This window comes from Siphonobacter curvatus (genome assembly GCF_002943425.1).
GTDB classification, from domain to species: Bacteria; Bacteroidota; Bacteroidia; order Cytophagales; family Spirosomataceae; genus Siphonobacter; species Siphonobacter curvatus.
Map to the genome: position 1 here is coordinate 2,501 of NZ_PTRA01000008.1, position 57,671 is coordinate 60,171.

The following is a 57,671-nucleotide window of genomic DNA, read 5'->3' on the forward strand; positions in this document are numbered from 1 at the left end:
TAAATACCATCGCATAATGCTTTCAGAGATGGTTTGATAGATACGGGCTAGCTCGGGTTGATCTTCCAATAACTGTAGATGGCGAGCCATCGTAGTTTGATCACCTCTTCGGGCGGGGCCGGTTTGAACTTCGGCGGGATGATCTGCTTCGAGCGCTTTACGTAGGGTCTCCTTTAAGATAGGCTTCATTAATTCGAAGTCCAGATTATGCTCGGCTAGTAAGTCTTTGGTGAGAGCCCAGAGATGATTGGGAAAGTTATTCGCTAATACGGCCGCCAAATGTAACTGTAGTCGCTCTTCGGAATTGACCAGATATACTTCATCACTAATGGTTCGGGCGATTTCGATCAACTGGTGCTCGATCTCTTCATTTTCTCCCTCAATACAGATGGGCACTTCCTTCCAATTCAGTGGTATCTTTTTATTAATACTTTGTAGGGGATAGAAAACGCCCGTGCGTAAGGGGACATCGCTGTGTACCCGCAGTAAGTTCTGTAAAACGGTTAATGATTTTGCCCCGGCTGTATGTACCACCAATGCCTCCTCCGGCCATACGATCTGTGGGATGATCTTTTCCAGAGCGTCATCGCTCGTTGTGAGCAGGAAGAGTTCGGCTTCGCTTTCAGCAAAGTTTAGTTCGTTCGTTGCTACGGCTATGGATAGTCGGTCGCTCAGTGCCTCAGCGTTCGGCAACTTTCGACTATAGATGGTAATGATGTCGTGTCCGGCCCCCTCTAATTCTACCGCAAGATGATGAGCTACGTTTCCGGCTCCAATCAGTGCGATTTTCATAGGTGTATATATAATAGGTTAGAAAAGCGTTGGTATTGCCTAAGCACTTAGTAGGGTTTTCAGTGACTGATACGCCCGTCCACTTTCCAGCGACTCCTTAGCCCGATCCAAGGCTTCCTCCAATGAAATATCCTGAGCGGCGTATAAAGCAGTCGCCGCATTGGCCAGTACTACCTGAGTTTGGGCTGGCGTTCCGCGATTCTCTAGAATGCGAACCAGCAGGTCGGCGGATTCCTGTAAATTGTTTCCACCCGCCAGACTTTCGGGTGTCCATTGGCTCAATCCCATTTCTTCGGGACTCACCTGGCGGGTTTCATGGTTGTTCATCAACAGAAAATTTCCCGTAAGCGATACTTCATCGTACCCATCGTAGGCATGTACAATCGCAAACCGTACACCAGCGGATCGCAGTACCCCCGCATACAATTCGGCGACATCAGGATTATACACGCCTGACAGCTGCCGCTGTACAAAGGCCGGATTCATCAAGGGTCCTAATAAATTAAAGAAAGTTTTGAATCCAAGCTCCCGGCGGACATTACCCACGTGCTTCATCGCCGGATGAAACAAGGGAGCATGCAAGTAGCAAATACCCGCCGATTCGAGTTGCCGTCGCAAGTGATCGTAATCGTTTGTAAACTGATACCCTAATCGCTCAATCACTGTTGAAGAACCGACCGAAGACGAAACACCGTGATTGCCGTGCTTGGCAACCTTCTGCCCTGCCCCGGCGACCACAAAAGCTGAAGTCGTAGAAATATTGAAGGTGTTTTTTCCGTCACCACCCGTACCGCATACGTCCATGGGTTCGAATTCCCGGAAATCGACGGCAACGCAAAGCTCCAGCATGGCCTGCCGGAATCCATTGAGTTCAGGAACGCTGAGTCCCTTAATCGCATAGGCCGTTAGAAAAGCAGCCGTTTGGGAGGGATTTACTTCACCCTGACCAATGGAGAGCAGAGCCTGATAGGCCTGTTCGGTAGTCAGGGCTTGTTGGTTTAACAATTGGGAAAGAAGCTCTTTCATGCGTAAGTTTTGGCTTATACTATATATATAGAAGGAGAACGGAGTGAATGATTTATTTCAACCAGTTACTCAACATTTCTTTTCCATATTCAGTTAGATACGCTTCGGGGTGAAACTGCACGCCACGAACATCGTATGTTGTATGAGCCTCGGCCAGTACAAAGCCATTTTCATCAACGGCAGTTACTTTCAATTCTTCGGGCATAGACTCGGGTACTACCGTCCAGGAATGGTACCGGCATACTTCAATGGATTCGGGCAAGCCCTGGAATAACTTCTCGGTTGTATCCGTGATTACACACTTGGTCGTTACGCCGTGCAGAACATCGCCCATGTTATGCAATTTCGCTCCAAAGGCTTCGCCGATGGCCTGATGGCCCAAACAAACGCCAAAGATGGATTTGGTAGGTGCGTATTCCCGAATCAAATCCAGCATAATCCCCGCTTCCTCAGGAATACCTGGACCAGGCGACAAAAGGATCTTATCGTACTGGGCTACTTCTTCGAGGGTAATCTTATCATTGCGAAAGACATCCACCTCGTGACCCATTTCCTTTAATAGATACACTAGGTTGTACACGAATGAATCGTAATTATCGAGTACTAATATTTTGTAAGGCATTTTTTGTTATTCGTTGTTGGTTGATTGTTGTTAGTCATCAACAATCAGCTGATTTTATAAACATTTGGCCCAATTAGCGTTCCCTTCACGCTAAACTCATAACTCTTCCGCCATTTCCATGGCTTTGCGTAGGGCGGCTAGTTTGCTGTGAATTTCCTGTAATTCGCTTTCCACGTTCGACTTTGCTACAACGCCCATACCGGCCTGATAAAACAGCGTATTGTTTTTACTAAGGAAGGTACGAATGGCGATGGCATGGTTGAAATCTCCGTTGAAGTTCAAATGACCGATGGCTCCCCCGTAGATACTCCGGTTGGTCGTTTCATAACGATTAATGATCGTCATGGCGTTGTGCTTGGGAGCACCGGACAGCGTACCCGCCGGAAAAGTATCCGCTACTAGTTGCAGGGGATTGGTACCCGCCGTCATCTTACCCACTACTTTCGAAACCAGGTGAATCACGTGACTATAGTATTGCACCTCCTTAAAAGTTTCCACCTGCACGGAATCACTGCTGCGACTTAGATCATTCCGGGCTAAATCCACCAGCATCACGTGTTCGGCGGATTCCTTCGGATCGGCCAGTAACTCACGGGCCAGTTCGGCGTCGCGTTCATCATCGCCCGTCCGGCGGAAGGTACCCGCGATGGGGTGAATCTCGGCCAGTCCATTTTTGATGAAAATCTGCTTTTCGGGCGAAGAGCCGAAAATATGGTACGTGCCGAAGTCGAAGTAAAATAGATACGGCGAAGGATTGATGGAACGCAGGGCTCGGTATACCTGGAAATCGTCGCCTTCAAACGTATGTGAAAAACGACGGGATGGCACAATCTGGAACACGTCCCCGCGTAAGCAGTGGCCAATGCATTTGTTGACGACTTCCCGCATTTCCTCATCCGTCCGATTGGTTTCCTCTTCGCCTTCCAGCTTAAACTTTCCCGAAGACGTTTTAGGCGTTTGAATCAAAAACTCCAGTTGACTTAAACCTTCCGTATTCTTGTTTTGCGTATCGCCATACTGGTGTTCAAAGAGGTACACTTCGTTTTTAAAGTGATTGAACACGATGACGTACCGATACACATAATAGACAATCTGCGGAATGGCTGACTCGGGGCTTTTGGGCTGAATTTCGATGTCTTCGAAGTATTCCACCGAATCATAGGTCATGTGGCCAAAGAGTCCGCCCGTTGGAAAGGGAAAGCCCGAGTTTTTTTCTTCAAAACAACCCGCAAAATTCCGCAGAGCGGCTACAGCGTCTTTCCGACGTTCGAGGGTAAACCGCTCGGTGGTACCGTCGGGAAATTTCTGCGTTACGACGTCTTCGTCCAGGATAAAGCTGGCGACGGGATCACAGCCAATAAAACTCATACTGTTCTGCATGGCGTGGTAATCGGCACTTTCCAGCAAAACGGTGTTCGGAAACTGACGCCGTAAGCGTTGATAGGCACTCACGGGCGTCAGCATATCGGCCAGCAAGCGGCGGTGATGGGTCGTAATTGAAAAGTTTTTCACAGTACGTTGATTCGTTATTCGCACGGGTGGGGAGACTGCCGCTCTACCAGCTAAACTACCTCCGTGTGAAGGTTACTAAGGGATTTAAACGCACAACGCCCACTGTTCGGCTGAACAGCGGGCGTTGTGGCTTGTGCTTATTGATTCGCTTACATGACGCAAAAAGAGGCTGTTCAACGGAGAGATCCCAGTTGCCACCACCAAGCTTTTGCGAATGAAACGTTCATAGTCAGATACATTAATTTCGACAAACTTAAAAACTATTTCAGAGTTTGGCTAAAGTATGGACATTTTTTTTGTAGTTCCGGTCAGCAAGCTGAATTTTGATTTTCAGAACTCCAATATGTATGCGTAGTCTCTTGTTTTTTTCCTGCCTTTTTTTGCTCCTGATGGGCTGTAAACCCAAACCCGACCTACAGGGATTCCCGGTAGATAAGTGGAAAGCCGATAAAGGCGGCTGTCAGGGTGTACGAAAGACCTTAGTACCGGATTTCAAGAAAATCCGGCAAATCCTGAAAGGCACTACTTCCAATGATTTCGTAGAAATTTTCGGTAAACCCGATATTAATCAAATTGCGGACCGCAATGAGGAGTACTACGTGTACTTCCTCGAAGCAGGTCCGCATTGTGAAGATATTACGAAACGATCAGAGGCGGCTTCCATAGCTATCCGGTTTTCTTCCGTAGGACTAGCCTCCGAGATTACTTTTCAGCAGGGTACGCCAGTGAAATAATACAGAAGGAGTAAATGATAGCATGAGTACATTTAGTTTTGGCTCCTCATGCTATCATTCACTCCTTCTATAATACTAATTACGATCCCAATGACCAGCCTGAGCGGTACTCGCGTTTTACGAACTGGTTGGCATCTTCGAAGTTCGTGATCCGCATGGATGGGCCATCCCAAAGTAGTTTCTTACGACCGGGATAGGCGAAACCTTTACCGTCGGCATTCGGCTTGCGAACGTTGTAGCTACGAATAGCTAGGTTACCCATCAGTACCGTTTCCGTCAGCGGACCGGAGTAATCAAACGAAGACGTTAACTTCTTGTGGGTTTCTGAGCCAAATCCTTCTTTACAGGCCCGTACCCAGGAAGTCTGGTGACCACTTTCAGGCATTTTCTGGATTTCCGTTTCCGTCCACTTGTACTTGGCCAGATCCTGCTCGCTCATCTTCTTTTTGTTGAAGTACAGCTTCGGTGCATGTCCGTAGGTTCCGCAGGTCATAATTCCTTTTGAACCCATCAGGATTACACCATTCGCACTGTCGGCATCCCCCAGGGGTTCATCTGCGGGAATCAAATCCGGGTGGAACGCCCGAATACCACCATCCGACCAGTACATGGTAACTTCTGATTTATTCTTTTTCGTTTCGGGGAATTTCAGCTGTACGGAGCTTGAGGGAGGACAACCTTCGGGAATGTATTCCGGCGTCCAGTCCTTCGTGAATACAGCACCTGCCGAACATTCTACTTCTGTTGGGTAACCCAGACCCAGTACGCGGAAAGCCGGGTCAATCAAATGGCAACCCATATCGCCCAGTGCTCCGGTACCAAAGTTCCACCAGCCCCGCCACTTGAAGGGGTGGTAGGCTGGCGTGTAATCTACGTACTGAGCCGGACCAATAAACTGATCCCAAGCCAGACCCTCAGGCATCTCGTGCTTGCCCGTAGGTACCGGAATACCTTGCGGCCATACCGGACGATTCGTCCAGATGTGTACTTCATTCACCGTACCAATCAAACCAGCGTTAAACCAGTTGACCATCTGCCAGCTACCCACGCTGGAAGCACCCTGGTTACCCATTTGCGACACGATTTTGTACTTCCGAGCCGCTTCAGTCATCATACGGGCTTCGTAAATATCGTGCGACAAGGGCTTCTGAACGTAGACGTGCTTACCCGCCTGCATGGCAGCCATGGCAATTACGGCGTGCGTGTTATCGGGCGTCGAGATGGTGATGGCATCAATGTTCTTGCCTTCTTTATCCAGCATTTCCCGGTAATTTTGGTAGCGTTTGGCATTCGGGAAACGCTTGACGGACTGAGCGGCTACATTCCAGTCTACATCGCAAAGAGCTACAACATTCTCAGCTCCATTGTTATAGGCATTCCAAATATCGCTAGATCCCTTTCCACCGGCCCCAATAGCGGCGAGGTTCAGTTTATCCGAAGGAGCGATAAATCCTTTTCCCAGCACGTGACGAGGGACAATGTAAAACGCGGCTGCCGACAGGGCTCCCTTTTTGAGAAACTCGCGGCGAGAGGGAGATTTTTTTTCCATAGTATGTGTACTGCGTGGGGTCCAGGACCCTAAAATGGTTAAAAGTTAAGCTAATGTAGACCACTTTTCGAGCAGAACTTTCGACTTGCGAATGCCCTCTTCTTCCGAAAGTTTATCGCCCTCGTACTCAATGCCGACAATACCCCGGAAGCCCGATTTTTTTACGATGTTCATGATTCGACTGTAATCCGTTTCTACGCAATCTCCTTTTTCGTCAAAATTGTAGACTTTCGCGGATACGCCTTTGGCAAAGGGCATGAGTTCTTCCGTACCCTTGTAGCGGTCGTACTCTTCTTCGCATTCGAAGTAATTGCCCGCTTTATGTTTCATACAGAAGTTACCGAAGTCCGGAAGGGTACCGCAGTTTTTCAAGTTTACGCCCTTCATGACGTCGCTCAGCCACTGACCGTTGGAGGAGTATCCACCGTGATTTTCGACAATGACATTGATACCCGTTTTAGCGGCAAACTCGCTGAGTTGGTGTAAGCCCTCGATGGCGTTTTTCTTCACCTCTTCGGCCGTACCTTCACCCGCGGCGTTTACCCGGATGGTTTTGCAGCCGAGAAACTTGGCGGCGTCCACCCATTTGTAGTGATTTTCGACGGCCTTTTTGCGTTTGGCGGCGTCTTTATCGCCCAGGTTTCCTTCGCCATCGCACATGATCAGGTGATTTTTTACCCCATTGTCTTTGCAACGCTGCAGTAATTCCTTTAGATAAGCGGTGTCATTGGCTTTATCCATGAAAAACTGATTGACGTATTCGACGATGCTGATGCCAAACTCCTTTTTAGCCATGACCGGAAAGTCGAGATTGGTCATTTTTTTAGAGCGTAAGGCCCGATGCAGGGACCACTCCGCCAGGGAGATTTCAAAGAAGGGCTTTTTGGCCGCCGTTTCGGCCCACGCATCCATCGTTGAGGAAGCGGCAGTAGTAGCTACAGCTGCGAAGCCCAGGTTCCGTAAGAAGGAACGTCGGTTTTGATGCATATAGAAAAGGTTTAGAGCAAACGGCTTATTCGGGATGAAAAATAAAGAAGTTTTCCGGAATTGTAATGCGTTGGCGATAAAACGGAAAGAAATGCCGACCACTGGATTGCGTCTGACAGCTTGCGCTGGCCCATTCTCATCCGAAATTCTAAATTTCCGTTTCACAAGCCCGCAGAACCAATCAAATTATACTTATTTTTGAAGGCTGAATCTAGGTATAAAATATTCACTTTCAGATTCTTGGATCATTTTGTATTTATCCGGGAAAAGGAATTTTTACAGTCTTTAGGAGGTTTTATCAAAAGATAAAGCAAGTTCTGAAAACTGTTTATTCACAAACTTGTTCTTACTAGAGAAATGAGCAGTACCGCTAGTACGCTGCCGCCACGGGCAACGAAATTCAAGAAAATGAAGTCGTTTCAAATCCCCGATACATTTAAGAGTCCTATCATTGGTGCGATTAAGGAATTTCGTCGCAAACAGGATAAGATGAAGAAAGACTTCACACCGACGCTGCTCGATTTCGGCCCGGTGCGGTTTCTTATTGCCCGTCACTTTGGATTCTGCTATGGCGTTGAAAATGCAGTAGAAACGGCGTACCAGATTATCGCGAACTATCCCTCCAAGCATATTTATCTCCTGAGCGAAATGATTCATAACCCGGAAGTGAACCGGGATTTACAGAGTCAAGGCGTTCAATTTATCATGGATACATCCGGTCGGCAGCTGATTCCCTGGGAATCGCTTACCGCCGACGATATTGTGATCATTCCGGCGTTTGGTACTACGCTGGAGATTCAGGCGAAACTAGCCGCAATTGGTATTCAGACCGAACAATACGATACGACCTGTCCTTTTGTGGAGAAAGTCTGGAAGCGGGCTTCCTCCATCGGACAAAGCGATTATACCGTAGTCATTCACGGCAAACCAGCCCACGAAGAAACACGGGCTACGTTTTCGCACGCTCGTCAGAATGCTCCGACGGTTGTGGTAAAGGATATGAAGGAAGCCGAGCAACTGGCTTTGTACATTCGTCAGCAAAAACCAGCCGAGCTTTTTTACGAAGAATTTAAGGATCAGTACTCGGAAGGATTTGATGTTCGTCGCGACTTACAACGCATTGGTGTAGTCAATCAGACGACTATGCTGGCCTCGGATACGCAGGCCATTGCTGACCACCTACGGCAGGTGATGATTGAAACCTATCCGGGTGATGATGCGACGGCTCACTTTGCCGATACCCGAGATACCCTTTGTTACGCAACGAATGATAATCAGTCGGCTACTTATGGCTTACTGGCAGAGCAGGCTGATCTGTGCGTAGTCGCGGGGGGGTACAATTCCTCGAACACATCGCACCTGGTTGAATTGTGCGAGCAAAAGCTACCGACCTATTTTATTGAAAATGCGGCGAAGCTTCTAAATACTACACTCGTTCGTCATTACGATCTGCACGAAAAAACGGAGAAAGTTTCTGAAAACTATTTACCAACGCATAGGCCCGCTACGATTATGCTCACCTGCGGAGCTTCGTGTCCGGACAAGGTAGTAGAAGATATTCTGTTGCGGCTGCTTTCCTTTTTTCCGGAAGCCCAGACGATTAATGCAGCCATGGAAGCATTTGCATAGATTTTTTAGCGTACTCTATTTTGATTATCCTTCTGAGTACAAAAAAACGAGCCGGTTATCCGACTCGTTTTTTTGTGGGTACTATTTCATTAACGTACTGCTTTTCAGCTTTATATCGGTCAGTTTTCGCTTCGTATCCAGCGTAAAGTCGCCCTGCATCATCCAGTCGTAGTAGCTGGGTTCTCGCTTAAATACTTCGAGTACGGGTTTGCCCGTATGCTTACCAAAGTTAAAGACGACTACGCCTTCGTTATTGTATTTCATCCGCTGGGCGAAGTCAACGAATTGTCCGGATGTCAACTCGTGCAGAGCATCCATGTCATTTTTGACCGGAATCCAGGTTTCGTCTTTATTCTTTTCCACTTCCACCCCTTCGTAGCGTTTGATCATGCAGTCGAGTACTTCCAGCGTAGCCAGTGTATCTGCCTCGGCAGAGTGAGCGTGTTCAAGTTTCTTGCCACAGTAGAACTTATAGGCTGCCGACAGGTTACGCGGTTCCATCATGTGATAGATACGTTGAGCGTCGATCAGGCGACGGTTCTTCGTATCAAAATCAATACCCACCCGCAGAAACTCCTCGACCAGCATGGGTACATCGAACTTATTAGAGTTAAAGCCCGCCAGGTCACACCCTTCCAGAAATTGAGCCAGTGATTTAGCCAGTTGCTTGAATTGGGGTTTATCTGCGACATCTTCATCGTAAATTCCGTGAATCAGGCTCGTCTCCAGCGGAATAGGCATGCCCGGATTGACTTTTTCGGTACGCACCTGCACCGATCCATCAGGCATGGCTTTAGCGATGGAAATTTCTACAATACGATCCCGTATCAGATTGATGCCGGTGGTTTCCAGATCAAAAAAAGCGAGCGGCTTACGGAGTTTCAGACTATGTTGCACGGTGTTCCTCAATTACTGACAAATACAAAAATACATTAATTTCCCGGGATATAGACTTTTGCTCCCTTTATGAACATCCCTGAGAATGAAAACGTCAGCTCCGGACGTCTGTTAATTTTGTATTAAATAATTTGCAGTTTTTCTAGTCACGAAAAAAAATAGTATCTTCGTCCGGCAAATAAGAATAGCACCGTTATTTGCCATGTTGGACTCCTCCAAGTTTCTTTTTGAAGCACTTACCTACGATGATGTGCTTCTGCTGCCCGCTTATTCGGAAGTTCTCCCCCGCGAAACTCGCACCGAATCATACCTTACGAAAAACATACGCCTGAACGTTCCTTTAGTTTCCGCTGCCATGGACACGGTTACTGAATCGGAAATGGCCATTGCGATGGCTCAGGAAGGTGGTCTTGGCATTATTCACAAGAACATGTCCATTGATCGTCAGGCGGAAGAAGTGCGGAAGGTGAAGCGTTCTGAATCCGGAATGATCCTGGACCCCGTAACCCTCTCAGAAGGCGATACACTAGCGGATGCTCACCGGCTGATGCGGGAAAATAAAATTGGCGGGATTCCCGTCGTTGATACCGAAGGTAAACTGATCGGTATTCTTACTAATCGCGATATTCGTTTCCAAACCAAATTAAGCCAGCCCGTTACCGAGATCATGACGAAGGATAAACTCGTCACGGCTCGTGAAGGTATTGATTTACAGGCCGCGGAAGCCGTATTGCAGGAGCACCGGATTGAAAAACTTCCCATTGTTGATGATTCGAATAAACTCGTAGGGCTGATTACCTACAAGGATATTCTCAAGAAGAAAAATCACCCCAATGCCTGCAAAGATTCCCGTGGACGTCTGCGGGTGGGTGCGGCCGTTGGCGTAACCCCCGATTTGCTGGATCGCGTAGCCGCTCTGGTCAAAGCTGGTGTAGACGTGATTAGTATTGATACAGCTCACGGCCACTCACTGGGTGTAATCAACGCGTTGAAATCAGTAAAAGCGTCGTTCCCTAATCTGGATGTGATTGTGGGTAACGTGGCTACCGGCGAAGGTGCCAAAGCCCTGGCCGATGCCGGAGCAGATGCGGTAAAGGTAGGCGTTGGCCCCGGATCGATCTGTACTACTCGCGTGATTGCGGGCGTAGGGATGCCTCAGCTTTCTGCCGTATATGAAGCAGCGAAAGCCGTAGCTGGTACGGGTGTTCCCATCATTGCCGATGGCGGTATTCGTTACTCCGGTGATATTGTAAAAGCCATTGCCGGTGGAGCCAGCTCGATCATGATGGGTTCCTTATTAGCAGGCACGGATGAGGCTCCGGGTGAAATCATCATTGCCGAAGGTCGCCGTTTCAAGAGCTACCGCGGTATGGGTTCCGTAGAAGCCATGGAAGAAGGATCGAAAGACCGCTATTTCCAGGATGCTGAAGACGACATCAAGAAGCTGGTACCCGAAGGTATCGTAGGGCGTATTTCGTACAAAGGCCGTGTAGGTGATATTCTGTACCAAATGGTCGGTGGACTCAAAGCGGGTATGGGTTACTGCGGTTCCCGCGATATTGAAGCGCTTCAGGCAGCTAAATTCGTGAAGATTACGGCAGCTGGTGTTCGCGAAAGCCACCCCCACGATGTAGTAATCTCGAAAGAGGCCCCGAACTATAGCGTGAAATAAATTTAATTGTGGTTGATGGTTAGTTCTTGTTAGAAGAAGTCCTTAGAAACCATTAGCTTTCGGTAATTAGAAGTCAAAAGAAAAAGGTCGCCTGTTGAGCGACCTTTTTCTTTTGAGCTACTAGAATGATTTGGGAACCAACTAACAACGATCAACCCATAACCATCAACTAAATGCTACTTTTTCCGGAAGAACATCGTTAGTGGTACGCCTTCGAAGCCGAAGTGAGCCCGGAATTTGTTTTCCAGGAAACGTTCGTAACTCTCTTTGATATACTGGGGATAGTTACAGAACAATACAAACGTCGGACTTGGCGTTGGTAATTGCGTCAGATACTTAATCTTCACGTATTTACCATTGATTGCTGGTGGCGGATACGCTTCAATCTCGGGTAGGATCACGTCGTTCAGTTGTGAAGTAGCAATCCGGCGGCGACGCTCTTCGTATACTTCCTTCACTTTTTCCACGACTTTGAAAATCCGTAGTTTATCCACGACCGAAGTAAAGACAATGGGAGCATAATCAATAGGAGCCAGTCGCTGACGAAGTTCTTTTTCCCAGGCAGGAGCCGTTTTCGAATCCTTCTCAATCAAATCCCACTTATTGATCATCAGTACGATACCCTTCTTCGCCCGGTGTGCCATCCCGATAATGTTCATATCCTGAGCTTCCAGTCCCCGTTCCGCATCCAGAATAATGATGGCAACGTCGCACTCATCCAGAGCCCGCATGGACCGCAGCGTTGAGTAAAACTCAATGTTATCGTTGACGCGAGCTTTCCGCCGCATCCCTGCTGTATCCGTAATGATGAAGTCGTTTCCGTACAGGGAATATCGGGTGTGAATCGCATCACGCGTCGTACCGGCAATGTCGGTTACAATACTCCGTTCCCGGCCCAGAATGGCATTGAGAAACGAAGATTTTCCTACGTTCGGCCGACCCAAAATGGCAACCCGGGGAATACCCGCTTCCGGATCTTCTACGCCTTCGTCCTCAAAGTGAGAAACAATGGCATCCATCAGGTCACCCGTGTTATTCCCGTTTTCTGCTGAAATTGGATACGGATCGCCTAAGCCTAACGCATAAAACTCAGCCGCTGCGTGCATTTTATCCGTTGTATCGGCCTTGTTGGCAACTAAAACAACGGGTTTTTTAGAGCGACGTAATACATTAGCGAAATCTTCATCCAGACCCGTCAATCCCGTAATACAATCTACCACGAATACTACAACGGTAGCTTCGTCCATGGCGATCTGTACCTGTTCGCGAATGGCTTCCTCGAAAATATCTTCCGAGCCAACCACATAACCGCCCGTATCAATCACGGTGAAGTACTTACCCGTCCAATCGCCATACCCATAATGGCGGTCGCGGGTTACCCCCGAGACGTTGTCCATGATGGCTTTCTTCTGCTCAATGATCCGGTTAAAAAGCGTGGATTTTCCCACATTGGGACGCCCCACAATGGCTACAATATTTGACATGATGTGTTAGGAGCTTTCACCTCTCACAGGCTACGACTCCGTTAAGAGACCAGCCGTTTCTCGGCTGCGTCGGTTTACGGATGGAGCAATGGTATCCACGAACGGCTCACGACAAACGGTTTCCCGCCTACCCTCGCTCACCCAACGAATCCGGTATAAAAGGAGTCGTTCGCAGCCATTACTCTTGAATGTACCCAAACTCGCGGAGCTTGTTGGCTTTACTTCGCCAGTCGGGCTCCACACGAATGTAGGTTTCCAGGTGAATTTGTTTTCCAAAAAAGGCTTCCATTTCCTGCCGGGATTCAATCCCCACTTTCTTGATGGAAGCTCCCTTATGCCCCAGCAGAATAGCCCGCTGGCTGCTTCGCTCTACGTAGATTTCTGCCAGAATGCGGATGATATTTTCTTCTTCTTTGAAAGAAGTAATCACTACTTCCGTACTATAAGGAATTTCTTTTTTGTAATTCAGAAAAATCTTCTCGCGAACGATTTCAGCCGCAAAAAAGCGTTCGGGCCGATCCGTCAGCGATTCCTTGTCAAAGAAGGGCGGATGCACTGGAATAGCCTTGATGATGAGGCTAAACAACTCTTCCAAGCCCGTCTTATGCAAAGCAGAGATGGGTAGAATGGTCTGCGTGGCGAAACGGTTCCGCCAATGGGCGATTTTTTCCTCGACCTGTTCCTGCGTTGCCAGATCTACTTTATTGATTAGCAGAATCACGGGCGTATCCTGAATACGCGTCAGTTTATCGATGACATCGTCTTCGTCGTACTGCTCAAAAATATCCGTCACGAAAAGAATCACATCCGCGTCTTCCAGCGAGCCGCGTACGAAATTCATCATCGACTGGTGTAATTGATACTGAGGCTTGATGATTCCCGGGGTATCTGAGTACACCAGTTGGAAAGGGACCTCATCGTGTACCCCATTGACGATCCCCATGATCCGATGACGGGTCGTTTGGGCTTTTGACGTTATGATCGAAAGCCGCTCGCCTACCAGGGCATTCATCAGGGTTGATTTACCCACGTTGGGTTTCCCGACAATGCTGACGTATCCCGTTTTATGATTATCCATGTAACAAAATCAAAACTATAAAAAATATTTTTCAGCTTAGCTGACTGATAATCAGTTAAACTAAAAAAATAAATGGGTACTCCAATCTGTTTTTTTTACAAAGGTATTGATTTTAACGGAAAGTGCCGTATATTTGCAGTCCAATAACACACCGCGGGATGGAGCAGTTGGCAGCTCGTTGGGCTCATAACCCAAAGGTCACAGGTTCGAGTCCTGTTCCCGCTACAAAAAGCCGTTCGCATCTGGGCGGCTTTCTTTTTAGGGTCTCGTCGTACAACGGATAGTATGTAAGCCTCCGGAGCTTGAGATTTAGGTTCGATTCCTAACGAGACCACCACATAAAACACCTGCTCAACTCGAAATTGAGCAGGTGTTTTTCTTTTGAGCCTCTTATCCAACGAAAAGCCCTGCCAGATTGCTCTGTCAGGGCTTTTCCGTTATCATTCATTTATAATCTACTTCAAAAACGGCAACTTCACTACCACCGCCTTCAAATACTTATTGCGAATGTTAATATAGATTTCGGTGCCTACTTTGCTGTATTCCGTTTGTACGTAGCCCATCCCGATTCCTTTGTTCAGACTGGGCGATTGTGTACCAGACGTTACTTCACCGATGATCTGACCGGCGGCTGTCATGATTTCGTAGTGCTGCCGTGGAATACCCCGATCAATCATCTCGAAACCTACCAGCTTACGGGTAACACCGTTTTCTTTCAGCTTCTTGTGAAAATCGCTGTACGTAAATTCTTTGTTGAATTTCGTAATCCAGCCCAGGCCTGCTTCAATGGGTGAGGTACTGTCGTCGATGTCGTGACCGTACAGACAATAGCCCATTTCAGTACGCAGCGTATCACGGGCTCCCAAGCCAACGGGTACAATCTCGAATTCGGCACCAGCTTCCATGATGGCATTCCACATGGCTACTGCCTGGTCGTTAGGTACGTATACTTCCATGCCACCCGCTCCGGTATAACCTGTAGTTGCGATGAGAATGTTTTCGATTCCCGCGACAGTACCTTCCTTGAAGGAATAGTAAGGCATTTCTTCCAGATTCAGATCCGTTAGTTTCTGCATCGTTGCTACGCCCTTGGGGCCTTGTACAGCAAACAGGCTGTATTCATCCGATACATTCTCAAGCTCGGCTCCCTCGGTGTTATGTTGCTGAAACCAGTTCCAGTCTTTTTCGATATTCGAAGCGTTCACTACCACAAAGTAGTCTTCTTCTTTCCGACGGTAGATCAACAAATCATCTACGATACCACCCATGTTGTTGGTCAGACATGAGTACTGGACTTTACCATCATACAAAGCGGCAACATCATTGGTGGTAATCCGTTGCAGTAAATCCAGAGCTTTGGCTCCTCGTACCCGGAATTCACCCATGTGCGAAACGTCGAAAATCCCGACGGAATTTCGTACCGCCAGGTGTTCCTGAATTAAACCGGAATAGGAAACGGGCATTTCAAACCCGGCAAAGGGTACGATTTTGGCTCCTAAAGCTACGTGTACGTCGTGTAACGGAATTTGACGAAGTGAATCTGACATTAGAAAGAATACATTAGTATGAGCAAAAATAGTGGAAATTGAAACGCTCCCCACGTTTTTTGTTCTCAAAAGAAAATATATCCTCTCCTAGCCTACTAACAGAGCCGAAGCTTCCCAAAGATTGGTTCGTAGGGCTTCTGCTTTGGACTGGGTATCGGGGTCCGCAATACGGATCGTCCGTACGCCTGCTTTATGACCCGCCTGAATGTCACGTTCCTGATCACCAATCATCCAGGACTGGGTTGGATCAATGTGATATTTGGCGATGGCTTTTTCAAGCATCAAGGAATCGGGCTTCCGTAACAGCGAATTGCTGCTATAATCTGGGTGATGGGGACAGAAATACAGGGCATCAATTAAATGCCCGCATCTTTCCTGTAAGTGTTCATGACACTTCATGACATCTTCCCGCTTGTATAATCCTTTGGCAATACCAGCCTGATTCGTAACCACAATGAGTAGATAACCAGCACCTTTTAATCGCTCCAGTGCCTTGATGGTATCGTCCGTTATAACGAGTTCATCCACGCAGTATAGATAGCTCGGGCTATCCTGGTTTAATACACCATCCCGATCTAAAAAGACGCACTTATTCATAGGTTGATCAATGTTTTTTACGTAGGCGAAATCAATAAATAGAATTATGCTTATATAATATTGTACAAATAAGCAAAAAAACCATCAGTTTGTTCGTCTGGTCGAGGTATTTTTAAAATTATTACAAAAAAAACCTGCCAACTTAAACGGCTGGCAGGCTGGGATTGTTGCTTGTTTATTTCACTAGAATCGGAATAGGGGTCGCGTACTGAAGGGAATACGACTGAGCATCAGTAGTAAAGCGATACCGAAGAAAATAAGGGAGGATTTATGCTTGACCAGATCCGAAGTCGCTTTCTTTGCTTTGCTATATCCAATGTGCACCAAAGCCAGCGCAACAATCATGATAGCAATGTGCTCAACCGCGTAATAGCGAATGCCTGATTCTTTCATCGGATTAAGCCCTTCCGTTTGAAAAGCCGCTAATCCAACCGGACTCAATCCCAAATAGAGTACTAAACCTACCAGTAACTGGACGTCGCAGGAGATCATAAAAAACAAACCCGCTTTGCGATCCGCATCGGTATACAGACTTTGGGAGGATACACCCCGAGCCGACCGGGCCAGGGTTAATACGGCCAGAATCAGCACCACCCAGCGAAGCCAGGAGTGAATAGATAAAAAGACAGTGTAAGCAGCTTCCATTTCGTATGCGTCGTTTATAGTTTGTCAGTGTTGGGCGACCCCACGCAGGGCGGTCCATTGGACAGGCAAACAAACAGCCCAAGCGGCACATCACCAAACGATACGGGCTTAATCAGATCGAAAAATCGTAATTTCCGGGCACCTAGCCCCTTTACGCTCCGTTACCGTTCATTCCAGAAAACGCTAAGTCCATCTTTCCCAGCTGTAATGAGTTCCGGATAGCCATCTTTATTCAAATCCTGTACGACCATATAGATACCCGTTCCTTTGGTTTCCCCGAAAGGTCCAAACGTGATGATATCCTTCTCGAATTTGCTACCGTTCCACGTGAAGTAGTACATGCCGTAGGGATCGGCAGCTCCTGGATCATTCTCATTATGAGCCCGGTATCGCTTACCTGTAATCAGCTCGGGTTTACCATCGCCCGTAATGTCCCGCCAGTGCATTTCGTGAAACTGCGAATGTTCTGAATCAATCGAGCGTTTTTCCCAAATGTGCCGCTCACCGTCCATCTTGTGTTCATACCAGTCGAGCCCATAGTCATGGGCTTGCCCCACAATGAGGTCGTTCCGCCCATCACCATTTACATCTACTACCAGAATGGGTACACTGGCCGACCCCAGCTTGAAATCGGGGTGAAAGGTCCAGGCTTGCTCAAAAGGTTTGGCGGGAGCCTCCAGCCAGCCGTCGGATAAAATAAAATCCCCTCTCCCATCGCCGTTCACATCGCCGAAACCCAATCCGTGGCCCTGTACTTCGTAAATTACGTGACGAGTGAAGGTCTTTTTACCCCGGTTAAAGCGATATACCTTCAATGCCTGACTCGGGTTGTTCGGAACGATTTCCAGCGTACCATCCCCATCAATGTCCCAGGCTCGGGTCGTTTCTACGTTGCCACAACTGTCAATGACATGTTCGGGCCACTGCTGATCCGATTTACCGGGGTTTTCCCGCCAGCGAATCGACTTGCCCCACCAGCCGCCGGTAATAAAATCCATACGGCCGTCTCCGTTTACGTCGTAAGGTATGGTTGAGAAATCATCGTAGTATTCACCTTCGGTTTTTACCTCGCCGATGAAATGACGCTTTTTAAATTCTGGACCTTCATACCACCAGGCCCCCGAGACCAAATCAGGCTTCTTATCGCCATTGACGTCGAAAACGCCGACCGACTCATAGCGTTCTGCGGCAATTTTCTGTTCACGAAATTTTCCTTTATCTGGATAAAAGATCATGACGACCAGGATAAACATTCCTCCAATAACCGTTCGCATAGGCAGCTGTATGATGAATGAATCTAGCCTTTAAAAATCTGTACTACGCCTCTTAGTTGACCTCCAAAGCGTTCTTATCCGGCAGTCGGGGAAATGCCGCATGCGGTTCGGTCTGGTACCAGAAAATGGTACTTGCTACGTCGGAATTTTGCTGAAGATACCGACCCTCACTCCGCCAGCCCAGGTCCTGAATCGTCACTTTCAGGTCCTTTTCAAAACGGATCGGATCCGTTAGATGCCAGCGGTATAGCCCAAACCGTTGCTGGGATTTATAGGTCCCATCGGGGCGAATTACCTGGGGAAGACCCGCGTAAGCCGTTGAGAATTCGACGTACTTGCCCGCCCGGTCGAAATTGTAACTTCCACAGAAATAATCCTCCGTACCCGTACCGGCAATGGTGGGAAACGCTTTATCTCCGTCCATGTAGAACTTGATTTCTCCTTCACCCCACCAGCCGGTATTATGTACGCCCCAGGCCAGATATGTGCCTACGTACTGCCCTTTTCCTTTGATACCATCGACAAGCGTAATGACCTGCTCCGTTGGATGACCATTCGCCCGGCGGAACTGAGCGTGGAAATACGCCGCATCGTCGGGTACGTCCGTTAGTGTATAATCGACCTGATAGTAGAGTCGCATCTCACGCTCGTCGAGATTTTCCATCGTAATCCGGCATTTCTTTCGAAAAGGCATGGGCCAGTAACAGTTAAAAGCACTGCCCGGATTAACCGTAACGGCCAATGAATTGAGCGGAGCGTATTCACCCCAGCCCATGCCGAAGAAATCGCCCACCGGTACTTCCACGGAGGGCGTCGTTTCATCATCCCAATACAAACGAAGGATACTAAATCGCCAGTTACCCGTAGGCGTCATCCAAATGTGCTGAATTTGGCCCGAACCTGTAATTTCGGCCAGGGTGAACACCTGCTTTGGTCGAATGATAACAAAGGGGTTGACTTTCCAGCCCCGCCCCAAATCGCGGGCTTCGCGACGGGCATTGGCCTGATTGGGCCGTCGGTCGGAGGTATCCGCCATGGCACCCTTGCCACGTTCACCCGTAAAGTTTTCGGGACTGATGGATCGAGATTGAGCGTTGGAAAGGCGATACAGATTAGATAAACCGACGTCCAGACCATTCCAGGGTTTCGTTTGAGCCTGCGTCAGGATACAGGTCAGCCAGACCATTAGTACAAGCCAATACTTTTTCATAGTAAAGTAAGAAGAGGTTATAATCGAAAGGTCGTGAATCCTCCCCTTACTCGCAATGATGGATTACTGTAAGCAGCAAAAAGGCCTGCCGTGATTGCGGCAGGCCTTTTCTTTATTTTCCGAACTGGTACAGGGCTCGAATTCGTAAGCCTACGGGTGTCTGCTCCTTTCGATACGAACAATTTTCCAAGGATGGAGCCAGATACGCTTCCGTCTGTACGACCAGATGATTCCAGCGTTTTTCAATGCCTACGCCCACATTAACATTGTTTACTACGGGCTCCTTAGGCTTGAAATCGATCTGATTTTTCGCAAAAGGAAATTCGTTCTTGAATACATCAAATTGCAGTTGCTGCGTCACTTTCAGATCCAGCGTACTGCCGGCCATTGCCAGTAAAGTCCAATCCTGTTCCAGCGGAACCCGGTAATTCAGTTCAATAGGCATTCGTACGACCGAAGCCTGCGTTTGGATATTTTTGATTTTAAATAGCTGCGGCGGCAGGATGATCTTATGCTCTTTTCTGAAATTTCGGGGAGGCTGATTTTTTTTGTGATCCCATTCGAATTCATCCCGGTATCGGGGTCCTTCTACCGTTCCCCAGCTTAAGCCTAGTGAAAGGCCCCAGTGTTTGCCTACGATTACGCCCGCGGCCAGTGATTTCCCAAGAAAGTTCTTTTCTATGTCCACACCTGCACCAGCTCGCAAAGCTACCGTACTTTCTTGGGGAAGTCGTAGTTTGGGTGCTTTCGCTACCTTTTCCGTTTTCTCCGTAGTCGGTACGTAATTCGTCCATTTATAATTTTTCCTCGTTGCTACAGGCGAGTGCAACGGAGGTAAGGTAACGTCAAAGGTTAACCGGGGCCGCAGTCGGGCAGCTTCCACCAAATTTTGACGATTTTCAGCTATACTTTCAACGGGTTCTTTTGATCCTTTTTTCTCAGTACCCGTTAATTCATTTCCGTAATCACTTGGAAATGTTTCCCGAGTCGAGCTTCGTTTCGTTTTTCCGGACGAGTTTGGTGTACGAACAAAGGACGGATGCTCGATACCCAAGGTCATAACATCCGCACGAGCACCTTCTGTCTGGTTACGCAGAGGTTGGTTAGAACGGATGATTTTACCGGAAGCGGTACGCATCGACTCCGTAGTACGAACATCAGTGGCAACCGCTTCACGCTGCTGCCGGTTTTCTTTAAACGAAGTAGGATCTACATCGGTCGTTTCCTTTTCCTGCGATCCAGAAGCAGGCCGGGTTTGGGAATGAGTTATCGTAGCCTCATTTGTTTTCTTCGTAATGTTGGTTTTCACCTCATTTTCAGCGTAGTCAGAAACGGCTGGACCAGCAGGGGCGTTAGCAGAAGGTATAAATGAATCATAGGCTGGAGTCTGAACAGCCGCCGATTCTGACCGCTGCATTTCTTTCGTTTGTTGAACTTCTTTTCTTAACTCTGCTACCGTCTGGGTAAGCTTTTTATTTTCCTGATACTGAATGATATTGGTCACAATGAGCAGCGTAGCTACTAAACCAGAAGCTCCGTAGCCAATCCACTTAGCTCCGCTCCGGACCCACCACGAAGCAGGCATCTGTTGTTTGGTAAACGTCTGAAACTTCGCCCACTCCTGTTCCTGGAATGGCGGTTCGATTCCCTCCAACTTTCGTCGGATGGCTTCATTGAAACGATCCGTTTTCATTGTAAAGATGTATTTCCCCAATTTCGCTGAGCGACGTGGGGATACGATTCAATAACCAGTTGCTGAAGGATCACGCGAGCCCGGGCAAAATGCGAGCGTACGGTTCCTTCCTTTAAATTCAGTTGATCCGCGATTTCACGAAGCTGGTACCCATCCACCACGTGCATGAGAAAAATAGAGCGATAAATAGGTCTGAGTTGTTGAACCAGTTCTAAAATTTCCTCCGCCGCAATCTGTTCGACTACGTCATCATCCAGAGCCGGTTCCGGAAAAGATTCAAAGCCAATTTCGCTATGAAATTTCTGATGTTTTCGGAAATAGCTAATGGCCGAATTGACCATGATGGTCCGTAACCAGGCTTTGAAAGGCAATTGCAAATCGTAATGATGCAGGTTTTTGAAAACCTTGAAAAACCCTTCGTTTAAAATTTCCTCTGCTTCCTCTACGCTCGATGAGTACCGTAAACAAATGCTTTTGGCATAACTGAAATACTGTTGGAAAAGCACCCGCTGGGCCCGCTTGTCTTCTAACAAACAGGCCTGAATAACCCCTTCGAGGTCATCATCAGTGAAGGATGATTTTTTCCGGAAAAACAAAATCAGCTAATAGTTAAGGTTCTTCAATGGATCTGTACGCGAAGGATTGTCTGGCCGTTGCAACCAACCGATAAAATTCTCCTAAAAAATAATCTCGACTCTTTCCGCTCTACAAATTTTACTGATTTTCAATAAGCTACACTTAATGTATCCTTAAAATAACGTGATCCTTTTTCCTGACTGCAACGCAGTAGAGGCATTCGGCGTACTAAGTAGATATGGGAAGCATACCCACCCTAAAACTTACGGTATAGACCTGATTAGTAAAACGCTGGCTCTTGAGTAGTCATCAGTACCCGCTAATTTTCATCCAAACGCACACCTGTAGGGAAATGTTCTCACCCGAATCATCTAAGTCTAAACATAAATCTTTGATAGAATTAGACACGCCTCAAAGTCAGCATTCGCTGGGAGCGTGGATACTTGAAGCCTTAATTATTAGTATAAGCATTTTTATCGCCTATCTAGTATTCTAACAATCAATATCTTATACAAAGAAAAGCCCCTCGTTCCCAGAAGGATCGAGGGGTCCGTATAGTTAATGTGACTCCACCGCCTTGGTGTCACGTTACTGAATTTGTATCAACAATAAAGCTTCAGGTCGCCACCTCCGCCTTATTGTTGATACAAAGTTGAACGTTAACCACGACTAATTTTTATATCTTCGATGGATAGTAACATTTACAGTTTTTTTGGATATAATTAAACCTTTATCGGTATTAACTACTAATACCCTACGGTAAAGCGTTTTTGGGAAAACTGTTGGTTTTCAAGTTCATCCACAATTGCTACGGCTAAATCAGCCACTGTGATTCGGCTTTCTCCTTTTTCATCCGCAACGGGTATATCCAGTTCCGTGCGGTACTGACCCGTCCGTTCACCCGGAACCAGTTGAATAGCCGGACTTAGGAAAGTCCAGTCCAACGTTTCTTCTTTCTTAATGACATTCAGAAAATCGCGGGCAGCCGTTGCTCCTGCTTTCCAGTCCGCTGGAAACTGAGGCGTATCTACCAATTGCAGGCCCGGAGCGGCGTATAAACTTCCGGCTCCACCTACTACGAGTAAACGGGGTACACCCGCAGCTTTCGTACCGTCGAGAATGGCCTGTGATCCTTTCAGAAAGTCATCGTACAGATTAGGGTTTGTCCAACCCGCATTAAAGGCACTTACTACGGCGTCGGTTCCAGCCACAAGTTGCTGTACTTCCGCTGAATCCATTACATCCCCCGTCTTGAGGATGAGATCATCTGAAGTATTCGTAATTTTTTCGAGGTTACGAGCAATCGCCGTTACTTGGTGTCCCCGGTTCAAAGCTTCCGACAATACGGCTGTTCCGACAAAACCGCTTGCTCCAATCAGTGCAATTTTCATAGCAATTAGTTATTTTTGTTTCCTTAGTTACTTTTAATAACTCAAAAGTAAATCAAGGGTTTTTACGTAACAAGAAGGCATTTTTCAATAACTAAGGCACATGACAGTAACTATTGTTGATAGTCAGGCAACTCCTGTTCAGGAAAAGATAGAAAAAATTTTCAGCAAGACCGACGATTTAGGAGTATGCCCCGTTCGCGGTATTCTGGATCGCATTGGCGACAAGTGGTCTTACCTAACCATCATACACTTAGGCAATTCAGGTAAGCTCCGTTTTAATGAATTGAAAGCTCAGATTGGTGATATTTCGCAGCGAATGTTGACGGTTACGCTGCGAAGTCTGGAGGAAGATGGACTGGTTCAGCGTCATATCTACGCCGAAGTTCCGCCCCGGGTGGAATATCAGCTTACGGCTTTGGGCGAAAGCTTACTCCAACGCATGATTGATCTGGCCGAATGGGCCAATATGTATAAGGCAGAAATTGTAAAGGCCCGCAGTCGGTATTCGAAGAATTAGGGACTCATGTACAATAACGGCTCGGAAATCTTAAGACTTCCGAGCCGTTTCTCTTTTATGCATTGTATAAACTTACAACATCTTCTTCAAACTCATCATTTCATCCCGAAGTTTGGCAGCGTTGAGGAAGTCCAGCTCCTTGGCGGCCTGCTCCATTTCCTTTTGTACTTGCTTGATGCGTTCGTTGATGGCATCTTTGTCCATGTACGCCATGACCGGGTCAGCGGCCAGCGAAAGTTCCTGGGGTTCCACGTAGTATTTCTTCGTTGGTTTACCCATCACATCCGCCACGCTGGTTTGCTCCATGATGGCTTCTTTCGACTTACGAACGGTACGCGGCGTAATCCCGTGGTCGGCATTGTACTCCATTTGCAGGGCCCGTCGTCGCGACGTTTCATTGATGGCTTTTTCCATGGAACCCGTAATGCGATCAGCGTACATGAGCACCTTACCGCGGTCATTCCGGGCGGCCCGGCCAATGGTTTGGATCAGCGAACGAATGTCCCGTAAGAATCCTTCCTTGTCCGCATCCATAATGGCTACCAGCGATACTTCCGGTAAATCCAGCCCTTCCCGAAGTAAGTTTACTCCCACCAGTACGTCGAAGATTCCCAGTCGTAGCTCACGAAGAATTTCCACCCGCTCAAGGGTTTTAACTTCCGAGTGAATATACCGGCACCTTACGCCAACCCGATCCAGATATTTGGAAAGTTCTTCAGCCATCCGCTTCGTAAGCGTCGTAACCAGTACGCGTTCTTCCCGGCGAATACGGTCGTGGATTTCATCCAGCAAGTCGTCAATCTGATTGATACTGGGCCGTACTTCAATTTCAGGATCCAATAATCCCGTCGGCCGAATGATCTGCTCGACGACGACCCCTTCACTCCGCCGCAACTCATAATCAGCGGGCGTTGCAGATACATAAATCGTTTGCGGAGCCATACCTTCAAACTCCTGAAAAGTCAGCGGTCGGTTATCCAGCGCACTCGGCAACCGGAATCCGTAATCCACCAGGGCTTCTTTGCGGGAGCGGTCACCGCCCCACATCGCCCGAATCTGCGGTACGGTTACGTGACTTTCATCAATTACCATCAAATAATCTTCCGGGAAGAAGTCCAGCAAGCAGAAGGGTCGCTGGCCGGGCAGGCGGCGGTCGAAATACCGCGAGTAGTTCTCAATTCCCGAACAGTACCCCAGCTCCCGCATCATTTCCATGTCAAACTCCGTACGTTGCTTGATTCGGTCGGCTTCCTGCAAGCGAAATTCTTTCTCGAAGAATTTAATTTGCTCGACCATATCGTCCTGGATTTCGTGCATGGCCCGGGCCAGCGTGTCTTTTCCGGTTACGAACAGGTTGGCAGGAAAAATAGAAACCCGGTTCTCTTCCCCGATTTTCTTTCCGGTTTGCGGATTAATCCGGTGAATGGCTTCAATTTCATCCCCAAAGAACACAAAGCGGTATCCAAATTCCGCGTACGGAAGGTGTACATCTACCGTATCTCCTTTTACGCGGAAGGTTCCCCGGGTAAATTCAGCCTCCGTTCGTGAATACAGAATTTCTACCAGTCGGTACAGAAACTGATTTCGGGAATAGATTTCACCGACGCCCACCCGCATGATGCTTCTACGAAACTCATCGGGGTTTCCCATACCATAGATACAGGATACCGAAGCCACTACAATCACATCCCGTCGTCCGGACATCAGAGCCGAGGTTGCCGAAAGCCGTAGCTTATCGATCTCCTGGTTGATTGCCAGATCTTTTTCGATGTATGTATTGGTCGTAGCAATGTAGGCTTCGGGCTGGTAGTAGTCGTAATAACTAATGAAGTACTCGACAGCGTTATTTGGGAAGAATTGCTTGAACTCCCCATACAGCTGAGCCGCCAGCGTTTTATTGTGACTAAGAATTAAGGTAGGACGATTAATCTCCTTGATCACATTGGCTACCGTAAAGGTCTTTCCCGATCCCGTAACCCCGAGGAGTACCTGGGCCGGTTCATCCCGATGGATGCCTTCAATGAGTTGTTGAATGGCTTTGGGTTGGTCGCCCGTGGGCTGGTATTCAGAGGTTAATTCAAAATTCATGGCGTTCGGAGCGGCTTTGTTAAGCGAATGAACCGAAGGGACGTGGGTCCGTTTCGAATCAGTGAAACTACTAAAAAATGACCAGAAACCGAAGGTTGGGGCCATCCAGACAGTAACGTCTAAAAAATGCTTTCCATTCCAACGATTTTGAAATTTTTAGGGTCTTTCGCGTAGTTTCGACTCCTTTTATAACCTAGCCTACATCCATCATGTCTTATCTCTACCGAATCGTTTTTTTTTGTTGTTTTATTGCCTGCCTGTTTAGCTGCCAGGCGATCTACAATCACCGTTTGGGAGCCGGACTACATGCTCATGATCTAATTTATCAACCTAAGCCGCTGGCCTCACGGGACAGCGGTGTGAATACCGCAACCTATTTGGGCGGCGTAACACTTTGGGGAAAGGGATATCACGAAGGATTTAAGAATGGCCAGTCACAAGATCGTCATTGGCTAGGACTTTTGCAGGTTAGTAGGGCCCATAGCTGGAATGCAGCGACCATTTCCTATGGAGCTTTCGGATATTTGGGACAATATTATATCGGCAATAGCTCTTTCAGTGAATACCCCAAAGATTCCTTAGGTAATATCATTAATAAGCCGTTACCGAGTATTTATCGGGGTAACTATGGATTTTATGGATTTGGCTTTCGCGGCAGTGCTCAGTTAAATGCCATTTTAGGGCGAAATACAAATTGGCGGTTTTTAGGCGTTGAAATGGCGTATAGTCGTGAGTACGGAGAATTAACGAGAATCCGTCAACGCATCCCGAGAAAGACCGTTAACAACGGCTTAGGCAGAGAATATTCAGGCCATAGTACAGGGTATGATCGTTGGATTGTTGCCCGCCAACCTGCTCTTTTTACTATTGCGGCTACTACAGAAATGGTGTTTAACTCCGATCCAGCGAAAGATCGTTCGTTTAGTATGAAGTACAGCATCGGAACCTCCTCTGCTCCTTATGGCACCTCCCGGTGGTTTACCATTAGTCAGTTGGTTGCTGCGTATCAGTATTATCAGCATAACGTTTCTGTAACCCTCGGGTATTTTAATTCCAAACCCAATACCCATCTTTCCTATCATTACCGTTTAGGCTACAAGCAAAAAAAGAAAGCGAACCGGTACTAATCGGCTCGCTTTCTTTGGTACGGTTGCCTCGGTTTCACCCGGGGCTATCTACACTGAATTCCTTCAGGGTTTGATAATCCGAATTTAAACGTTATACTAATTCGTTCGTATTCAGATACTCAGCGATCTGAACAGCGTTCGTAGCCGCACCTTTCCGCAGGTTGTCAGCGACAATCCACAAGTTGAGCGTGTTGGGTTGCGACTCATCCCGACGGATACGACCCACGAAGGTATCGTCTTTTCCGTGAGCGGTGAGCGGCATAGGGTAAATCTGGTTTTTCGGATCGTCCTGTACGACTACGCCCGGAGCTTTTTCCAGGATAGCCCGTACTTCTTCCAGATCGAAATCGTTTTCGAACTCGATGTTTACGGCTTCCGAGTGACCGCCAATCGTAGGAATACGTACCGTCGTAGCCGTTACTGCGATGGAGTCGTCTCCCATGATTTTCTTGGTTTCATTTACCATCTTCATCTCTTCTTTCGTATAACCGTTATCCAGGAATACGTCGATGTGCGGCAGTACGTTCAGGTCGATGGGGTGCGGATATACTTTTTTCACGCTGTCATCGCCTTTACGCTCGGCAAACAACTGATCTACCGCAGCTTTACCCGTACCCGTAACAGACTGGTAGGTCGAAACGACTACTCGTTTGATTTTGTACTGCTGGTGCAGGGGGTTCAATACCACCACCATCTGAATCGTTGAGCAGTTGGGATTGGCAATGATTTTATCTTCTTTCGTCAGCGTGTGAGCGTTGATCTCCGGTACTACCAGTTTTTTGGTAGGGTCCATCCGCCAGGCTGAAGAGTTGTCAATAACGAAAATTCCAGCTTCGGCAAACTTGGGAGCCAGTTCCAATGACGTACTACCACCCGCCGAAAAAATAGCAATGGCAGGCTTGGCAGCGATGGCGTCCTCAAAACTTACTACGGTATATTCTTGTCCCTTGAAGGTCACCTTTTTACCAACAGACCGCTCGGAAGCGACCGGGATGAGTTCGGTGATGGGGAAGTTACGTTCTTCCAGTACTTTCAGCATCTCACCACCTACAAGACCGGTGGCTCCAACAACAGCGACTTTCATTGTTTTGTAAAAAAGAAATTAGGGTGAAAAATGAATTCTGAGTCTATAATCCGCTCATTCTCAACAACCATTTTCGTGCCAGCGTTGAGGTATGGGCATAAAAAAATTCGTCACCGTGAAGGGAAGAAAACCGACAAAACAATTCTGGCAAACGAGGGTCGAGGCCCCGCTCACTCCGAATGTTCTATTTAATTTTCTTAGTGTTCACTGTGACGAATTGTCGAATTGGCCGCAAAGTAAGGGGTTTCTTACAGACTGAAAAAACAGAAGCCTTATTTTTTTATTTTTCTTTTGACGAACCTCAACTTATAAAAGTTCTCTACTTCGCTCAAACCTCCAAATACCCTTTGGCGTAACGCAAGCCGTCAGGGGAATATCAAAGTTATCCACATCAATAATGCTTTCCACCGGTTCAAAGAAAGAAAGGCCTATTTTCAGTACATCTGGTCGGCACTGGGCCAGAAAACGATCGTAAAAGCCCATCCCATACCCTACTCGATACCCTCGTCGATCAAAAGCCAAGAGCGGTACTAATACGGCATCCAGTTCTTCAGGAGCAATTTTTAACCCTAATTGTGGTACGGGCTCCGGAATACCCCACTCATTTTCAAGGATTTCGGTCTGATCCGTATATCGATAGTGCTCCATCTCACGGGCCTGAGCGTCGGATCGAGAAACAGCAATGTGGATATGTGGATAACTTTCACGCAAATTGTGAATAACTACATAGTTGTCCACTTCCTTCTGTCGACGAATGGGCAAAAAGGCGTGTATAATCTTACTATTTCTCAATAAATCCGATTGAATTAACTCGTTGGATAACGCTCGAGTGTGGATAAGTAGGTCAGCTTCACTCAGCTTCTGTCGGCGTTGCCGGAATTCCCGTCGTATTTCTGCTTTCGTCATTGCTACGTTTTAGAATTCATCCGCTGTTTTCACCCTTCCTCCATAAAAAATTCCTTTCATACGGGTTTTCGTCACCTTCTGCTCGCGGCGTTCATCTGTTTTTTGAATTCGAAAATACGGATTCCTTTCCAACAACTGACGAACCTCTTAATTCTTGTATAGCCATGAAACGTTCATTGATTGCCTTCGCTACTGTCGCTTTATCTACTGCTGCTTTATCCGCCTTTGCTCAAATCAGTACGGATACTTTACCCGTCACGACGACTAAACCTTGGATACCTGCTCACAAAAGCGACTTAGAAATTTCACTAGGCCTCAACACCTTTGCCGGAAAAAATGCTCAAACGACCAATGGTTACGAGCTTCGTCCCTTAGGTAGCCGCTTTGTTTCGCTGGGTGCTATGCACCGCTTCCGGATTGTGAGTGGACCCAAGACCGCCCTAGCGTTGAAGACGGGTCTGGAAGTAAGCTGGAATAACTTTATGCTCGAAGGAAACCGGGTGATTAGTACTACGGGTGGACAAGTTGCTTTCACGGACTCTGACGTACCCCTGGCTAAAAGTAAACTTACCGTCGCGTATCTGAATATTCCCGTTATGCCTACGGTCGTATTCCGCAAAGGAGCCGTGAGCCACATTAGCTTAGGCGGCTATGCCGGTATGCGACTCGATAGCTATACCAAAACCAAAACCCAGTCGGGCAGCAAAGACCGCGATCATGGTCGCTACTTTGTGAATAACTTCCGTTACGGCGTAGGGATGAGCGTAGGCTTCCGTTGTGTAGGCACGGTATTCGCCGAATATGATTTGAATAAGGTATTTGAAGCGGGCAAAGGGCCTCAGGTAAGTGCCGTAAACTTTGGTATTCGCCTGTAAGCTTTCTGATTTCTTGCTCCAACAAAAAGGCTCGCGATGCTTGTCGCGAGCCTTTTTGTTGGTTTGTTTACCTATGCTTCCTTCCACTGAATGGCACAGCCTACGGGTCTGGTTACGTTTAACATCACGGGCTTTCCCTGTAATAAATTATTCACCGCATCTTCTACGTACCGTCGGGTTACGCTACCAGGGTCTTGTGAGCTGTCGTCGATTGTACCAATGTACTGAACGGTGAATTTGTCGCCCTGACGCTGCAGTACAAACACTTGTGGCGTACGGGTAGCTCCGAAGGCTTTAGCCGTTTTCTGGGTATCATCGAGCAGATACGGAAAGGTATACCCTTTGGTCGAAGCCCGGGCTTTCATATTCTCAAAAGAATCTTCTTCGTAGGCCGCCGGATCATTGGGATTGATGGCAACGACAGGAAATCCCTGCGAGCGGTACTTCATATCCAGAGCAATGATTCGGTCTTCGTAGGCTTTGGCAAAGGGACAATGATTCGTCGTAAAAACTACGATTACGCCTTTATTTGCTTTCAAGTCTGAAAGACGTACCGTGTTTCCATTCACATTCCGTAGCTGAAAGTCGCCGACGGCTTCCCCAATATTATATCCTCGTTGCTCCAAAGGTTTATCGGCTGCTCCTGCAAAGTTCCAGGCCCAGACGAGAGCCCAAATTAGCCCAATTGATTTCATACGTAACATAGTATTCATAGTGGTCAGATACATAAAATAGGATGCCGAAGCAAACAGTGGCGGATGTTTTGTTGTACAAGATTGTGTTTGTACGGATGAATAACGAATAGTGAACAGAATTTATTTGTGTAACGGGTTTGAACACTTGGTTTTCAACCGGATAACAAAAGAGCGACGCAGAATGATCTGCGTCGCTCCCATTTATTTTTGTTCGGATGAAACGGTTCGATTTCCCGTTTCAATCCTACTTATTTGCGTTGCAGTTTACTGCGACGAACACTGTATCCGAAATAGATTACCAGACCGATACCCATCCAGACAATCAGACGCATCCAGTTTTCGTGACCTAAACCGTAGATCATCAGCAAACAGGTCAATGCACCTAGAATCGGAACGACTGGCGAGAAAGGTGTTTTGAAAGGACGTTCGATATTCGGGTCCGTTTTACGCATGATAACCACGCCAATTGATACTAGAACGAAGGCAAACAACGTACCGATACTGGTCATATCCCCTACTACATCACCCGGCACGAAAGCCGCGAAGATGCCTACGAAGACGAAGAAAAGAAGGTTTGAGCGGTACGGCGTGCGGTATTTCGGGTGCAGTTGGCTGAATACTTTCGGAACCAGACCGTCATTAGCCATCGAGTAGAATACCCGTGACTGACCCAGCAACATCACCAGAATTACGGAAGAGAAACCCGCTAGAATGGCTACCGTAATCATCGTACCCAACCACTGATAATCGTGCATGTATTTCTGGATGGCGTATACAACCGAGGCTTCTTTACCAGCCGTCCGGAATTCGCTGTAGTGAGCAACACCCGTCAGTACGTGACCAAACAGAATATACAGAATCGTACAAACCACCAGGGAAACCAGAATACCGATGGGCATATCCCGACTCGGATTTTTTGCTTCCTGAGCGGCCGTTGACACGGCATCAAAACCAATGAAAGCGAAGAACACGGTACCGGCCCCTCCGACAATCCCCCAGAAACCGCCAAAGTCATGGGACACGCCAGCTCCATCCACTACCTTGGTTTCTTCAGGAATGTAGGGCATGTGGTTGGCCGGGTTGATGTACTGCCAGCCTAAAGCGATGAACAGGATCACAATCGCCACTTTCAATACGACGATAACGGCATTAACGGTAGCCGATTCCTGTACGCCGCGAATGAGCAGCAAGGTTAGACAGAACAGGATGAATACGGCAGGAATATTCATGATTCCCTGCGTACCCAGCTCTGACACCTGAAAGGGAGAATGGCACCACTGGTAGGGTATTTCGGTGCCAAATAAAGTCGCTAAGAGCTTATTCAGGTATTCCGACCAGGCAATGGAAACCGTGGCAGCTCCCAACGCGTACTCGAGTACTAAATCCCAGCCAATCGTCCAGGCCACAAATTCACCCATGGTTGCGTACGAATACGTATAAGCAGATCCCGCAATGGGAATCATGGAAGCAAATTCAGCGTAACATAAACCGGCCAGAGCACAGCCCACGGCGGCTAAAATAAATGAAATCGTAACCGATGGACCTGCACTTTCGGCCGCCGCCGCTGCCGTACGTACGAAGAGTCCAGCTCCAATAATTGCACCAATTCCCAAAGCCACGAGGTTTCCAGCCGAGAGGGTCCGCTTGAGCGAACCTTCGCCTGAGGCTTCGGCCTCGTTCAACAGTTGTTTCAGGGGTTTCTTTACCCAAATGTTAGCCATACAAATGTTCCGTTAGGAGTAAATTTTAGAATGATGTTTAGGTTTGTGAATGAAGCGACAAATATTATTCGTCAAATATGCAAAAAAACAGAGCTTAGCCACAAACGATACTTGATTTTTGAGGGATGCTTTCTTGCGTATGATCAGGGTTGAAGTCACGAAATTCAGATAGACGGGTTCTTATTCATCCGCCACTGTATGTCGTTTGGGAAAATTGAATAACCAGGAAGTTAAAATAGGGATTACAAATAGAACGACCGTAGTAATGGATACGTACAAATCCGCTTCTTCGCTTTCCATAAAGTGACAAATGGCCGTTTCTTTGAAAAAGTGACAGGCCGCCGAAGACATCAGTTTCATACCCAACAAACCGATGACGAGAAAGGCAATCCCTTCCAGAAACGGAAAACGCTCCATAAGTCGGACGAATGACTGAGCCACAAACCGCATGGCTAGGATTCCGATGAAAACGCCCGTACAAATCAGATAGATATTGTCGGTAAAAGCCACCGCCGCAAATACGTTGTCGATTGAAAAAGCGAGATCCATCACTTCCACCAACGCTACTGTTGCCCAGAATTTACCCAGTAAACCAATGGTGTTGCGATAAAACCAGGAATCCTTCTTTTCAATGTGTTCTTCTTCGTGAGGCTTATCGCGACTCAGGAAATAATTGAAGCACAAATACAGCAAATACAGCCCGCCAATGGGCTTGAGCCACCATACTTTCACTAGCCAGGTAGCGGCAACTAAACAAATTCCCCGGAAGATATAGGCACCAATGATTCCGTACTTGAGGGCTTTCTTGCGCTGGTCCGGCGAAAGATCCATGACCATCGTGGCGAGTACAGCAGCATTGTCTACGGAAAGTAAACTTTCAATCAGGATCAAATTTAAAATCACAAACCCGGCCGCTTCCAGATCATTGCCGAATAACTGGTGTAGAAAATCCATTATGGTTTTTGTAAGAGAAAATTGCGAGAGTTGCCCCTTACGCAAGGCAAATTTACGGCATCAAGCCCGAAAAGCTTCTTTCTTAAGCGATCCACCGGCAATTATTTGCTACCAATTGCGTCATATGCGTGATTAGAGCATACCTAAAACTAAACTATACTGACTTATTTTGCGTTGCCGAATCATTCAGATACCATCGGATGCGATACGAATGCAGAAGAGCCCCCGGAGCATAGCCACTCTATTCCTTCGTATTCGTAACGTTATACGCTTTTAAGCTTCTTCATGAAAAAATTAGTAGTTCTCAGTCTTTGGATATGGACGGCCGTGGCCGCTCAGGCTCAGGTTGTCAAACCCTATAGTCTGAAATTTTCCCTGTCGAAAAATGAAGTAAAAGTGGGTGAAACCGTCGATATTCTCGTCGAAGCCGACGTGAATGAGGGCTGGCATATTTTCTCACCCGATCAGGATCCGGACGTAGGTCCCCTCCCCACGATACTTAAGCTCAAGAAAAATGACGCCTACGAAGCCGTGGGTAAACTTCGGACCACGAGCAAGCCCAAGGAAAAAATGGACGAGATTTTCGATGGGAAAGTCCGTTTTTTTGAAGGCAAAGCCACCTTTCGCCAGAGTGTCAAGATTTTAAAGGAAGGAGCCAAACTCGAAGGGAACATTGGTGGACAGGTTTGCCAGGACGATGGTTTATGTATCCCCATCAATGATGGCGACTTTAATTTGAGCAAACTCAAAGTAATTGCTGCCGCTAACCCTGCTGTCCCGACCGAAACGGCCCCGGCTACCACCGCTACGACGCCCCCAGCAACCCCTGCTTCGGCTCAGGATACGACGACGGCTACCCCCGCTACTACGGCAATAGCAACGGATACGAATACGGTTGAAAGTGCTGCTCCTGCGGTTGCTCCTACTAGCGACCCCGCCGCTGACAAACCCGCCAAAGGCGTTTCGTTTGGCGATTTAGTACTGGCCTTTTTAGCCGGATTGGCAGCGGTAGCCATGCCCTGCGTATACCCCATGATCCCGATGACGGTAGCCATGTTTACCAAACGCGTGGATTCGCGGGCGGAAGGAATTACGAAAGCCCTCTTCTACGGCTTATCGATCATTCTCATTTTTGCCTTCTTTGGTACGCTGATCTCTGCTCTGTTTGGGAGTGGTTTTACCAACTTCATCAGTACGCACTGGTTACCCAACGTATTCATTTTTACGATTTTCGTTCTGTTCTCACTTTCGTTCTTGGGAGCGTTTGAACTGACCTTACCGAGTGCCTTTGTGAATAAAGTAGACGCTCAGGCCGACAAAGGTGGCTGGGGTGGTATTTTCTTTATGGCCTTTGCTCAGGCTCTGGTTTCGTTCTCCTGTACGGCTCCGATTGTAGGTACGGCGGCCATTCTCGCGGCGAGTGGTAGTATCTGGGATTCGGCCTTGCTGAACATCAGCTTTGGAACGGCCTTCGCTTTACCTTTCGTAGTGGCTGCGTTTATTCCCAGCTTCCTGAAAACCATGCCTAAATCCGGCGGCTGGCTGAACACGCTGAAAGTGCAGTTAGGTTTTCTGGAATTAGCCATTGCGCTGAAATTCCTGAGCGTACCCGATCAGACCTACCACTGGGGCCTGTTGAACCGGGAAGTATACCTTTCGCTCTGGATTGTCATTTTCACGCTGATGGGATTGAACCTGATTGGCAAAGTACTGATGTCGCACGATAGTCCAGTAGATCGGGTTTCGATTCCCCGGGTGTTGTTTGCGATTGTTATTTTCTCGTTTGCGGTCTATCTGGTACCCGGCTTGTTCGGGGCTCCGCTGAAACCACTTTCGGGTTTGTTACCTCCGGAAACTTCTCAGGAGTTTAACCTGCACCATAATACGCCCACCAGCAGTACACCAGCTTCGGCGGGTACACTTCCGGCTGATCGGAAATACGTGAGCTTCTTCAAATTGCCCCACGGACTGGAAGGCTTTTTCGATTATAAAGAAGGCCTCGCCTACGCCAAGCAGGTGGGCAAACCCATCTTTATTGACTTTACGGGTCACGGTTGCGTAAACTGCCGGAAGATGGAGGAAACCGTCTGGAGTCAACCGGAGGTACTGAAACGGCTCCGGGAAGATTACATCATTGTTTCGCTCTACGTGGATGACAAAACGGAGCTGCCCGAAAGCGAGCACTACACGTCAAAAGTAGATGGCAAACAGAAAACGACTATCGGCGATCAGAACCTGGATTTTGAGATTGCCAAGTACAATTTCAACGCTCAGCCCCTCTACGTACTCATTGATCCGAACAATGATGCACAGCCCCTGGTAAAAGCTGTCGCCTACGAACCCAATGTGGAAACGTTTGTGAAGTACCTGGATGAAGGGAAAGCGAAATTTCAGAAATAATATACGGGCCATTCGTCACTAGCGAATGGCCTTTTTCTTGTGTATTGCATGCGAAAACTCGTTTTTCTATTACAGATCTGGAGCATCACCGTACAGGCCCAAACGCTAGATACGCAGCAATTGCTCGTTGTAACGACGCCTACGTTGACCAGCGTAACCGGAACATTGCGTACTTACGAATGGAAGCAGATTCAGCACCAATGGAAGCAAGCACGACCCCCTCAGGCTATTGTCGTAGGAAAAAATGGACTAGCCTGGGATCGTAAACACCCGCTGGCTTCGCCCCCGCATAAACAGGAAAGCGATGAAAAAGCCCCCGCCGGTATCTTCCGACTGGGTACAGCTTTTGGTACAGAACCCAAACCCGCTGCTCTCCACTGGCCGTATGTGCAAACCAATCGTTCCTGTTTCTGCGTGGACGATGCCCGTTCCCGGCATTACAATCAACTCGTTCATACCGATTCCGTACGTAAAGACTGGACATCGGCGGAACGCCTGTTTATCCCTGATTACAAGTACGGCCTGGTACTTGCTTACAATACCGATTCACCGCAAGCGGGTGCAGGTTCCTGTATTTTTATGCACCTTTGGGAAAATCCTACGCACGGTACGGCAGGCTGTACAGCCATGACCGAGACTGATATGCTATCACTTTTACGCTGGCTTGATCCGGCAAAAAAACCGTTATTGATTCAGATGCCGGAGCCGGATTACGACCGCTTAAAACGTTTATACGCTTTACCCGAATGACTGAAATGAAATTAGTAGTTGCTACCAACAACCGTCATAAGCTCGAAGAAATACAGGCTTTTCTCTCTCCCTCCATTCAGCTTTTAACCCTGGCTGACATTGGCTGTACCGAGGAATTACCCGAAACCGGTCGTACGCTGGAGGCTAATTCGCTGCAAAAAACCAAGTATCTGGCCGATTATTACCAGGTTGATTGCTTCGGCGATGATACCGGACTGGAGATCACAGCCCTTCAAGGCGAACCCGGCGTTGACTCGGCTTTTTACTCCGGTTCGCGGGATGCTCAGGCTAATATGCAGAAAGTACTGACGCAATTACAGGGCGTTACCGATCGCTCGGCTCGTTTCCGTACGGTGATTACGCTCATCATTCAGGAAGAAATCTATCAGTTTGAAGGAATTGTGGAAGGAACCATTCTGGAAGCTCCGCAGGGTGAGCATGGGTTTGGCTACGATCCTATTTTCGTACCCGAAGGCTACGACCGCAGTTTCGCCCAAATGAGTGTTGCCGAGAAAAACGCCATCAATCACCGAACTCGGGCGGTTGCGAAGATGGTGGAGTTTTTGAATCAGTAGCGATTTTCAGTAGTCCTAATCTTAGGTTAGCTCATAACAAAGGCGGCAAGAATAGATTCTTGCCGCCTTTGTTAATACGGATGAAAGGGATAAGCCGTATTGCTCTACCTACTTTTCTCCATTGCCCAGCGTATCACCCGCGGCCTTATTTTTCTTTTTACCGCCCCCAAATACGGAGAAGTGTACGTACCGTTTGGGTTGCTGGCGTAAGTCCACCAGCAGTTTATCCAGATCTTTGATAGACTGGTTCATGTTGGTATACAACTGATCGTCCTTCAAAAGCTTTCCTGCCGTACCCTGACCATTTTGTACACTCTGTAACATCGCCTGCAATTCGGCTACGGTCTGGTTGGCCTTGGCTACCGTCTGACCCAAACGTAATGCATTGAGTGAATCGGCAAACGTATTGGCTTTGGCCATAATGGGCTGAATACTTTTCTCCGTCTCAACCAGCTGAGCCGAAAGCCGATTCAAATTCCCCGTGATGGAAGAAAGATTTTTCCGGTTTTCGTTGAGTGTCGCCCGCAATGCTAAACCCGTCTGATCCACATTGGAAAGCAGTTGATTCAGTACGTCGCCCGTTTGTTTAAAGCGGGAAACGACTACGTTCAGGTTACGAATCAGCGAATCCGCATCTGTCATGATGGGCAAGGCTTTATCCTGTAACGCCGCCGTCAGACCTGCCTGTTTGGACGACTTCAGGGTATCACCAGGAACAATCGCCGTACCCTTGCCAATTTGGAGCTGAATGACTTTTCCACCAATCAATCCATTATCCCCCAAGGCGGCTACGGTATTGTTCGTCAGCGGAATTTCCTGATCCAGGGTCAAAACCACCAGAATTTTATTATTCCGATCGGTAAGAATGCGGGTTTCCTTTACCCGACCTACGGCTACACCGTTCAGCATTACCTGATTAGAGGCCGTCAGACCGTCTACACTATCATAGAGAGCGTAAAAATCGCGGGAAGTGGAGAACAAATCGGAACCCTTTAGAAAGTTAAATCCGAAATATAAAATGACGCCCGAGACGAGGGTCATCAATCCAACCTTAATTTCTTTAGACATGGCTTTTTTCAATGTTCAGTAAACAATAGTCAGGCGTTGTTGAAGGTTCGAACGCTATAAGGCTGACTATTCCGACAGAAAACTCCCAAAAGTAGCCGATAAGCGGGAAATTGCAGAACGTGTTTATAAAAACACTGAGCCAGCCGCAAGAAACCCACGGGTATTTGGCAAGCTTAGCTTTCCGGTGTACCTTTGTCTTTCGCTATCCTTCTTGGTTCTCAAGAAGGACAATTGGCTGACTTTCAGCTAATTTTTTAGCTAATAGACTCATCTTTTTACAACCAGCTTTTTTGCCCATGTCAACGGTCACCGCTTCCCGCATTGAACGCGACACCCAACTTTTCGATCTCATTGAGAAAGAAGCTCATCGCCAGGAATACGGCATCGAACTGATTGCTTCCGAAAACTTTACCTCTAAGCAGGTGATGGAAGCTCAGGGAAGTGTTCTGACGAATAAATACGCTGAAGGTCTGCCCGGTAAACGTTACTACGGCGGATGCGAAGTCGTTGATCAGGTTGAACAACTCGCTATTGATCGGGCGAAAGAATTGTTCGGAGCTAGCTGGGCGAACGTACAACCGCACTCCGGAGCACAGGCGAACGCTGCTGTTTTCCTTTCGTTCCTGAATCCCGGTGATAAAATTTTAGGCTTTAGCCTGGCCCACGGTGGTCACCTTTCGCACGGTTCGCCGGTTAACTTTTCCGGAAAATATTTCCAGCCCTTCTTCTACGGTGTAGAACAGGAGACGGGTCTGATTGACTGGGATAAAGTAGAAGAAATTGCATTACGGGAACGTCCCCGTCTGTTGATTTGCGGAGCTTCGGCGTACTCGCGTGATTGGGATTACGTTCGTCTGCGAGCCATTGCCGATCAGATTGGTGCTTTATTGCTGGCTGATATTTCGCACCCCTCGGCCCTGATTGCCAAAGGCCTGCTGAACAATCCGATGGACCATTGCCACATCGTAACGACGACGACGCACAAAACGCTGCGTGGTCCCCGGGGTGGTCTGATTCTGGTTGGAAAAGATTTCGAAAATCCCTTCGGTATCAAGTCGCCCAAAGGTGAACTTCGTACGATGACGAGTCTGCTGGATTCAGCGGTATTCCCTGGTACGCAGGGTGGTCCGCTGGAACACGTAATCGCAGCAAAAGCCGTAGCCTTTGGTGAAGCTTTGACGGAAGAATTCGGCGAATACGCTCTTCAAGTAAAGAAAAACGCTCAGGTGATGGCTCAGGCTTTCATCGATAAAGGATACCAAATTAGCTCCGGCGGCACGGACAACCACCTCATGCTGATTGACCTGCGTCCGAAAGGCTGGACAGGTAAGCTGGCCGAAAACACGCTGATCAAAGCTGACATTACGGTTAACAAAAACATGGTCCCCTTCGACGACAAGTCACCCTTCGTAACTTCCGGTATGCGGGTAGGTACGGCGGCTATGACGACGCGTGGTCTGAAAGAAAATGATATGCTGCAAATTGTGGAGTGGATCGATGACGTACTCACTCATAATGACAACGACAGCTATCTGGCCGAAGTGAAGAAAAAAGTAAACGCTTGGACGGAAAACTTCCCGCTGTACCGTTAAAATCAGCTTACGTGTGAAGATCGTTTGAAACAGTTGAGAAGGCTTTGAAGTTTCTTCAAACAAACTGCTTCAAACGATCTTTACGTTTATAGAGGTGGTCCGTTTTGCGTAACCATACGAACCTGTTTACATTTGATCATTACACCTACTAACGAAGATACAATGCCTCTGGATCAACACTGGGACGAACAAGAGGAAGAAGGCGGCGGCGAAATGACCTTCATTGAACATTTGGAGGAACTTCGCTGGCACATCATCCGGGCACTCGCAGCAATTATCATTTTTACCGTTTTAGCTTTCGTTTTTAAAACCGAACTGTGGAATGGCGTTATTCTAGCTCCCAGTCGCCCCGATTTCTGGACTTACCGTAAACTTTGTGAATTCGCCGAAGTAGTAAGTGCTCCTGATTTATGCGTCAAAAAAATTGACTTTATCCTGATTAACCGGGAGATGACGGGTCAGTTTATGATGGCTATTACGTATTCCTTTTTCATTGGTTTATCGCTGGCTTTTCCGTACGCCTTTTGGGAACTCTGGCGATTCATCAGACCCGGTTTACGCGACGTCGAAGTCAGTGCCTCGCGTGGAGCCGTATTCTGGGTAACCTTCCTGTTTTTCTGCGGTGTACTTTTTGGCTATTACGTAGTCAGTCCGCTGGCAATCAACTTCCTGGCTGACTTTAAGATCGACGAATCCATTGAAAACCAGGTGGATATTTCCTCGTACGTGAGCTTACTTGTGATGATGGTATTGGCCTGCGGACTCACGTTCCAATTGCCGATGATCATCTTCGTACTCTCGCAAGTAGGCGTAATGACGCCCAAATTCATGCGGGAATACCGGAAGCACGCGTTCATCGTGATTCTGATTATCGCAGCAATTATTACGCCCTCGCCGGATATCTTTAGCCAGTTGCTGGTAACGGCTCCACTGCTCCTGCTCTACGAAATCAGTATTTTCGTTTCGGCTCGGGTCAATAACAAGCGGGAAAAAGCTCGGTTAGCCAGCGAAATTGCCGAAGAAAACGAGATGCGTTTCCGTAACAATCAATAAGGTATTCTCATACATAAAAAAAGCCTTCGATGTAGGTCGAAGGCTTTTTTTATGTATTTTATTGGATACGTTTTTTAGGATCTCTAAACGATAACCCTCTACCCCACTTTACCTTTTTCCACCCACGAGTCTTATCCACATCCGCTTGCTCATCACCTTACGCAACGCCCGCTGATTGAACGGCGTATTCATAGTAGAACCGACTTCCTGACCGGATATGAAAAAACTTGTATTGCTTGGCTTAAGCTTCTTTGCCTTACCCTGGGTATGGGCTCAGAAGCCCATTTCTTTATATACGAATACCACCACCAAACAACTCGAAAAATCCGCTCGTCAGGTAGCGGATGCGGAACAACAGTCGTATACCAAAGCCCTAAGCTTCGCTCAGAAACGGGGCTGGTTCATCGAGCGAATGTACGCCAATGGTCGACGCGTGAAATTGCAGGGACTGGATGCGCTGGGAGAACCCATCTACTTGAGTACCTTTTCAAACGTAGTTGCTGCCGCCACTACGCGTACCAATACACTGCAAACGGGCGGAAGTCTGGGCCTTAACCTGACTGGCGGTAGCAGTCGGATGAGTGGACGTCTGGGTATCTGGGATGGTGGTGCCGTGCGTTCAGATCACGTAGAACTAGCCGGGAGAGTAACCCAGGTAGATAACGCAACAACGGCCAATGCTCACGCTACTCACGTATCGGGTACGATGATCGCTTCGGGTGTGAATCCGGCGGCGAAGGGAATGGCGACGGGGGCTTCGCTACGAGCCTGGGACTTTACCAATGATCTTTCAGAAATTACGGGGGCCGCCTCGGGTCTGCTTATCTCCAACCACTCCTACGGACAACTGGCGGGTTGGGATCTGGACGAAGACGGTACAACTTGGCGTTGGTACGGTAGCGACGCCGTCAGCGAAACGGAAGATTACAAGTTCGGTTACTACGATTCGAAAGCCCAGTCGCTCGACAAGCTGGCCGTTAATACTCCGAATTACCTCATCTGTTTTTCAGCCGGAAATTCACGGGATGCCGCAGGCGTCAATAAACCCGTCGATGGAGCTTCGTACAACCTAGGTTCGGGTTCGACCACCAGTACGAAAGTACGCAAGAGCAATGGAGCATTCGATAATATTCCGACGTATAGTACGGCTAAGAATATTCTCACCGTCGGAGCCGTAGGTGGTCTTCCCAATGGCATCAATCAGGCTTCCGATATTCAACAGGCTTCGTTTAGTAGCTCCGGTCCTACCGATGATGGCCGTATTAAACCCGATATTATGGGCGATGGCGTAGGTCTGCTCTCCTCCACTTCCACGGCAACCGATGCCTATACAACCTTATCCGGTACGTCGATGGCTTCGCCCAACGTATCGGGTAGTCTGTTTTTATTGCAGGAATTATACGGGCAACTCAATGATAATCAGTTCATGCGTTCATCGACGCTAAAAGGGCTGGTTATTCATACGGCTGAAGACGCCGGAAATCCTGGTCCGGATTATAGTTTTGGTTGGGGATTACTCAATGCAGAAAAGGCCGCGATGGTACTGCTAAATACGGATAAAAGCCATTCGGTAGCGGAACGTCAGCTCACTTCCGGCCAAACGTATACGCAGCAGGTAATCGCCTCGGGTCGTGGTCCACTAACCGTTACCATTACCTGGATTGACCCCGAAGCTACGCCAGTCGCCATCGGTCCATCGGCTTTAAATAGTCGTACACCCCGGCTGGTCAATGATTTAGATATTCGGATTTCCGATGGTACGACCACTTACCAGCCCTATATACTCGATCCCAATAACCCTACGCAGGCAGCTACTACGGGCGACAATATTCTGGATAATGTGGAGAAAATCTACATCGCCAATCCCGTTCCCGGTCGGATCTATACCGTAACAGTCACGCATAAAAACAATTTGCAGGGCGGTACCCAGGCGTATAGCCTATTGATGAGTGGCATGGGTGGTACTGCCTATTGTTCGGCTCTGGCGACTACTACCAACGTTAGTAAAATCAGTAAGGTTGTTTTCGGAAACTTCAGCCGTAACCTGCCCGATGGCTGTGGTAGTAATCAGGTCTACACGGATCAGGTCGCTGAAATTTCAGTGGGACAAACTCTTACGTATGAAATTTCGGTAGCCAACTGCAATGGCCAAAACACGCAGAAAACGATTCGGATGTTTGCGGACTGGAATCTCGACGGCGATTTTGACGATAACAATGAAACACTGGCAACGTCTGCTACCTTAACCAGTGGAGGTGTATTCAACGGTTCCCTCACGATTCCGTCTACGGTTCGTGTAGGACAACTTATTCCGCTACGCATCATTAGCCGGGAAGGCACCACCGCCCCTACGGCCTGCGGCAATTATACGGCCGGCCAAACGCAGGAATACCAGCTCAAAGTAGTAAAACCCGCCCGGGACGCGGGCGTAACGGCGTTACTTTCTCCGGAAAATAATTTTTGCCCGAATGGCGGTATCGCTCTTCAGGTAGCGGTGCAGAACTTTGGTACCGAAGCTCAAGCGAACGTACCCGTTACGGCACAGATCAGTGATGGCACTACGGTCGTTGCTACGTTGCGGGGACAGGTTAGTCTCAATGCTTTTCAACAAAAAAATGTCTGGCTTACCAGCGACTTTACGGCTACAGCCAATAAAAGCTATACGATTATAGTACGTACGGAATTGGAAGGAGATCAGCTGAATACCAACAATGCCCTTACCCAAACCCGTACGACCGCGGCCGTCATCGCTCCACAAGCGACGGCTCAAACGTGCGGTACTGATGGGAAAGTGACGCTTCGGAATACAGCCACGGGTACGGCCTTCTGGTATGATGCTCCCAGCGGCGGTAATCTAATCGCCATTGGAAATGCTACTTCACTGGAACAGAAACCCGCGTCCGGAACGGTATATGTAAGCCTGAACGAATTTAGAAGTAAGATAGGACCCGCGACTAAATCGGTTTTTGCGGGAGGTGGATATAACCAGTTTTCACCCGCCCTAACGGTACGGGCGGAGGTTCCGGTTGTGCTGGAAAGTGCCCGACTGTACATTGGCAACTCCGGGAAAATTACGTTTACAGCCGTCAATGCGGCCGGAAGGAATGTCTCTAGCGTGACTTTGGATGTGACGGCTACCCGAAATCCAGCCGCCGCCGGAGCCACTACTGACGATCCTAACGATACCGGAGCAGTTTATCCGTTGAACCTGACCTTGCCCGAGGCAGGTGATTACCAGATTCAGATTTCTTACGCGAACGGAGCTACGATTTACCGAAACCTGAGCAGTAGTACGAAGCCCTATCCCTTCTCCCTTTCTAACGTCTTTTCCATTACTGGAAATACGGCCGGTTCGGCTGCCAACACCTACTACTACTATCTGTATGATTTGAGCGTACGGGCAAACGGATGTACGAGTAGTCGTTTGGCCATTCCCATTACGGCGGGCACCGTGACTTCGCCCGCCCAAATTACGGCCGGAGCGAATGCTACGCTTTGCCAGAACAGTTCATTGACTTTACAAGCCAACACGGGTACGGGTTTCGTGTACCAGTGGTACCGCGAGAATCAGCCTATTTCGGGAGCTACCGGAGCTACGGTTACGGTCACACAGGCCGGCAATTACACCGTTCGTGTATCCGAAGCTTCGGGGTGTGAAACTACATCGTCGCCCACTAGTGTTCAGCTACAGGCCGTTTCGGTCCCAACCATTGGCCGGGAAGAACTCAAACTTACCTCTTCTCAAGCAGTGGCTTATCAATGGTATCGCGATGGTACCTTGATTACCGGAGCAACCAGCCAAAATTATCTGGTGGGACAGTCTGGGTCGTACACCGTACAAACCAAAAATGCCGCGGGATGTACGGCCACCTCCGAGCCTACGACGGTAACCATTACCGCCATTGCTCCCGAGCAAACGCAATTTATTTTTACGCTACAGCCCAACCCCGCTCAGGAACGTATTCGCATTACCTATCAGGCCGTTGGTCTTCAACAAGCCACCGCCCGCATGTATAGCAGCGATGGTAAGTTGATCTTCTCGAAGAGCCTAACCGTTGAAGGGAATCTCTATCAAACCGACGTCGATGTAACGCACTGGGCTCCGGGCCTGTATCTGGTTCAGATTTCAGATGGCCAGCGAATCGTCAGCAAACGGTTTATTAAAAACTAAATGCTGTAACACAAAAAAAGCTCCCTGTTTGGCAGGGAGCTTTTTTTGTGGGGATAAGCCTTATTTCCCGCGAAAAAATTGCAAGGTCACCATTACAAACGTCGAGTATAACGTACTAGTAATGATCTTAATTAACGTCGGTATCAGTAGAGCCAGACTCAGTGCTTCCAGACCAAATAAAAGCGTATGGTGAATCAGAGCGGCGATAAAGGTATATCGAATCACCCACCAGAGATTCATTACGGCCAGTGTAGGTTCGTTTCGTTCTTCGTACCCCCGAGCTGGGGTCAGCAAACGCAAAATAGCCGGTCGTATGAAGGCCAGAAAGACGGTACAGGCCGCGTGTAAACCTAAGGTATTGTAGAAAAAATCTACAAATAAACCGGTTGCGAAGGCCAAAAACAGAACCCGCGTCTGAGGCGTATCGAAGGGCAGCGAAAGGGTACTGGCAATGTATACAAAGCAAAAGGCATGATCGAAAAGAATCATGCTGCGGAAAAAGAAGACCTGAAGCAGTAAATAAACAAGTACCCAAAGAGCACTACTAAAAAAATTCCGATTCATTGATCACTGGCTGTTAGCTATCAGCTGGGGGCTTTTAGCTAGTGATGGGTTCATTCAACGAAAATCCCTCCGTTTGAAAGTCTTATTTTGCCTGGATAGTTTTTTCTAACTGTTCCTGCTCTTTCTGAAGGCGGTTGTTGATGATGTACACGTAAGACAAATTACGAAAATCCGTGGCTAATTTCAGATCAATATCCCAGAAGGTCTGATCTGAGCTAACCCCCAGTTTCTTCACTGTTCCTACCATGATACCACCGGGGAATACTGAGTTCAGTTGGGAGGTTACTACCGTATCGCCCATTTTCACCGACTTATACCGTGATACATCGAATAACTTAACGACTTCTGTATTATCTCCCTCCCAGCGACTGGAACCGATTTCTCCGCTACGTTTTACCTGAGAAGAAATTCGCATGGGCGGATCCAGGTGCAATAATGAGGTAACCAGTGAGAAGTGTTCTGAACAGCCTCTAATGATTCCGACTACGCCTGTGGGTGAAACAACCCCCATACCCGGTAAGATACCATCGGCCGTGCCTTTATCGAGCGTCAGATAGTTATTCTGAGCAACGACAATAGAGTTTTTCACCACCTTGGCTACGATGGGTTGAAAACGGGCTGCTACCGTAGAATCCGCTTTGTAATTGATGATCGTAGGAACCTGCTGGCCTTTCAGCGTAGTCAACTCTGCATTCAGTCGGGCATTTTCTGCGGCTAAACCCGCATTTACTTGACCCAGATTTAAATATTGGGTAATCGATGCCTGGAGTTGAAGTCCTTTCGCTACGTAATAGTTGGTCGTATGAAAATAGATGGCACTCGGGTAATTATTGAACTTGAAGTAAAACCACAAGCTCAACACTTCCAGCAAAACGAATACGATAAAGGCCCGCTGCCGGGCGATAAAGGCAAATAGCGAATTCATAGAATAAGACAGCGGATTACAAAGAGACGATAGAGAACAGCGAATAGATGACAGAGCCTAGAATATTAGCCATGCTAACTTCTACTCTCCGTCATCTATTCGCTCTATACTTTAATCGCTCTTCTAGCTAATAAGCACAGCTTTGTACTTATCCAGATCTTTCAGCACTTCGCCCGTACCCCGTACGACAGCCCGTAGTGGATCATCGGCGATGTGAATGGGAAGTTTCGTTTTCGCACCTAAACGTTTATCCAGACCGTGCAGCAGGGCACCGCCACCCGTCAGGTGAATACCGTTGTGATAAATATCCGCCGAAAGCTCTGGCGGTGACGTTTCCAAGGCTTTCATCGTGGCTTCTTCAATCTTGGAAATCGATTTGTCGAGTGCGTAGGCAATCTCCGAATACGTTACCTTGATTTCTTTGGGAATACCCGTCATCAAATCCCGACCGCGGATTTCGAAATCGGCAGGTGGGTTTTCCAATTCGGGCAACGCTGCTCCTACTTCAATCTTGATCAGCTCCGCCGAACGCTCCCCGATCAACAGGTTGTGTTCGCGTCGCATGTAATCCACAATATCACGGGTGAATACGTCACCGGCAATGCGTACCGACGCTTCGCAGACGATACCGGAAAGAGCGATCACGGCGATCTCAGTTGTACCTCCTCCGATGTCCACAATCATGGAACCGTTGGGCTGCTGGATGTCGATACCGATACCCAGAGCGGCCGCAATAGGCTCATGTACCATGTATACTTCCTTGGCACCGGCATGCTCGCACGAATCTTTTACAGCTCGTTTTTCCACCTCTGTAATGCCGGAAGGAATACAAACGACCATCCGGTGTGAAGGAGTGAAGAAACGTAGCCCCTTACGTTCGTCAATCATTTTAATCATCCCCCGAATCATCAGCTCGGCGGCCGTAAAGTCAGCAATTACGCCGTCCTTCAAAGGCCGAATCGTTTTGATGTTTTCGTTGGTTTTTTCGTGCATTTGCATGGCCCGGTGGCCAATGGCAAGTACTTTACCACTAGTTTTATCGAGGGCGATAATAGAAGGTTCGTCTACTACTATTTTGCCTTTATGAATAATGAGCGTATTGGCCGTGCCCAAATCGATCGCTATGTCGCTGGTTAGAAAATCGAATAATGCCATTGGAAGCCTCTGAGCGTCAGTTTTTTGGTTTCAATTCTTAGGAATGTGCAAAATTAGAGAATCTATCGCAGAATAGCCCGCGAAAGATTTTTTAAATCGTACAACGTAATTAGTTGTTCTTTGCTACGTGTATAGGTATTTCCAATCCGTATGTGCTTTATTTTCAACGCAGAACCAATTCACTCAACCATCTGTTAATCAATACGTAACAATATTTTTACATGAAAAAGAATTCCAAAGAAAAACATACTGCCTCGAAAGAAGAACGCTTTATCACTCAACTAAAGGCCGAAATTCACTCTTTTTTTGATATTAATTACAACGAGTCTTTTACAATTTCTGAGTTGTGCGATCGAATGGATGTACGGGGAAAATCCCTTCGGGAGATTTATCGCCTGATGATCGAGGAGTTGCACGAGGATGGAAAGCTACTACTTGAAAACGGTAAGTATCAGATAGATACGGGCTTAAAATTCCGTACAGGACGGCTTGAACACGTCAATAAAAATTTTGGATTTGTTGTTTTAGATAACGCTCAGGAAGGCGAAGCCGATGTGTACGTGCCTACTGAAAATTTAAATACGGCTCTGGATGGAGACCAGGTGAAGATTTCCGTCTGGAAAGGGAGCCGGCGTTCGAACTACCGTCCCGAAGGCGAAGTGCTTGAAGTCGTTCAGCGAATCCGTAAGGAATTGGTAGGTACTTTCGAACAGATGAGCCCGAAGTACGGCTTTGTTTACCCAGATAATCGTCGCGTTTATAACAGTTTCTTTGTCCGCAGTGAAGATTTTAATGGCGTTCAGGATGGACAAAAAGTGATCGTAGAGATTACCAAATTTCCTGCTGAAGGGCAAAGAGCGGAAGGAAAGGTTAAAATCGTATTAGGCGATGCGGGAGATAACGATACGGAAATGCACGCGATTCTGGCGGAATTCGGCTTGCCCAATGAATTCCCCGCTCAGGTAGATGCCGAAGCGAATGCGATCTCAGAGAAAATTCAGGTTAAAGAAATCAAGAAGCGTCGGGACTTCCGCCCCATTACGACATTTACAATTGACCCGGCCGATGCCAAGGATTTTGATGATGCTCTCTCCATCGAGTATCTGGATAACGGAAATATCCGCGTTGGGGTACACATCGCTGACGTAACCCACTATATCCAGCCGAATACGGAGCTGGAAAAAGAAGCGTACATGCGAGCTACTTCGGTGTATTTAGTAGATCGTACGGTACCGATGCTTCCTGAAAAGCTTTCGAATAATCTATGCTCGCTACGTCCGAATGAAGATAAGCTGACGTTCTCAGCGGTATTTGAACTCGACAACCAGGCCCGGATTAAAGAAGAATGGTTTGGTCGCACCATTATTCACTCCGACCGCCGCTTTAGCTACGAAGAAGCTCAGGAGTTACTGGAAACGCAAGTTACGCCCGATACGGAGGCAGAAATGCAGCCCCAAGAGCCGGCGAAAGGACGGAAGAAAAAGGCAACCGCCCTTCCACCTACTACGAATTTCACCCAGCACCTGCACGTGCTGAACGATCTGGCCAAGAAACTTCGGGACGAACGCTTTCGGAAAGGTGCGGTTAATTTTGAAACCGTTGAAGTTAAATTCCGCTTAGACGAGAATGGTAAGCCGCTGGAAGTCTATCAAAAAGTCCGGAAAGATGCTCACAAGTTGATTGAAGAGTTCATGCTGCTGGCGAATAAACGCGTCGCTGAATTTGTTTTCAACCTGCGGAAAGAAGAACCCCGGAATACGATGGTCTACCGAATTCACGAAGCTCCCGATAAAGATCGGCTGAAAACCTTTGCGGATTTTGCCCTGCGTTTCGGGTATCAGGTGAATGTAGAGGGTAATATTTCCAGTTCGCTCAACAACATGATGACGGCCGTAGAAGGCAAGCCCGAACAAAACCTGATGGAAAATCTGGCGATTCGGACGATGGCCAAAGCCCGGTATTCCACCGAGGAAATTGGTCACTTTGGATTGGCTTTCTCGCACTACTCGCACTTTACCTCGCCGATTCGCCGGTACCCGGATATGATGGCTCACCGGCTGCTCCAGCACTACTTGGATGGCAAGGAATCGCCCAATAAGAATGAATTTGAAGGTCGCTGCAAACACAGCTCCGAGCGGGAGAAAATGGCTGCCGAAGCCGAACGGGCCAGTATCAAATACAAACAGGTCGAATTCATGCAGACGCGTGAAGGCGAAGTGTTCACGGGTATGGTTTCCGGCGTAACGGAGTTTGGGGTGTTTGTGGAAATCAAGGAAACGGCCAGCGAAGGCATGGTACGCCTGAGTGAACTGAAAGACGATTATTACGAACTCGACGAAGCTAACTACCGACTCATCGGACAGCGATCAGGCCGGATCATCAACTTTGGAGATATGGTACAGGTAAAAGTGAAGGAAGCAAACCTGAGCCGCCGTACGATTGATCTGGAGTTGCTAGGCATTATGAGTACGGGGGAAGCTCCACGGATGAAACCCCTGCCCAGATCCACGGGTCGATCGGGACGTAATGAGAACCGAAGCGGAGGTGGAAGAAAATCTTCATCCCGGGGTAATGACAGCAGCCGTAGAAATGGCAATAGTGGGAAGTCGGAAACTAAAGGTCGCAAGCGACGTTAGTAGTGCATCCATCACCGTTCGAAAGACATACTGCCCTGGGTAGTATGTCTTTTCTTTTTTCGTCGCTATCCTGCCCGCTTTCCAGCAAATTTTTTGTACCTTAATTCGTTCTAGTAATAGATTTTAAATAGACGAGTTCGGGTATAATTTTTATACATGGTTTATCGTCAGGCCTCTGCTCCGTATGCAACATTCTTCGATCACTACCTTGCTGGTTCAGCTGGATGAGTACAAGCGAAAATACTATACGAATCTCCTGCTAAAAGGCGTCATTTTTTCAGCAGCGGTCGTACTCTCCGCGTACTTGTTTTTGAATACACTCGAATATTTCGGGCATTTTGGTACGACCTTTCGTACCCTTCTATTCTTTGGTTTTCTGGGCGTTTTTCTGTTTTCGCTGGTATTCTGGGTCATCAAACCCATCGTGTATCTGTACGGAAAACAAAAGCCGCTGTCGAACGAAGAAGCCGCCCAGCAGATTGGAAGGTTCTTTCCGGAAGTCGGCGATCGTCTCCTGAATACACTTCAACTGGTTAGTCTCAATCCCAATCAGAATGAATTACTACGGGCCTCCATCGAACAAAAATCGCAGCAACTCGCCTTTGTGAAATTCGCCGATGCTGTTAAGCTGAATGAGAATAAACGTTACCTCAAATTTGTCCTCGTTCCAGCCTTAGTCATTGCTGGTATTCTGCTGGTATGGCCGCAGTTCTTCACGAAGTCAACGACCCGGATTGTTCATTTCACGAACGAATACGCCGAGGAAGCTCCTTTTACCTTTGTACTGGAAAACAAAAATCTCAAAGCATTTAAAAACGAAGATTACACGGTTAAGCTTAATCTACAGGGTGAAGCCATCCCGGAGGGCGTGTATCTGACGTTCGAGGGTCGTCGGTTTAAAATGGAAACAACCGACCAGCGGCATTACGAATATACTTTCCGTAAAGTACAGCAGGATATTTCGTTTACGTTCGAAGCGGCGGGTTATTCCTCTCCTACCTACGAAGTCGATATTATTGCTCGGCCTAAACTGACGGGCTTTGAAGTTCAGTTGCATTACCCTTCGTATCTCAACAAGCCTGATGAAGTGGTAAAGAACACGGGTAATCTCACCGTTCCCGAAGGTACGCAGATCGAATGGCAGTTTGCCGCCACGGAGACCGAGGCCGTTGAGCTAAGTTTTGAAGGCGATCAGGAAAAAAGTACGGCTGAAAAGTCCATGCTCAGTGGTTTTACCTTCGAAAAATGGGCCAAAAGATCCGGTGAGTATCAGGTCTTTCTGAAGAATAAGTACGCGACCAACCGCGAGCCCGTCAGTTTCTTTCTGAACGTCATTCCCGATAAATACCCGACTATTTCGCTGGAACAGTACCGCGATTCTACGCTCTATAATTATCTCGTACTGGGCGGAAATATTGGCGACGATTACGGCGTATCCAACCTGCGGCTTTTCTATAAGGTAGTTCGTGAAGGTGGTAAGGACCAGAAAGCCTATGCTTCGGTGGGCATCCCCTTCTCAAAAGGACAAACCATTCAGAGTTTCTACTATCAGTGGTCCACGGATAGTTTAAGACTGGCTCCGGGTGATAAAATCGAGTATTTCGTACAGGTATGGGATAACGACGGTGTTAACGGAGCTAAGTCAGCTAAGACGGGCGTACTCAACTATTCCATTCCTTCCAAGCGATCCATTGAAAAGGAAATTGATCAAGCGGTAGAAAAGACGGAAAGTCAGATTGATAAATCCCTGAGCAAGGCCCAGCAATTGCGCAAGGAGCTGGCGGCTCTGGAAACCCGTCTCCGCAACAAGCGTGATCTGGATTTTCAGGATAAAAAACAAATTGAGGAACTCCTAAAGAAGAAGGAAGAATTACAGAACGAGCTTCGCCAGTTGCAGGAACTGAACCAATCGCTCACGCAAAAGCAGCAACGATTCAACGAACAGAAGCCTGAACTGGCTCAGAAATTCGAGCAGTTACAAAAGCTGATGAACGAATTGCTAAAAAGCGATACGGACAAGCTGTATGAGCAACTCAAACAAATGCTCGAAAAGAATCAGGACGAACGGATGCTGGATATGCTGGATCGTCTGAAAGCCAAAGAGCGTAATTCCGAGAAAGATCTGGACCGGGCCATGCAGTTGTTTAAACGTCTGCAACGCGAGCAAAAGCTCGACAAGAGTATTGAAGAGTTAAAGAAACTAGCTGAAAATCAGGAGAAATTAGCTCAGGAAACAGAAAAAGCGAAAGATCAGAAGGATCAAAAAGATGCAGTTTCACAGGATCAAAAAAACAAAAACGATAAAAACGGCAAAAATGAATCTGATTCGTTGAAAAACCAGAATTCCAAGGAGAACCCCTCCGATCAGAAGAATAAATCAGATCAGAATAGTAAGGATCAAAGTACTAAAGATCAAAGCGGAAAAGACCAAAACAAGAGCGGTGAAAACTCTCTTCAGCAGGAGCAGGAGAAACTGAAAGAGGAAATGGAAGACGTGAAGAAAGAGCTGAAAGACGTAGAGGAATTAAATAAAGAGCTGAAGGAAGAAGAGAAAGACATGGGCAAGCAGGAGCAGCAGGAAATTTCCGAGCAGCAGCAGCAGAGTATGCAGGACATGAAGAGTGGGAATAATAAGTCCTCCTCCCAGCGTCAGAAAAAGGCGGCTCAGCAAATGAAAAGTCTGGCCCAGAAGCTCTCGGAGATGAAGCAGGAAGCGGAGATGAAGGAGAATCAGGAAAATATGGATGATCTTCGTGATATTCTCGAAAACCTCGTACACCTGAGTTTTGCTCAAGAACGGGTGATGAAAGATTTTCGCGGTATTCAACTCGCCGATCCCCGCTTCGTAAAATTGGCTCAGGAACAGATTAAGCTTCAGGAAGATGCGAAAATTGTGGAAGACAGCCTTTATTCCCTAGCGAAACGGGTATTGCAAATTCAGTCGTTCGTCACCCGTGAAGTCGGCGATATGAAGAAAAATATGGATGATGCGGCCAAATCCATTCGTGAACGTCGGGTATCTCAGGCCACTGCCCGTCAGCAGTTCGCCATGACGAACATGAATAATCTAGCCCTGATGCTTTCGGATGTACTGAAACAAATGCAGGAAAACGCCATGAACATGATGGCGATGGGCAAAGGCAAGCCGCAGAAGCAGAAAAGCAGTATGCCAAGTATGGGTAAACAGCAGGAGCAGATGAATCAGCAGATGCAGCAAACCCAGCAGGGCAACAAAAGTGGAAAGGCTTTTTCGGAACAGCTTGCTCAGATGGCCGCTCAACAGGCCGCGATTCGTAAGCAATTGCAGGAAGCAATGGAAAAGCTGAAAGGGACAGAAGCCGGGAAAAAACTACAGGGTGAAGTCAATGATCTGATGAAGAAAATGGATCAGACGGAAGAAGACCTAGTTAACAAGCGGATTACGCCGAATACGATCAATCGGAACAAGGATATTCTCACCCGTTTACTGGAATCGGAAAAAGCGATTCGGGAACAGGAAGAAGACGAGAAGCGTAAGTCTGAAACGGCTAAACCCGTTCCACCGAAGGTACCTCCTGCCTTTGAACAGTATGTGAAAGAGAAGCAGAAACAGACGGAGTTGCTTCGAACGGTTCCGCCATCGTTGGCCCCTTTCTACAAGAAAGAAGTAGATAACTATTTTAAAAAGTTGAAATAATTTTAAAAATTAACCAAAAAGCTGAGGCATACGTCTCAGCTTTTTTTGTTTGATGTCTACTCATAATCAACCACTTATCAGCTAACTTAAAAGAGTATAGTTTTATCCACTGACTTATCCACATAGTTATCCACAAGTACACCAGGGTTAAAAAAAGAGCGAAGGCCCTACCCTTTTTCCTTGTACCTTTGTGATTATCAATTCAGTTACCCATGATTCGTTATTTCGTAGAGGACGTTGAATTTCAGGTCCCCTTTCCCCAGAAGACTCGCCGCTGGCTAAATACCGTTGCTTTGGCTGAAGGCTTTCAGATTGCCGAGCTCAACTATATTTTTTGTTCCGATGAGTACCTTCATAAAATCAATGTGGAGTATCTGGAACATGATACGTATACAGACATCATCACGTTTGATAACTCCGAAGAAGAGAAGATCATCAGTGGAGATATTTTTGTCAGCGTGGAACGAGTTGAGGACAATGCCCGTTCTCTCAACGTCATTTTCCAGGATGAACTCGCCCGGGTAATGGTACACGGTGTTCTACACTTGGCTGGCTACCTGGACGAGACGGACGAAGAGGAGGAAAATATGAGACGTCTGGAGAGCCACTACCTTCTTACCAGAATTTAAAAAGTTTTCACGTGGAACATATTTCTGAAATTTTTAAAAGTTTTCACGTGAAACATCAAAATTCAGCAATTTCTTACCCGACGAAACTGAGCTAATTTTCAAGGAGTTAGCTTCTGAAAATGAGTCAACTAGAAGCAAGCTATGTTTAGTGAGTACGATGTAATTGTAGTAGGGGCCGGACACGCCGGATGCGAAGCCGCTCATGCCGCTGCCCAGATGGGATCGAAGGTGATGCTCATTACGATGAACATGAACACCATCGCCCAGATGTCCTGCAACCCCGCCATGGGGGGTGTAGCCAAGGGACAGATCGTCCGGGAGGTGGATGCCTTGGGCGGCATGTCGGGGATCATCTCGGACAAGACCATGATCCAGTTCCGGATGCTTAATCGCTCGAAGGGACCCGCCATGTGGTCACCGCGTTGTCAGTCGGACCGGATGCGGTTCGCCGAAGAATGGCGATTGGCTCTGGAGCAAAATCCTAACGTGGATTTTTGGCAGGAGATGGTATCGGGTTTGATCGTGGAAGAAGGCAAGGCAGTCGGAGTGAAGACGCAACTCGGTATTGAGATCCGTGGGAAAGCAGTGGTACTTACCAATGGTACTTTCCTGAACGGCATCATTCACATTGGTGAAAAACAATTCGGCGGTGGTCGGACGGCTGAGCGGGCAGCGACCGGAATTACGGAACAGCTCGTACAGCTAGGCTTCGAAGCAGGGCGGATGAAAACGGGTACGCCTCCTCGGGTAGATGCCCGTAGTTTGGACTATTCAAAAATGGAAGAACAACTCGGCGATGAAAATCCTGAGAAATTTTCTTACCTGGATACACCCCGACTGACCGAGCAACGCAGCTGCTGGATTACCTACACCAATCAGGATGTACACGAAATTCTGCGGACGGGTTTTGAAAAATCACCCATGTTTGCCGGACGTATCAAAGGACTGGGACCTCGCTACTGTCCTTCGGTCGAAGACAAAATCAATCGCTTTGCGGATAAAGATCGTCACCAGATTTTCGTAGAACCTGAAGGCTGGAATACGGTAGAGGTTTACGTCAATGGCTTCTCGACTTCTTTACCCGAAGACGTGCAATACCAAGCCCTGAGAAAAATTCCAGGATTTGAAAATGTTCGCATGTTCCGTCCGGGTTACGCCATCGAGTATGACTTCTTCCCTCCTACGCAACTCAAGCAAACCCTGGAGACGAAGCTCATCGAAGGACTGTACTTCGCCGGACAAATCAATGGAACGACGGGTTATGAAGAAGCCGCCTGTCAGGGACTCATGGCTGGCATCAACGCCCATAATCAGGTACACGGAAAAGAGCCTTTTGTACTCCATCGCTCGGAAGCGTACATCGGTGTACTCATCGACGATCTAATTAATAAGGGTACGGAAGAACCCTACCGCATGTTCACCTCGCGGGCTGAATACCGCACCTTGTTACGTCAAGACAATGCCGATTTACGTTTGACTGAAAAAGGTTATCAATTGGGTTTGGCTTCGGAAGAACGTTATCAACGGGTACAATCCAAGCAACAATTGACGGCTGAATTGATTGAACGACTTAAAAAATTCAAAGTCGCTCCCGAAGAGGTAAATCCCGCTCTGGAAGCTCAGAACTCCGCTTTACTCCGGGAAAAGGGTACCTTATACCAACTTTTAAAGCGTCCAGAATTGGATGTACGGAGTCTGGGTCGACTGAGCACCGCTGTAGAGGAACTACGGAGCGAATATTCGGAGGAAATTCAGGAGCAGGCCGAGATTAATATCAAGTACGAAGACTATATGGAACGGGAACGGATTCAGGTCGAGAAACTGAGTCGATTGGAAAACCTAGTGATCCATCCCAACTTCGACTACGAAAAAATCACGGCCCTTTCCAAAGAGAGTCGTCAGAAACTCGGACGGATGCGTCCGCAAACCCTGGGTCAGGCTTCCCGCATTAGCGGCGTATCGCCCTCGGATATTTCCATCCTAATGGTACACCTGGGCCGCTAGTTGATAGAGCTGCTTATCGAAAAAACCCCTTCGGATCGAAGGGGTTTTTTCGTAGCCTTGCCCAGGTGTTAAGGATATTTAACCAAGCATACAGAGCTTGTCGAAACAGACACGCGTTGAATCAAAAGACTTCGGCTATTTTTGAAGTATGAAAATGGAAACCCTTGGTCGTTGCCCCGTCTGTGGAAGTGAACACCATTCCCCCTATTTGGTTTGTAAAGATTACACCGTAAGTCAGGAAGAATTTACGCTGGTTCAATGTCCCTCCTGTGGCTTTGTCTTTACCAATCCCCGACCTACCGAAGCCGCGATTGGTGCCTACTACCAGTCCACCGACTATATTTCGCATAGTAATACCCGACAGGGAATCATTGCTCAGGCTTACCACCAGGTACGAAAAATTACCCTTCGCAACAAGCTTAAACTAATCAATGAGCTAAGCCCCTCGAAAGGAAAACTCCTCGACGTCGGCTGCGGTACGGGCATGTTTCTGTCGGTAGGCAAAGCCGACGGTTGGAAGGTTTCGGGCATTGAGCCTGACCCTGGAGCCCGGTCTTTAGCCATGAAAGAAACGGGCGAAACCATCCAGTCTTCGATTCTGGAAAGCTATACCAATGAGACCTTTGACGTAGTAACCCTTTGGCACGTACTCGAACATATTCACCAGCTTGATGCAACACTGGATTGGCTGCGGCAACGCGTGGCGGGTCATTTGATTATCGCAGTTCCCAACTTCCAGTCCTACGATGCTCAGGAATATGGTAAGTACTGGGCGGCTTACGATGTCCCCCGCCACCTGTATCATTTCTCCCAGCAAACCATGCGGGCTCTCCTCGGCCAGAAAGGATTCCGACTTGAGCAGACGCTGCCCATGCCCTTCGATTCGTTTTACGTCAGTATGCTCAGTACGAAATACCGGGATGGAAAAACCAATTACCTGGAAGCGGTACAGAAGGGTTTTCAATCGAATCAGTGGGCCAAACACAACAAGAATAATTACTCAAGTCTGATCTATGTCTTTAAGAAAATCTAAGAGCAGCCGGTTAGCTGTGCTGGTAAGTCTGGCTGGAATTCTACTGTGGGGATGTGCTCAGCAAAGCTCGCCGACGGGGGGTGAGAAAGATCTGATTCCACCTAAAGTAGTCCGGATCGTACCGGAAAATCAGACGATCAATTTCAAGGGAAGAGTGGTGGAACTTGAATTCGACGAGTACATCAACATTGATAATCTCAACCAGCAGTTATTGATTACCCCGGCCATCGAAGGGACATTTGACTTTAAGACGTATCCCAAAGGCGTACGCATTACCTTCGATCAGGACTTTCGGGCCAACACCACGTACACGCTAAATTTCCGGAATGCCTTCAAGGACGTGACCGAGCGGAACCCGGCCCGTAACGTTAAGCTGGTCTTTAGTACCGGACCGCAACTGGACTCGCTCCGACTTCAGGGAACCGTGAAAGAACTGCTTACGGATAAACCGGTTTTCGATGCACTTGTCGGTTTATACCAACAGAGTGATACGCTCAAGTTCTCCAAAAACAAGCCTTACTATTTAACGAAAACGGATAGCTCGGGCCGCTTCGATCT

Annotated in this window: 45 protein-coding genes and 2 tRNA genes (2 of these 47 running past the window's edge); 20 read left to right on the forward strand and 27 right to left on the reverse strand. The window is 47.7% G+C overall.

The window, feature by feature from the left end:
- The 4 genes from C5O19_RS23635 to C5O19_RS23650 all read right to left on the reverse strand — a co-directional run.
- Window positions 1–792 carry the 5' portion of a Rossmann-like and DUF2520 domain-containing protein gene (locus C5O19_RS23635; protein WP_104715852.1) on the reverse strand. The gene continues 3 nt to the left of window position 1, outside the view, so 792 of the gene's 795 nt are visible here — the first part of the coding sequence; it begins with the start codon at window positions 790–792; its stop codon lies beyond the left edge, outside the window.
- Window positions 793–831: 39 nt separating this feature from the next.
- Window positions 832–1,818, reverse strand: a complete 987-nt coding sequence (gene trpD / locus C5O19_RS23640; RefSeq protein WP_104715853.1) for an anthranilate phosphoribosyltransferase — start codon at window positions 1,816–1,818, stop codon at window positions 832–834.
- Between the two features lie 52 nt (window positions 1,819–1,870).
- Window positions 1,871–2,440, reverse strand: a complete 570-nt coding sequence (locus C5O19_RS23645) for an anthranilate synthase component II (protein ID WP_094808302.1) — start codon at window positions 2,438–2,440, stop codon at window positions 1,871–1,873.
- Window positions 2,441–2,536: 96 nt separating this feature from the next.
- Entirely contained in the window at window positions 2,537–3,952 is a 1,416-nt protein-coding gene (locus C5O19_RS23650; RefSeq protein ID WP_243406497.1) for an anthranilate synthase component I family protein, read from the reverse strand.
- Between the two features lie 347 nt (window positions 3,953–4,299).
- Between C5O19_RS23650 and C5O19_RS23655 the strand changes: the two genes are divergently transcribed.
- Window positions 4,300–4,686, forward strand: a complete 387-nt coding sequence (locus tag C5O19_RS23655) for a hypothetical protein (RefSeq protein WP_104715854.1) — start codon at window positions 4,300–4,302, stop codon at window positions 4,684–4,686.
- A 79-nt stretch (window positions 4,687–4,765) separates the two neighbouring features.
- Here C5O19_RS23655 and C5O19_RS23660 read toward each other — a convergent pair whose 3' ends face one another.
- The gene (locus C5O19_RS23660) at window positions 4,766–6,235 is read right to left on the reverse strand and encodes a Gfo/Idh/MocA family protein (protein WP_104715855.1); all 1,470 of its coding nucleotides are present in this window, start codon (window positions 6,233–6,235) and stop codon (window positions 4,766–4,768) included.
- A 45-nt stretch (window positions 6,236–6,280) separates the two neighbouring features.
- Window positions 6,281–7,222, reverse strand: coding sequence for a sugar phosphate isomerase/epimerase family protein (locus tag C5O19_RS23665; protein WP_094808299.1), 942 nt, complete (start codon window positions 7,220–7,222; stop codon window positions 6,281–6,283).
- Between the two features lie 357 nt (window positions 7,223–7,579).
- On the opposite strand from C5O19_RS23665, the gene C5O19_RS23670 reads away from it, so the two are divergent.
- Complete coding sequence (locus tag C5O19_RS23670; protein WP_104715856.1) at window positions 7,580–8,851, forward strand: 4-hydroxy-3-methylbut-2-enyl diphosphate reductase; 1,272 nt, start codon at window positions 7,580–7,582, stop codon at window positions 8,849–8,851.
- Window positions 8,852–8,932: 81 nt separating this feature from the next.
- Here the strand turns inward: C5O19_RS23670 and C5O19_RS23675 are convergent, their stop codons facing one another.
- Window positions 8,933–9,748: a 3'-5' exonuclease gene (locus C5O19_RS23675; RefSeq protein WP_094808297.1), complete on the reverse strand. Its 816-nt coding sequence runs from the start codon at window positions 9,746–9,748 to the stop codon at window positions 8,933–8,935.
- 202 nt (window positions 9,749–9,950) lie between these two features.
- Here C5O19_RS23675 and guaB point away from each other — a divergent pair, with 202 nt between their 5' ends.
- Window positions 9,951–11,420 carry an IMP dehydrogenase gene (gene guaB, locus C5O19_RS23680; protein ID WP_094808296.1) on the forward strand — a complete coding sequence of 490 codons (1,470 nt, stop codon included), beginning with the start codon at window positions 9,951–9,953 and terminating at the stop codon, window positions 11,418–11,420.
- 176 nt (window positions 11,421–11,596) lie between these two features.
- On the opposite strand, the gene der is transcribed toward guaB, so the two are convergent.
- Window positions 11,597–12,904: a ribosome biogenesis GTPase Der gene (gene der, locus C5O19_RS23685; RefSeq protein ID WP_104715857.1), complete on the reverse strand. Its 1,308-nt coding sequence runs from the start codon at window positions 12,902–12,904 to the stop codon at window positions 11,597–11,599.
- A gap of 178 nt (window positions 12,905–13,082) precedes the next feature.
- Window positions 13,083–13,982 carry a GTPase Era gene (gene era, locus C5O19_RS23690; protein ID WP_102202280.1) on the reverse strand — a complete coding sequence of 300 codons (900 nt, stop codon included), beginning with the start codon at window positions 13,980–13,982 and terminating at the stop codon, window positions 13,083–13,085.
- Between the two features lie 152 nt (window positions 13,983–14,134).
- On the opposite strand from era, the gene C5O19_RS23695 reads away from it, so the two are divergent.
- Both C5O19_RS23695 and C5O19_RS23700 read left to right on the forward strand, forming a co-directional pair.
- Window positions 14,135–14,207: transfer RNA gene (locus tag C5O19_RS23695), tRNA-Met, on the forward strand.
- 37 nt (window positions 14,208–14,244) lie between these two features.
- Window positions 14,245–14,319: transfer RNA gene (locus C5O19_RS23700), tRNA-Arg, on the forward strand.
- Between the two features lie 118 nt (window positions 14,320–14,437).
- On the opposite strand, the gene gcvT is transcribed toward C5O19_RS23700, so the two are convergent.
- The 8 genes from gcvT to C5O19_RS23740 all read right to left on the reverse strand — a co-directional run bounded on the left by gcvT (window position 14,438) and on the right by C5O19_RS23740 (window position 22,915).
- On the reverse strand, window positions 14,438–15,529 hold the full coding sequence (gene gcvT, locus C5O19_RS23705; RefSeq protein ID WP_104715858.1) for a glycine cleavage system aminomethyltransferase GcvT: 1,092 nt from the start codon (window positions 15,527–15,529) through the stop codon (window positions 14,438–14,440).
- A gap of 87 nt (window positions 15,530–15,616) precedes the next feature.
- Entirely contained in the window at window positions 15,617–16,126 is a 510-nt protein-coding gene (locus C5O19_RS23710; protein ID WP_104715859.1) for a D-glycero-alpha-D-manno-heptose-1,7-bisphosphate 7-phosphatase, read from the reverse strand.
- Between the two features lie 183 nt (window positions 16,127–16,309).
- Complete coding sequence (locus C5O19_RS23715) at window positions 16,310–16,771, reverse strand: hypothetical protein (RefSeq protein WP_104715860.1); 462 nt, start codon at window positions 16,769–16,771, stop codon at window positions 16,310–16,312.
- Between the two features lie 161 nt (window positions 16,772–16,932).
- Window positions 16,933–18,045 (reverse strand): FG-GAP repeat domain-containing protein, encoded by a 1,113-nt coding sequence (locus C5O19_RS23720; RefSeq protein ID WP_104715861.1) that lies wholly within the window; start codon window positions 18,043–18,045, stop codon window positions 16,933–16,935.
- Between the two features lie 52 nt (window positions 18,046–18,097).
- Window positions 18,098–19,255 carry a glycoside hydrolase family 172 protein gene (locus C5O19_RS23725; protein WP_104715862.1) on the reverse strand — a complete coding sequence of 386 codons (1,158 nt, stop codon included), beginning with the start codon at window positions 19,253–19,255 and terminating at the stop codon, window positions 18,098–18,100.
- A 112-nt stretch (window positions 19,256–19,367) separates the two neighbouring features.
- The gene (locus C5O19_RS23730) at window positions 19,368–20,948 is read right to left on the reverse strand and encodes a hypothetical protein (protein WP_104715863.1); all 1,581 of its coding nucleotides are present in this window, start codon (window positions 20,946–20,948) and stop codon (window positions 19,368–19,370) included.
- On the reverse strand, window positions 20,945–21,544 hold the full coding sequence (locus C5O19_RS23735) for an RNA polymerase sigma factor (RefSeq protein WP_104715864.1): 600 nt from the start codon (window positions 21,542–21,544) through the stop codon (window positions 20,945–20,947). Before C5O19_RS23735 ends, C5O19_RS23730 begins: the two co-directional genes overlap by 4 nt.
- A 726-nt stretch (window positions 21,545–22,270) precedes the next feature.
- Window positions 22,271–22,915 carry an NAD(P)-dependent oxidoreductase gene (locus C5O19_RS23740; protein ID WP_104715865.1) on the reverse strand — a complete coding sequence of 215 codons (645 nt, stop codon included), beginning with the start codon at window positions 22,913–22,915 and terminating at the stop codon, window positions 22,271–22,273.
- Between the two features lie 100 nt (window positions 22,916–23,015).
- Between C5O19_RS23740 and C5O19_RS23745 the strand changes: the two genes are divergently transcribed.
- Window positions 23,016–23,432, forward strand: coding sequence for a winged helix-turn-helix transcriptional regulator (locus C5O19_RS23745; protein WP_104715866.1), 417 nt, complete (start codon window positions 23,016–23,018; stop codon window positions 23,430–23,432).
- 72 nt (window positions 23,433–23,504) lie between these two features.
- Here C5O19_RS23745 and uvrB read toward each other — a convergent pair whose 3' ends face one another.
- The gene (uvrB, locus tag C5O19_RS23750; protein ID WP_104715957.1) at window positions 23,505–25,520 is read right to left on the reverse strand and encodes an excinuclease ABC subunit UvrB; all 2,016 of its coding nucleotides are present in this window, start codon (window positions 25,518–25,520) and stop codon (window positions 23,505–23,507) included.
- Between the two features lie 209 nt (window positions 25,521–25,729).
- Between uvrB and C5O19_RS23755 the strand changes: the two genes are divergently transcribed.
- Window positions 25,730–26,647, forward strand: a complete 918-nt coding sequence (locus C5O19_RS23755; protein ID WP_104715867.1) for a hypothetical protein — start codon at window positions 25,730–25,732, stop codon at window positions 26,645–26,647.
- A 91-nt stretch (window positions 26,648–26,738) separates the two neighbouring features.
- On the opposite strand, the gene C5O19_RS23760 is transcribed toward C5O19_RS23755, so the two are convergent.
- Window positions 26,739–27,731, reverse strand: coding sequence for an aspartate-semialdehyde dehydrogenase (locus C5O19_RS23760; protein ID WP_104715868.1), 993 nt, complete (start codon window positions 27,729–27,731; stop codon window positions 26,739–26,741).
- A gap of 306 nt (window positions 27,732–28,037) precedes the next feature.
- The gene (locus tag C5O19_RS23765; protein WP_104715869.1) at window positions 28,038–28,637 is read right to left on the reverse strand and encodes a 5-formyltetrahydrofolate cyclo-ligase; all 600 of its coding nucleotides are present in this window, start codon (window positions 28,635–28,637) and stop codon (window positions 28,038–28,040) included.
- Window positions 28,638–28,801: 164 nt separating this feature from the next.
- Between C5O19_RS23765 and C5O19_RS23770 the strand changes: the two genes are divergently transcribed.
- Window positions 28,802–29,512, forward strand: a complete 711-nt coding sequence (locus C5O19_RS23770; RefSeq protein ID WP_104715870.1) for an outer membrane beta-barrel protein — start codon at window positions 28,802–28,804, stop codon at window positions 29,510–29,512.
- A gap of 71 nt (window positions 29,513–29,583) precedes the next feature.
- Here the strand turns inward: C5O19_RS23770 and C5O19_RS23775 are convergent, their stop codons facing one another.
- The 3 genes from C5O19_RS23775 to C5O19_RS23785 all read right to left on the reverse strand — a co-directional run bounded on the left by C5O19_RS23775 (window position 29,584) and on the right by C5O19_RS23785 (window position 32,882).
- Window positions 29,584–30,207, reverse strand: coding sequence for a thioredoxin family protein (locus C5O19_RS23775; RefSeq protein WP_104715958.1), 624 nt, complete (start codon window positions 30,205–30,207; stop codon window positions 29,584–29,586).
- A gap of 248 nt (window positions 30,208–30,455) precedes the next feature.
- The gene (locus tag C5O19_RS23780) at window positions 30,456–31,928 is read right to left on the reverse strand and encodes an amino acid permease (RefSeq protein ID WP_104715871.1); all 1,473 of its coding nucleotides are present in this window, start codon (window positions 31,926–31,928) and stop codon (window positions 30,456–30,458) included.
- Between the two features lie 180 nt (window positions 31,929–32,108).
- Window positions 32,109–32,882, reverse strand: a complete 774-nt coding sequence (locus C5O19_RS23785) for a TerC family protein (RefSeq protein WP_104715872.1) — start codon at window positions 32,880–32,882, stop codon at window positions 32,109–32,111.
- 285 nt (window positions 32,883–33,167) lie between these two features.
- On the opposite strand from C5O19_RS23785, the gene C5O19_RS23790 reads away from it, so the two are divergent.
- Genes C5O19_RS23790 through rdgB form a run of 3 tightly spaced genes read left to right on the forward strand, consistent with a single transcriptional unit; the run spans window position 33,168 to window position 36,607 of the window.
- Window positions 33,168–35,282 (forward strand): protein-disulfide reductase DsbD family protein, encoded by a 2,115-nt coding sequence (locus C5O19_RS23790; protein ID WP_104715873.1) that lies wholly within the window; start codon window positions 33,168–33,170, stop codon window positions 35,280–35,282.
- 48 nt (window positions 35,283–35,330) lie between these two features.
- The gene (locus tag C5O19_RS23795; RefSeq protein WP_104715874.1) at window positions 35,331–36,032 is read left to right on the forward strand and encodes a L,D-transpeptidase family protein; all 702 of its coding nucleotides are present in this window, start codon (window positions 35,331–35,333) and stop codon (window positions 36,030–36,032) included.
- A gap of 5 nt (window positions 36,033–36,037) precedes the next feature.
- Window positions 36,038–36,607: an RdgB/HAM1 family non-canonical purine NTP pyrophosphatase gene (gene rdgB / locus C5O19_RS23800; protein ID WP_104715959.1), complete on the forward strand. Its 570-nt coding sequence runs from the start codon at window positions 36,038–36,040 to the stop codon at window positions 36,605–36,607.
- Between the two features lie 108 nt (window positions 36,608–36,715).
- Here rdgB and C5O19_RS23805 read toward each other — a convergent pair whose 3' ends face one another.
- A complete protein-coding gene (locus C5O19_RS23805; protein WP_104715960.1) occupies window positions 36,716–37,675 on the reverse strand; it encodes an MlaD family protein in 960 nt (319 codons plus the stop codon).
- Window positions 37,676–37,971: 296 nt separating this feature from the next.
- Between C5O19_RS23805 and C5O19_RS23810 the strand changes: the two genes are divergently transcribed.
- The 3 genes from C5O19_RS23810 (at window position 37,972) to C5O19_RS23820 (ending at window position 44,491) form a co-directional block, all read left to right on the forward strand.
- Window positions 37,972–39,267 carry a serine hydroxymethyltransferase gene (locus tag C5O19_RS23810; RefSeq protein ID WP_094808131.1) on the forward strand — a complete coding sequence of 432 codons (1,296 nt, stop codon included), beginning with the start codon at window positions 37,972–37,974 and terminating at the stop codon, window positions 39,265–39,267.
- 162 nt (window positions 39,268–39,429) lie between these two features.
- On the forward strand, window positions 39,430–40,320 hold the full coding sequence (gene tatC / locus C5O19_RS23815) for a twin-arginine translocase subunit TatC (RefSeq protein WP_094808130.1): 891 nt from the start codon (window positions 39,430–39,432) through the stop codon (window positions 40,318–40,320).
- Between the two features lie 217 nt (window positions 40,321–40,537).
- Entirely contained in the window at window positions 40,538–44,491 is a 3,954-nt protein-coding gene (locus C5O19_RS23820) for a S8 family serine peptidase (protein ID WP_104715875.1), read from the forward strand.
- A gap of 60 nt (window positions 44,492–44,551) precedes the next feature.
- Here C5O19_RS23820 and C5O19_RS23825 read toward each other — a convergent pair whose 3' ends face one another.
- The 3 genes from C5O19_RS23825 to C5O19_RS23835 form a co-directional block, all read right to left on the reverse strand.
- Entirely contained in the window at window positions 44,552–45,055 is a 504-nt protein-coding gene (locus C5O19_RS23825; protein ID WP_104715876.1) for a hypothetical protein, read from the reverse strand.
- A gap of 82 nt (window positions 45,056–45,137) precedes the next feature.
- A complete protein-coding gene (mreC, locus tag C5O19_RS23830) occupies window positions 45,138–45,980 on the reverse strand; it encodes a rod shape-determining protein MreC (protein WP_104715877.1) in 843 nt (280 codons plus the stop codon).
- Window positions 45,981–46,103: 123 nt separating this feature from the next.
- A complete protein-coding gene (locus C5O19_RS23835) occupies window positions 46,104–47,135 on the reverse strand; it encodes a rod shape-determining protein (RefSeq protein WP_104715878.1) in 1,032 nt (343 codons plus the stop codon).
- 221 nt (window positions 47,136–47,356) lie between these two features.
- On the opposite strand from C5O19_RS23835, the gene rnr reads away from it, so the two are divergent.
- The 6 genes from rnr to C5O19_RS23865 form a co-directional block, all read left to right on the forward strand.
- Window positions 47,357–49,771: a ribonuclease R gene (gene rnr, locus C5O19_RS23840; RefSeq protein ID WP_104715879.1), complete on the forward strand. Its 2,415-nt coding sequence runs from the start codon at window positions 47,357–47,359 to the stop codon at window positions 49,769–49,771.
- A 184-nt stretch (window positions 49,772–49,955) separates the two neighbouring features.
- The gene (locus tag C5O19_RS23845) at window positions 49,956–53,447 is read left to right on the forward strand and encodes a DUF4175 family protein (RefSeq protein WP_207766536.1); all 3,492 of its coding nucleotides are present in this window, start codon (window positions 49,956–49,958) and stop codon (window positions 53,445–53,447) included.
- A gap of 212 nt (window positions 53,448–53,659) precedes the next feature.
- Window positions 53,660–54,076 carry an rRNA maturation RNase YbeY gene (gene ybeY, locus C5O19_RS23850; protein WP_094813127.1) on the forward strand — a complete coding sequence of 139 codons (417 nt, stop codon included), beginning with the start codon at window positions 53,660–53,662 and terminating at the stop codon, window positions 54,074–54,076.
- Window positions 54,077–54,217: 141 nt separating this feature from the next.
- On the forward strand, window positions 54,218–56,080 hold the full coding sequence (gene mnmG, locus C5O19_RS23855; protein ID WP_104715880.1) for a tRNA uridine-5-carboxymethylaminomethyl(34) synthesis enzyme MnmG: 1,863 nt from the start codon (window positions 54,218–54,220) through the stop codon (window positions 56,078–56,080).
- Window positions 56,081–56,228: 148 nt separating this feature from the next.
- On the forward strand, window positions 56,229–57,113 hold the full coding sequence (locus C5O19_RS23860) for a methyltransferase domain-containing protein (protein ID WP_104715881.1): 885 nt from the start codon (window positions 56,229–56,231) through the stop codon (window positions 57,111–57,113).
- Window positions 57,094–57,671, forward strand: the 5' end (the start) of a protein-coding gene (locus tag C5O19_RS23865) for an Ig-like domain-containing domain (protein ID WP_104715882.1). 1,054 nt of this gene lie beyond the right edge of the window; 578 of the gene's 1,632 nt are visible here — the first part of the coding sequence; its start codon is at window positions 57,094–57,096; its stop codon lies off the right edge, out of view. Before C5O19_RS23860 ends, C5O19_RS23865 begins: the two co-directional genes overlap by 20 nt.

What these genes read in the sequence shown, in the direction of transcription:
- trpD (WP_104715853.1), bottom strand. Translation starts at nt 1,818, where the DNA reads ATGAAAGAGCTTCTTTCCCAATTGTTAAACCAACAAGCCCTGACTACC.
- C5O19_RS23645 (WP_094808302.1), bottom strand. Translation starts at nt 2,440, where the DNA reads ATGCCTTACAAAATATTAGTACTCGATAATTACGATTCATTCGTGTAC.
- C5O19_RS23655 (WP_104715854.1), top strand. Translation starts at nt 4,300, where the DNA reads ATGCGTAGTCTCTTGTTTTTTTCCTGCCTTTTTTTGCTCCTGATGGGC.
- C5O19_RS23660 (WP_104715855.1), bottom strand. Translation starts at nt 6,235, where the DNA reads ATGGAAAAAAAATCTCCCTCTCGCCGCGAGTTTCTCAAAAAGGGAGCC.
- C5O19_RS23665 (WP_094808299.1), bottom strand. Translation starts at nt 7,222, where the DNA reads ATGCATCAAAACCGACGTTCCTTCTTACGGAACCTGGGCTTCGCAGCT.
- C5O19_RS23670 (WP_104715856.1), top strand. Translation starts at nt 7,580, where the DNA reads ATGAGCAGTACCGCTAGTACGCTGCCGCCACGGGCAACGAAATTCAAG.
- guaB (WP_094808296.1), top strand. Translation starts at nt 9,951, where the DNA reads ATGTTGGACTCCTCCAAGTTTCTTTTTGAAGCACTTACCTACGATGAT.
- der (WP_104715857.1), bottom strand. Translation starts at nt 12,904, where the DNA reads ATGTCAAATATTGTAGCCATTGTGGGGCGTCCCAATGTGGGAAAATCC.
- era (WP_102202280.1), bottom strand. Translation starts at nt 13,982, where the DNA reads ATGGATAATCATAAAACGGGATACGTCAGCATTGTCGGGAAACCCAAC.
- gcvT (WP_104715858.1), bottom strand. Translation starts at nt 15,529, where the DNA reads ATGTCAGATTCACTTCGTCAAATTCCGTTACACGACGTACACGTAGCT.
- C5O19_RS23710 (WP_104715859.1), bottom strand. Translation starts at nt 16,126, where the DNA reads ATGAATAAGTGCGTCTTTTTAGATCGGGATGGTGTATTAAACCAGGAT.
- C5O19_RS23715 (WP_104715860.1), bottom strand. Translation starts at nt 16,771, where the DNA reads ATGGAAGCTGCTTACACTGTCTTTTTATCTATTCACTCCTGGCTTCGC.
- C5O19_RS23720 (WP_104715861.1), bottom strand. Translation starts at nt 18,045, where the DNA reads ATGCGAACGGTTATTGGAGGAATGTTTATCCTGGTCGTCATGATCTTT.
- C5O19_RS23725 (WP_104715862.1), bottom strand. Translation starts at nt 19,255, where the DNA reads ATGAAAAAGTATTGGCTTGTACTAATGGTCTGGCTGACCTGTATCCTG.
- C5O19_RS23730 (WP_104715863.1), bottom strand. Translation starts at nt 20,948, where the DNA reads ATGAAAACGGATCGTTTCAATGAAGCCATCCGACGAAAGTTGGAGGGA.
- C5O19_RS23740 (WP_104715865.1), bottom strand. Translation starts at nt 22,915, where the DNA reads ATGAAAATTGCACTGATTGGAGCAAGCGGTTTTGTCGGAACAGCCGTA.
- C5O19_RS23745 (WP_104715866.1), top strand. Translation starts at nt 23,016, where the DNA reads ATGACAGTAACTATTGTTGATAGTCAGGCAACTCCTGTTCAGGAAAAG.
- uvrB (WP_104715957.1), bottom strand. Translation starts at nt 25,520, where the DNA reads ATGAATTTTGAATTAACCTCTGAATACCAGCCCACGGGCGACCAACCC.
- C5O19_RS23755 (WP_104715867.1), top strand. Translation starts at nt 25,730, where the DNA reads ATGTCTTATCTCTACCGAATCGTTTTTTTTTGTTGTTTTATTGCCTGC.
- C5O19_RS23760 (WP_104715868.1), bottom strand. Translation starts at nt 27,731, where the DNA reads ATGAAAGTCGCTGTTGTTGGAGCCACCGGTCTTGTAGGTGGTGAGATG.
- C5O19_RS23765 (WP_104715869.1), bottom strand. Translation starts at nt 28,637, where the DNA reads ATGACGAAAGCAGAAATACGACGGGAATTCCGGCAACGCCGACAGAAG.
- C5O19_RS23770 (WP_104715870.1), top strand. Translation starts at nt 28,802, where the DNA reads ATGAAACGTTCATTGATTGCCTTCGCTACTGTCGCTTTATCTACTGCT.
- C5O19_RS23775 (WP_104715958.1), bottom strand. Translation starts at nt 30,207, where the DNA reads ATGAAATCAATTGGGCTAATTTGGGCTCTCGTCTGGGCCTGGAACTTT.
- C5O19_RS23780 (WP_104715871.1), bottom strand. Translation starts at nt 31,928, where the DNA reads ATGGCTAACATTTGGGTAAAGAAACCCCTGAAACAACTGTTGAACGAG.
- C5O19_RS23785 (WP_104715872.1), bottom strand. Translation starts at nt 32,882, where the DNA reads ATGGATTTTCTACACCAGTTATTCGGCAATGATCTGGAAGCGGCCGGG.
- C5O19_RS23790 (WP_104715873.1), top strand. Translation starts at nt 33,168, where the DNA reads ATGAAAAAATTAGTAGTTCTCAGTCTTTGGATATGGACGGCCGTGGCC.
- C5O19_RS23795 (WP_104715874.1), top strand. Translation starts at nt 35,331, where the DNA reads ATGCGAAAACTCGTTTTTCTATTACAGATCTGGAGCATCACCGTACAG.
- rdgB (WP_104715959.1), top strand. Translation starts at nt 36,038, where the DNA reads ATGAAATTAGTAGTTGCTACCAACAACCGTCATAAGCTCGAAGAAATA.
- C5O19_RS23805 (WP_104715960.1), bottom strand. Translation starts at nt 37,675, where the DNA reads ATGTCTAAAGAAATTAAGGTTGGATTGATGACCCTCGTCTCGGGCGTC.
- C5O19_RS23810 (WP_094808131.1), top strand. Translation starts at nt 37,972, where the DNA reads ATGTCAACGGTCACCGCTTCCCGCATTGAACGCGACACCCAACTTTTC.
- tatC (WP_094808130.1), top strand. Translation starts at nt 39,430, where the DNA reads ATGCCTCTGGATCAACACTGGGACGAACAAGAGGAAGAAGGCGGCGGC.
- C5O19_RS23820 (WP_104715875.1), top strand. Translation starts at nt 40,538, where the DNA reads ATGAAAAAACTTGTATTGCTTGGCTTAAGCTTCTTTGCCTTACCCTGG.
- C5O19_RS23825 (WP_104715876.1), bottom strand. Translation starts at nt 45,055, where the DNA reads ATGAATCGGAATTTTTTTAGTAGTGCTCTTTGGGTACTTGTTTATTTA.
- mreC (WP_104715877.1), bottom strand. Translation starts at nt 45,980, where the DNA reads ATGAATTCGCTATTTGCCTTTATCGCCCGGCAGCGGGCCTTTATCGTA.
- C5O19_RS23835 (WP_104715878.1), bottom strand. Translation starts at nt 47,135, where the DNA reads ATGGCATTATTCGATTTTCTAACCAGCGACATAGCGATCGATTTGGGC.
- rnr (WP_104715879.1), top strand. Translation starts at nt 47,357, where the DNA reads ATGAAAAAGAATTCCAAAGAAAAACATACTGCCTCGAAAGAAGAACGC.
- C5O19_RS23845 (WP_207766536.1), top strand. Translation starts at nt 49,956, where the DNA reads ATGCAACATTCTTCGATCACTACCTTGCTGGTTCAGCTGGATGAGTAC.
- ybeY (WP_094813127.1), top strand. Translation starts at nt 53,660, where the DNA reads ATGATTCGTTATTTCGTAGAGGACGTTGAATTTCAGGTCCCCTTTCCC.
- mnmG (WP_104715880.1), top strand. Translation starts at nt 54,218, where the DNA reads ATGTTTAGTGAGTACGATGTAATTGTAGTAGGGGCCGGACACGCCGGA.
- C5O19_RS23860 (WP_104715881.1), top strand. Translation starts at nt 56,229, where the DNA reads ATGAAAATGGAAACCCTTGGTCGTTGCCCCGTCTGTGGAAGTGAACAC.